This window comes from Parasphingomonas frigoris, assembly GCF_036663815.1.
Taxonomy (GTDB): domain Bacteria; phylum Pseudomonadota; class Alphaproteobacteria; order Sphingomonadales; family Sphingomonadaceae; genus Sphingomonas.
This window is the reverse complement of the sequence record NZ_JAXOJQ010000010.1, coordinates 1-56702: the sequence shown is the minus strand read 5'-3', so window position 1 is coordinate 56702 and position 56702 is coordinate 1. Positions and strand designations below refer to the sequence as shown.

At 65.7% G+C, this 56702-nt stretch carries 55 protein-coding genes and 1 pseudogene (1 of these 56 running past the window's edge); 44 read left to right on the top strand and 12 right to left on the bottom strand.

Translation table 11 applies throughout. From position 1 onward, the window contains the following. From gcvPB to U1872_RS20345, 4 genes are all read left to right on the top strand, one after another. On the top strand, positions 1 to 27 hold the 3' portion of the coding sequence (gcvPB, locus tag U1872_RS20360; RefSeq protein ID WP_332794729.1) for an aminomethyl-transferring glycine dehydrogenase subunit GcvPB. Its footprint begins 1542 nt before the window's first position; the window shows 27 of its 1569 coding nt (coding positions 1543–1569); the start codon falls outside the window, past its left edge; it ends in the stop codon at positions 25 to 27. Positions 28 to 36: 9 nt separating this feature from the next. Further along, a complete protein-coding gene (locus U1872_RS20355) occupies positions 37 to 540 on the top strand; it encodes a CcdC protein domain-containing protein (protein WP_332794728.1) in 504 nt (167 codons plus the stop codon). Then, positions 537 to 1160, top strand: a complete 624-nt coding sequence (locus tag U1872_RS20350) for a DUF938 domain-containing protein (RefSeq protein ID WP_332794748.1) — start codon at positions 537 to 539, stop codon at positions 1158 to 1160. Before U1872_RS20355 ends, U1872_RS20350 begins: the two co-directional genes overlap by 4 nt. 79 nt (positions 1161 to 1239) lie before the next feature. After that, positions 1240 to 2769, top strand: a complete 1530-nt coding sequence (locus tag U1872_RS20345; RefSeq protein ID WP_332794727.1) for an aminoacyl--tRNA ligase-related protein — start codon at positions 1240 to 1242, stop codon at positions 2767 to 2769. A gap of 80 nt (positions 2770 to 2849) precedes the next feature. Here U1872_RS20345 and trhO read toward each other — a convergent pair whose 3' ends face one another. The 3 genes from trhO to glpD all read right to left on the bottom strand — a co-directional run bounded on the left by trhO (position 2850) and on the right by glpD (position 6559). Beyond that, positions 2850 to 3782, bottom strand: coding sequence for an oxygen-dependent tRNA uridine(34) hydroxylase TrhO (gene trhO / locus U1872_RS20340; RefSeq protein WP_332794726.1), 933 nt, complete (start codon positions 3780 to 3782; stop codon positions 2850 to 2852). 157 nt (positions 3783 to 3939) lie between these two features. After that, positions 3940 to 5004 (bottom strand): NAD(P)-dependent alcohol dehydrogenase, encoded by a 1065-nt coding sequence (locus tag U1872_RS20335; protein WP_332794725.1) that lies wholly within the window; start codon positions 5002 to 5004, stop codon positions 3940 to 3942. A gap of 64 nt (positions 5005 to 5068) precedes the next feature. Then, positions 5069 to 6559, bottom strand: coding sequence for a glycerol-3-phosphate dehydrogenase (gene glpD, locus U1872_RS20330; protein WP_332794724.1), 1491 nt, complete (start codon positions 6557 to 6559; stop codon positions 5069 to 5071). A gap of 263 nt (positions 6560 to 6822) precedes the next feature. Between glpD and rpsL the strand changes: the two genes are divergently transcribed. The 36 genes from rpsL to U1872_RS20150 all read left to right on the top strand — a co-directional run bounded on the left by rpsL (position 6823) and on the right by U1872_RS20150 (position 33222). Continuing rightward, complete coding sequence (gene rpsL / locus U1872_RS20325) at positions 6823 to 7194, top strand: 30S ribosomal protein S12 (protein ID WP_019516007.1); 372 nt, start codon at positions 6823 to 6825, stop codon at positions 7192 to 7194. A gap of 54 nt (positions 7195 to 7248) precedes the next feature. After that, entirely contained in the window at positions 7249 to 7719 is a 471-nt protein-coding gene (gene rpsG, locus U1872_RS20320) for a 30S ribosomal protein S7 (protein WP_332794723.1), read from the top strand. An 80-nt stretch (positions 7720 to 7799) separates the two neighbouring features. Then, the gene (fusA, locus tag U1872_RS20315) at positions 7800 to 9896 is read left to right on the top strand and encodes an elongation factor G (protein ID WP_332794722.1); all 2097 of its coding nucleotides are present in this window, start codon (positions 7800 to 7802) and stop codon (positions 9894 to 9896) included. A gap of 118 nt (positions 9897 to 10014) precedes the next feature. Then, complete coding sequence (gene tuf / locus U1872_RS20310) at positions 10015 to 11205, top strand: elongation factor Tu (protein ID WP_010185493.1); 1191 nt, start codon at positions 10015 to 10017, stop codon at positions 11203 to 11205. Positions 11206 to 11406: 201 nt separating this feature from the next. After that, positions 11407 to 11715, top strand: a complete 309-nt coding sequence (gene rpsJ, locus U1872_RS20305; protein WP_007406109.1) for a 30S ribosomal protein S10 — start codon at positions 11407 to 11409, stop codon at positions 11713 to 11715. A gap of 216 nt (positions 11716 to 11931) precedes the next feature. Then, entirely contained in the window at positions 11932 to 12687 is a 756-nt protein-coding gene (gene rplC / locus U1872_RS20300; RefSeq protein WP_010185494.1) for a 50S ribosomal protein L3, read from the top strand. A 2-nt stretch (positions 12688 to 12689) separates the two neighbouring features. Beyond that, complete coding sequence (rplD, locus tag U1872_RS20295; protein ID WP_332794721.1) at positions 12690 to 13316, top strand: 50S ribosomal protein L4; 627 nt, start codon at positions 12690 to 12692, stop codon at positions 13314 to 13316. Beyond that, positions 13309 to 13620 carry a 50S ribosomal protein L23 gene (locus U1872_RS20290; RefSeq protein WP_010185496.1) on the top strand — a complete coding sequence of 104 codons (312 nt, stop codon included), beginning with the start codon at positions 13309 to 13311 and terminating at the stop codon, positions 13618 to 13620. Before rplD ends, U1872_RS20290 begins: the two co-directional genes overlap by 8 nt. Before the next feature lie 4 nt (positions 13621 to 13624). Further along, complete coding sequence (rplB, locus tag U1872_RS20285) at positions 13625 to 14479, top strand: 50S ribosomal protein L2 (protein WP_133189631.1); 855 nt, start codon at positions 13625 to 13627, stop codon at positions 14477 to 14479. Between the two features lies 1 nt (position 14480). Further along, positions 14481 to 14756 (top strand): 30S ribosomal protein S19, encoded by a 276-nt coding sequence (gene rpsS / locus U1872_RS20280; protein WP_010164582.1) that lies wholly within the window; start codon positions 14481 to 14483, stop codon positions 14754 to 14756. Continuing rightward, positions 14756 to 15136 (top strand): 50S ribosomal protein L22, encoded by a 381-nt coding sequence (gene rplV, locus U1872_RS20275; protein ID WP_010185498.1) that lies wholly within the window; start codon positions 14756 to 14758, stop codon positions 15134 to 15136. The genes rpsS and rplV overlap by 1 nt, the downstream gene beginning before the upstream one ends. Beyond that, positions 15136 to 15837: a 30S ribosomal protein S3 gene (gene rpsC / locus U1872_RS20270; protein ID WP_010185499.1), complete on the top strand. Its 702-nt coding sequence runs from the start codon at positions 15136 to 15138 to the stop codon at positions 15835 to 15837. Before rplV ends, rpsC begins: the two co-directional genes overlap by 1 nt. Before the next feature lie 10 nt (positions 15838 to 15847). After that, the gene (rplP, locus tag U1872_RS20265) at positions 15848 to 16282 is read left to right on the top strand and encodes a 50S ribosomal protein L16 (RefSeq protein WP_010185500.1); all 435 of its coding nucleotides are present in this window, start codon (positions 15848 to 15850) and stop codon (positions 16280 to 16282) included. 1 nt (position 16283) lies between these two features. Next, positions 16284 to 16502, top strand: a complete 219-nt coding sequence (gene rpmC, locus U1872_RS20260; RefSeq protein WP_133189629.1) for a 50S ribosomal protein L29 — start codon at positions 16284 to 16286, stop codon at positions 16500 to 16502. Positions 16503 to 16512: 10 nt separating this feature from the next. Further along, positions 16513 to 16785, top strand: coding sequence for a 30S ribosomal protein S17 (rpsQ, locus tag U1872_RS20255; protein ID WP_010185503.1), 273 nt, complete (start codon positions 16513 to 16515; stop codon positions 16783 to 16785). Positions 16786 to 16930: 145 nt separating this feature from the next. Then, positions 16931 to 17299, top strand: a complete 369-nt coding sequence (rplN, locus tag U1872_RS20250) for a 50S ribosomal protein L14 (protein WP_010164574.1) — start codon at positions 16931 to 16933, stop codon at positions 17297 to 17299. A 1-nt stretch (position 17300) separates the two neighbouring features. After that, the gene (gene rplX, locus U1872_RS20245) at positions 17301 to 17618 is read left to right on the top strand and encodes a 50S ribosomal protein L24 (protein ID WP_332794720.1); all 318 of its coding nucleotides are present in this window, start codon (positions 17301 to 17303) and stop codon (positions 17616 to 17618) included. Then, on the top strand, positions 17611 to 18204 hold the full coding sequence (gene rplE, locus U1872_RS20240; protein WP_029625217.1) for a 50S ribosomal protein L5: 594 nt from the start codon (positions 17611 to 17613) through the stop codon (positions 18202 to 18204). Before rplX ends, rplE begins: the two co-directional genes overlap by 8 nt. A gap of 1 nt (position 18205) precedes the next feature. Then, complete coding sequence (gene rpsN, locus U1872_RS20235) at positions 18206 to 18511, top strand: 30S ribosomal protein S14 (protein ID WP_188449598.1); 306 nt, start codon at positions 18206 to 18208, stop codon at positions 18509 to 18511. A 10-nt stretch (positions 18512 to 18521) separates the two neighbouring features. Further along, the gene (gene rpsH, locus U1872_RS20230) at positions 18522 to 18917 is read left to right on the top strand and encodes a 30S ribosomal protein S8 (protein ID WP_010185507.1); all 396 of its coding nucleotides are present in this window, start codon (positions 18522 to 18524) and stop codon (positions 18915 to 18917) included. A gap of 1 nt (position 18918) precedes the next feature. Beyond that, positions 18919 to 19452 (top strand): 50S ribosomal protein L6, encoded by a 534-nt coding sequence (gene rplF / locus U1872_RS20225; protein ID WP_332794719.1) that lies wholly within the window; start codon positions 18919 to 18921, stop codon positions 19450 to 19452. After that, a complete protein-coding gene (gene rplR / locus U1872_RS20220; protein ID WP_010185509.1) occupies positions 19452 to 19811 on the top strand; it encodes a 50S ribosomal protein L18 in 360 nt (119 codons plus the stop codon). The genes rplF and rplR overlap by 1 nt, the downstream gene beginning before the upstream one ends. Before the next feature lie 2 nt (positions 19812 to 19813). Next, positions 19814 to 20560 carry a 30S ribosomal protein S5 gene (gene rpsE, locus U1872_RS20215; RefSeq protein ID WP_133189625.1) on the top strand — a complete coding sequence of 249 codons (747 nt, stop codon included), beginning with the start codon at positions 19814 to 19816 and terminating at the stop codon, positions 20558 to 20560. Between the two features lie 5 nt (positions 20561 to 20565). Then, a complete protein-coding gene (rpmD, locus tag U1872_RS20210) occupies positions 20566 to 20742 on the top strand; it encodes a 50S ribosomal protein L30 (RefSeq protein WP_010164564.1) in 177 nt (58 codons plus the stop codon). 167 nt (positions 20743 to 20909) lie between these two features. After that, entirely contained in the window at positions 20910 to 21995 is a 1086-nt protein-coding gene (locus U1872_RS20205; protein ID WP_332794718.1) for an acyltransferase family protein, read from the top strand. 97 nt (positions 21996 to 22092) lie between these two features. After that, on the top strand, positions 22093 to 22635 hold the full coding sequence (gene rplO, locus U1872_RS20200; RefSeq protein ID WP_010185512.1) for a 50S ribosomal protein L15: 543 nt from the start codon (positions 22093 to 22095) through the stop codon (positions 22633 to 22635). Between the two features lie 204 nt (positions 22636 to 22839). Continuing rightward, positions 22840 to 24192, top strand: coding sequence for a preprotein translocase subunit SecY (gene secY, locus U1872_RS20195; protein ID WP_332794717.1), 1353 nt, complete (start codon positions 22840 to 22842; stop codon positions 24190 to 24192). Positions 24193 to 24234: 42 nt separating this feature from the next. After that, on the top strand, positions 24235 to 24885 hold the full coding sequence (locus tag U1872_RS20190) for an adenylate kinase (RefSeq protein ID WP_332794716.1): 651 nt from the start codon (positions 24235 to 24237) through the stop codon (positions 24883 to 24885). Between the two features lie 646 nt (positions 24886 to 25531). Further along, positions 25532 to 26224, top strand: a complete 693-nt coding sequence (locus U1872_RS20185) for a response regulator transcription factor (protein WP_332794715.1) — start codon at positions 25532 to 25534, stop codon at positions 26222 to 26224. Between the two features lie 4 nt (positions 26225 to 26228). Further along, positions 26229 to 27602, top strand: a complete 1374-nt coding sequence (locus U1872_RS20180) for a sensor histidine kinase (protein WP_332794714.1) — start codon at positions 26229 to 26231, stop codon at positions 27600 to 27602. A gap of 29 nt (positions 27603 to 27631) precedes the next feature. Continuing rightward, a complete protein-coding gene (locus U1872_RS20175; RefSeq protein WP_332794713.1) occupies positions 27632 to 28216 on the top strand; it encodes a Uma2 family endonuclease in 585 nt (194 codons plus the stop codon). Positions 28217 to 28368: 152 nt separating this feature from the next. Further along, positions 28369 to 28737, top strand: a complete 369-nt coding sequence (gene rpsM / locus U1872_RS20170; RefSeq protein WP_010185518.1) for a 30S ribosomal protein S13 — start codon at positions 28369 to 28371, stop codon at positions 28735 to 28737. A gap of 55 nt (positions 28738 to 28792) precedes the next feature. Next, a complete protein-coding gene (rpsK, locus tag U1872_RS20165; protein ID WP_010164557.1) occupies positions 28793 to 29182 on the top strand; it encodes a 30S ribosomal protein S11 in 390 nt (129 codons plus the stop codon). Positions 29183 to 29277: 95 nt separating this feature from the next. Continuing rightward, positions 29278 to 30342, top strand: coding sequence for a DNA-directed RNA polymerase subunit alpha (locus U1872_RS20160; protein WP_332794712.1), 1065 nt, complete (start codon positions 29278 to 29280; stop codon positions 30340 to 30342). 235 nt (positions 30343 to 30577) lie between these two features. Continuing rightward, positions 30578 to 31000 (top strand): 50S ribosomal protein L17, encoded by a 423-nt coding sequence (gene rplQ / locus U1872_RS20155; protein ID WP_332794711.1) that lies wholly within the window; start codon positions 30578 to 30580, stop codon positions 30998 to 31000. 95 nt (positions 31001 to 31095) lie between these two features. Continuing rightward, positions 31096 to 33222 (top strand): prolyl oligopeptidase family serine peptidase, encoded by a 2127-nt coding sequence (locus U1872_RS20150; RefSeq protein ID WP_332794710.1) that lies wholly within the window; start codon positions 31096 to 31098, stop codon positions 33220 to 33222. 131 nt (positions 33223 to 33353) lie between these two features. On the opposite strand, the gene U1872_RS20145 is transcribed toward U1872_RS20150, so the two are convergent. Continuing rightward, positions 33354 to 34484 (bottom strand): class I SAM-dependent methyltransferase, encoded by a 1131-nt coding sequence (locus U1872_RS20145; protein WP_332794709.1) that lies wholly within the window; start codon positions 34482 to 34484, stop codon positions 33354 to 33356. 49 nt (positions 34485 to 34533) lie between these two features. Here U1872_RS20145 and guaA point away from each other — a divergent pair, with 49 nt between their 5' ends. Continuing rightward, positions 34534 to 36090 carry a glutamine-hydrolyzing GMP synthase gene (gene guaA, locus U1872_RS20140; protein WP_332794708.1) on the top strand — a complete coding sequence of 519 codons (1557 nt, stop codon included), beginning with the start codon at positions 34534 to 34536 and terminating at the stop codon, positions 36088 to 36090. A gap of 240 nt (positions 36091 to 36330) precedes the next feature. On the opposite strand, the gene htpG is transcribed toward guaA, so the two are convergent. The 4 genes from htpG to U1872_RS20120 all read right to left on the bottom strand — a co-directional run bounded on the left by htpG (position 36331) and on the right by U1872_RS20120 (position 40939). Continuing rightward, entirely contained in the window at positions 36331 to 38208 is a 1878-nt protein-coding gene (gene htpG / locus U1872_RS20135; RefSeq protein ID WP_332794707.1) for a molecular chaperone HtpG, read from the bottom strand. A 1005-nt stretch (positions 38209 to 39213) separates the two neighbouring features. Continuing rightward, positions 39214 to 39693, bottom strand: coding sequence for a nuclear transport factor 2 family protein (locus U1872_RS20130; protein WP_332794706.1), 480 nt, complete (start codon positions 39691 to 39693; stop codon positions 39214 to 39216). Continuing rightward, positions 39690 to 40322: a pyridoxamine 5'-phosphate oxidase family protein gene (locus U1872_RS20125; RefSeq protein WP_332794705.1), complete on the bottom strand. Its 633-nt coding sequence runs from the start codon at positions 40320 to 40322 to the stop codon at positions 39690 to 39692. Before U1872_RS20125 ends, U1872_RS20130 begins: the two co-directional genes overlap by 4 nt. 71 nt (positions 40323 to 40393) lie before the next feature. Then, entirely contained in the window at positions 40394 to 40939 is a 546-nt protein-coding gene (locus tag U1872_RS20120; RefSeq protein WP_332794704.1) for a carboxymuconolactone decarboxylase family protein, read from the bottom strand. A gap of 115 nt (positions 40940 to 41054) precedes the next feature. Here U1872_RS20120 and U1872_RS20115 point away from each other — a divergent pair, with 115 nt between their 5' ends. Next, entirely contained in the window at positions 41055 to 41960 is a 906-nt protein-coding gene (locus tag U1872_RS20115; protein ID WP_332794703.1) for a LysR family transcriptional regulator, read from the top strand. Positions 41961 to 42121: 161 nt separating this feature from the next. On the opposite strand, the gene U1872_RS20110 is transcribed toward U1872_RS20115, so the two are convergent. Both U1872_RS20110 and U1872_RS20105 read right to left on the bottom strand, forming a co-directional pair. Beyond that, positions 42122 to 42304 (bottom strand): DUF5695 domain-containing protein, encoded by a 183-nt coding sequence (locus tag U1872_RS20110; RefSeq protein ID WP_332794702.1) that lies wholly within the window; start codon positions 42302 to 42304, stop codon positions 42122 to 42124. A 367-nt stretch (positions 42305 to 42671) separates the two neighbouring features. Continuing rightward, positions 42672 to 54725, bottom strand: coding sequence for a putative Ig domain-containing protein (locus U1872_RS20105; RefSeq protein WP_332794701.1), 12054 nt, complete (start codon positions 54723 to 54725; stop codon positions 42672 to 42674). A gap of 595 nt (positions 54726 to 55320) precedes the next feature. Here U1872_RS20105 and U1872_RS20100 point away from each other — a divergent pair. Continuing rightward, entirely contained in the window at positions 55321 to 55971 is a 651-nt protein-coding gene (locus U1872_RS20100; protein WP_332794700.1) for a phage tail protein, read from the top strand. Here the strand turns inward: U1872_RS20100 and U1872_RS20095 are convergent. Continuing rightward, positions 55968 to 56291: a DUF6916 family protein gene (locus U1872_RS20095; protein WP_332794699.1), complete on the bottom strand. Its 324-nt coding sequence runs from the start codon at positions 56289 to 56291 to the stop codon at positions 55968 to 55970. The two genes, U1872_RS20100 and U1872_RS20095, sit on opposite strands and share 4 nt — an antisense overlap. Before the next feature lie 23 nt (positions 56292 to 56314). Here U1872_RS20095 and U1872_RS20090 point away from each other — a divergent pair, with 23 nt between their 5' ends. Beyond that, on the top strand, positions 56315 to 56626 hold the full coding sequence (locus U1872_RS20090; protein WP_332794698.1) for a hypothetical protein: 312 nt from the start codon (positions 56315 to 56317) through the stop codon (positions 56624 to 56626). Here U1872_RS20090 and U1872_RS20085 read toward each other — a convergent pair. Then, positions 56585 to 56702, bottom strand: a pseudogene (locus U1872_RS20085) (IS5/IS1182 family transposase); the annotation flags it as partial. The gene U1872_RS20090 and the pseudogene U1872_RS20085 overlap by 42 nt on opposite strands.

The following is a 56702-nucleotide window of genomic DNA, read 5'->3' as shown; positions in this document are numbered from 1 at the left end:
CCGGGACTCGCGCAAGCCGCGGAATAAGGGGGAAATATGCAGGTGCATCAGGTTCAGGCCGGCTGGCAGCAATATGCCATCATGGCCGCGGTGACCGTCATCGTCTTTGCGATCCGCGGACGGAGCCTGATGCGCGTGCGACCGCTCAAGGTCGAACAATTGTGGATCGTGCCCGCGATCTACGCGGCGGTCGTCGCCTATCTGTTCGTGAAGACGCCGCCGACGCTGGCTGGCTGGGGCGTCGCGGCGCTGGCGCTGGTCGTCGGGGGCGCGATCGGCTGGCAGCGCGGCAAGACGATGCGGATCCATCTCGATCCCGCCACGGGCACGCTGATGCAGAAGGGTTCGATCTGGGCGCTGGCGATCATCGTTGTGCTCGTCGCTCTGAAGATGGTCGCGCAGGCCGAAGGGCAGGCGCTGCACTTCAACGTCGCCGTGCTGATCGATGGCCTCGCCGCGCTGACGCTCGGCATTTTCGCGGCGCAGCGGCTCGAAATGTACCTCCGCGCAAAACGCTTGCTTGAAGGCGCACCCGCCTGACCGCGCCCTGGATCCCGGCCGAGGCGGGCGTCGAGGCGCGGCGCCACGCGCCCGCAACCTTGCGCAACCGCATGGCGATCGCCGACACGTTGCGCGACGTGTTGCCGCTGTCGGGGACGGTGCTCGAGGTCGCCAGCGGATCGGGCGAGCATGCCGCCTATTTCGCCGGCGAATTCCCGGCGCTCGACTGGCAGCCGAGCGACCCCGACCCGTCCGCACGCGTGTCGATCGCGGCGTGGTGCGACGGAATCGACAATGTCCTGCCGCCACTGGAGATCGATGCGGCCGCGGCGGCGTGGCCGGTCGATCGCGCCGACGCGGTGCTGTGCATCAACATGGTGCATATCAGCCCGTGGGAGGCGACGCTCGGACTGATGGCAGGCGCAGGGCGGCTGCTCGCGGCGGGCGCGCCGCTGATCCTTTATGGCCCGTTCCTGCAGGACGGCGTGGAGACGGCGCCGAGCAACCTCGAATTCGACGACTCGCTGCGCGCGCGTGATCCGCGCTGGGGAATTCGCTCGGTCGAGGCGGTGCGGGAGGCCGCGACTGGGTTCGAGCTCGATCAGACGATCGCGATGCCCGCGAACAACCTGCTGCTGGTGTTCCGCCGCACGGAGTAGCCAACGGAGATCAGACGGCCATTCCCGATCAAGATAGCCGGGGGTGACGGCGCCGCTTCTCCGCGCTATCCGCGCCTGCATGAAGCATGCACTCCCCGTCACCCGCGAGGCCGATTTTTCCGCCTGGTACCAGTCCGTCATCACCGAGGCCGATCTCGCCGAAGAATCGGGCGTGCGCGGCTGCATGGTCATCCGGCCATGGGGCTATGGCATCTGGGAGCGGATCCAGCGCCTGCTCGACGACCGGATCAAGGCGACCGGGCACGAGAATTGCTATTTCCCGTTGTTCATCCCGCTGTCCTACTTCGAGAAGGAAGCCGCGCATGTCGAGGGCTTCGCCAAGGAGATGGCGGTCGTCACGCATCACCGGCTCAAGGCCGACGGGCTCGGCCGGCTGATCCCCGATCCCGAGGCGAAGCTCGAGGAACCGCTCGTCGTGCGGCCTACCTCGGAGATGGTGATCGGCGCGGCGTTCGCGCGCTGGGTGCAGTCGTGGCGCGACCTGCCGGTGCTGATCAACCAGTGGGCCAATGTCGTGCGCTGGGAAATGCGCACCCGCATGTTCCTGCGCACCTCCGAATTCCTGTGGCAGGAAGGCCATACCGCGCACGCCTCGGCCGACGAGGCGCGCGAGGAGACGCTCAAGATCCTCGAACTGTATCGCAGCTTCGCCGAGGATTGCCTCGCGCTGCCGGTGGTGGCCGGCGCGAAGCCCGAGAATGAGCGCTTCCCTGGTGCTGTCTCGACCTACAGCATCGAGGCGATGATGCAGGACGGCAAGGCGTTGCAGGCGGGCACCTCGCACTTCCTCGGCACCAATTTCGCAAGCGCGCAGGACATCAAGTTCCAGAACTCGGAAGGCGTGTTCGAGCTTGCCAACACGACGAGCTGGGGCGTGTCGACGCGGATGATCGGCGGCGTGATCATGGTCCACGGCGACGATGACGGCCTGCGCGTGCCGCCGCGGATCGCGCCGTGGCAGGTGGTGATCGTGCCGATGCTGCGCGAGAACCCCGAGGATGCGGCGGTGATCGACTATTGCAAGGCGTTGCAGGCCGAATTGGCGCAGCAGTCGAGCCTCGGCGAGCCAGTGCGCGCGTTGCTCGATCTCAAGTTCGGCAAGGCTGCGACCAAGCGCTGGAGCTGGGTCAAGAAGGGCGCGCCGATCGTGATCGAAGTCGGCGGGCGCGACGTCGCGGGCGGCAACGTTTCGGTGATCCGCCGCGACCGGCTGTACCGCGAGGACGGCAAGCTCGACAGCCAGGTCGTCGCGCGCGGCGATTTCGTCGCGGCGGTTTCGGCGACGCTCGAGGAGATCCAGGCGACGCTGCACAGCGACGCGCGCGCGCGGCTCGAGGCAGGTATTGTTCGGGCGGCGGATTTCGCCGCGGTCGAGACGCATTTCGCCGAGGGGGTGAAGAATCCCGGCTGGCTCGAAGTGCAATGGGCCAAGCCGACCGGCGCGGCGCTCGACAGCGTGGTCGAGCGGCTCAAGAAGCTCAAGCTGACGATCCGCAACGCGCCGATGGCGCAGGCGGCGATCGACGGGCCGTGCGTGTTCACCGGCGAGGCTGCAGTCGAGCGCGTGCTGATCGGGCGGTCGTACTGAGGCTGCTGCGCGCGGCTCAGCCATGAAACTGGCTTCCCCGGCCTTCGCCGGGGACGGGACAGCGCTGCGGCAAGCCGCCTCTAGCGTTTGTCGAACGCGGCCCCGACGTGCGCCTCGCCGCGCGCTTCGGCGAGCTTGACCTGGCGGTGGCGTTCGGCGGCGGCTGCGCGCTTGGTGTCGTCGATCGTGTTCGCGCAGGCCGGGCAGGCGACACCGTCTTCATAGAGCGGTGAGGCGCGGTCCTCCGGGCTGACCGGCATCCGGCAGCCGCGACACAGTGCGTGCGTTCCCGGTGCCAGCCCATGCCCGACCGCGACGCGCTCGTCGAAGACGAAGCATTCGCCCTGCCAGCGGCTCTCCGCCTCGGGCACTTCCTCGAGATATTTCAGGATGCCGCCGTCGAGGTGATAGACGTCCTCCAGGCCCTCGGCCTTGAGGAAGGCGGTCGATTTCTCGCAGCGGATGCCGCCGGTGCAGAACATCGCGATCTTCTTGCCCTCGAGCTCGGCGCGGTGCGCGCGGGCCCAGGCGGGGAAATCGCTGAAGCTCGCGGTCTCGGGGTCGATCGCGCCGGCGAAGGTGCCGACCTTCACTTCGTACGCGTTGCGCGTGTCGATCACGACCGTGTCGGGCGAGTCGATCAGCGCATTCCAGTCGGCGGGTTTGACATAGGTGCCGACGCTAGCGAGCGGATCGATGTCGGGTTCGCCCATCGTCACGATCTCGCGCTTGAGGCGGACCTTGAGGCGGTGGAACGGCATGGTCGCGGCTTCGCTGTATTTTGGGGCGAGGGCGGCGCAGTCGGGGAGGGTGCGGATGTGCGCGACGACCGCGGCAATGCCGGTCTCGGGGCCGGCGATCGTGCCGTTGATGCCTTCCTGCGCGAGCAGCAGCGTGCCGCGCACCGCGTTGGCGGCGCAGAGATCGAGCAGCGGTTGGCGAAGGGCTGTCGGGTCGGGGAAGCGCGCGAAGCGGTAGAGCGCGGCGACGGTGATGGGGGAGGGGGCAGTCATGACGCGGCCTCCTCTAACGAGTTTCGGACATTAGGTGAACCACACCCACCCGTTCGCCCTGAGCCTGTCGAAGGGCCATCGCCCCAGGCGAACGCGCGCCAGGGGAGGGCAGCCCTTCGACAAGCTCAGGGCGAACGGGTGTGGGCAGGGGGCGGGCTTACGCCGCCTTCAACGACTCCATGTCGATGACGAAGCGATACTTCACGTCGCTCTTCACCATTCGGTCATAGGCGGTGTCGATGTTCTGGATGTCGATCATCTCGATATCCGCGGTCAGGCCGTGCTTCACGCAGAAATCGAGCATTTCCTGCGTCTCCTGGATCCCGCCGATCAGCGAGCCCGCGATCGAGCGGCGCTTGAACACCATCGCGCCGACGCTCGGCGAGGGGTGCGGCGTCTCGGGGACGCCGACCAAGGTCATCGTGCCGTCGCGCTTGAGCAGGTTGAGGAACGGGTCGAGATCGTGGCTCGCCGCAACGGTGTTGAGGATGAAGTCGAAGCTGTTGGCGTGTTCGCCCATCGCCGCTTCGTCCTTCGACACGATCAGGTCGGTCGCGCCCAGCCGCTTGGCATCCTCGCGCTTGTTGGGCGAGGTGCTGAAGACATAGACGTCGGCGCCCATCGCCTTGGCGATCTTGACGCCCATATGGCCGAGCCCGCCGAGGCCAACGATACCGACCTTCTGGCCCGGTCCGACATTCCAGTGATGCAGCGGCGAATAGGTCGTGATGCCGGCGCAGAGCAAAGGTGCAACCGCGGCAAGATCGGCCTCGTCATGCCCGACCTTGAGCACGAAATCCTGCTTCACGACGATATGGTCGGAATAGCCGCCGAAAGTGTAGCCGCCCGAGCGCGTGTCGGGCGCGTCATAGGTGCCGACGAAACCGGTCGTCTCGCAATATTGCTCCTCGCCGTCGGTGCAGGACGGGCAATGGCCGCAGCTGTCGACCATGCAGCCGACGCCGGCGAGATCGCCGACCGCGAACTTGGTGACGTCGCTGCCGACCGCTGAGACGCGGCCGACGATTTCATGGCCGGGGACGCAGGGATAGTTGGTCGGGCCCCATTCACCGCGCGCGGTGTGGAGATCGGAATGGCAGACCCCGCAGAACAGGATGTCGATCGCGACGTCGTCGGCGAGCAGGTCGCGCCGCTCGAACGAGAAAGGCGCGAAGGGCGCGTCGGCGGCTGGCGCCGCAAACGCGTGGGCGGTGGTGGTCATGGGGGGTACCTCGGCTTTGGAAACGGAATGGCGAGGACCAAGAGGTTGGGTTGTGTACCGTCCGTTACAACCCGCTTTGTTGCGCTGCAGCAGAAAAGAGGACTTTCCACTGCTTGGCAAAGTGCGCCTGCGCGGCGTCTGACAAGTGCAGTCCGAGCTTGCTGCGCCGCTTGAGCACGTCCTCGGGCGTGCGCGCCCATTCGCGGTCGTGGAGCCAGCGCGCTTCGACCTCGGTCAGCCCGCCGCCGAGATCGGGACCGAGATCGGCTTCGCTCTTCACGTCGGCGAGCATTTCGGCGAGCATCGAGCCATATGCATGCGCCATGCGCTCGGCCCGCGCTTCGCCGAGGAACGGCCAGGTCGCGCGCACCTTGGCGAGATAGTCGCCGAAATGCGCGATCATCCCGCCAGGGAAGACACGCGCCCGCGTCACCGGATGCGCGGCGAAGCCCATCGGCGCGGCGAGCTTCCCCAGCGCTTCCTCGGCGAGGTGGCGCGCAGTGGTGATCTTGCCGCCGAAGATCGACAGGAGCGGGGGGCCGTTGGTGTCGAGTTCGAGCACATAGTCGCGCGTCACCGCCTTCGCCTCGCTCGCGCCGTCGTCGTAGAGCGGGCGCACGCCCGACCAGGTCGAGGTGACGTCGGCGGGGGTGATCTGCTTGGTGAAGTGGAGGTTCACCGCCGCGCAGAGATAGGCGATTTCGGCATCGTCGATCTGGGCATCTTCGGGCGCGTCGACGGGAATGTCGGTCGTGCCGATCTCGGTGAAGCTGCCCTGATAGGGAATGGCGAAGACGATGCGGCGGTCGGGCTGCTGCAGGATGTACGAATGCTCGCCCTCGAACAGCTTGGGCACGACGATATGGCTGCCCTTGACGAGTCGCACGCCCGACGCGGCGTTGACGCCGAGCTTGCCGAGCATCTGGTGGACCCACGGACCCGCGGCATTGACCATCGCGCGCGCCGTCACGGTGCGTCCATCCGACAGCGCAGCCTGCCACACGCCATCCTCGCGCCGCGCCGACTCGACCGCGGTGCCGACGCGCACTTCGGCGCCGTTCGCGGCAGCATCCATCGCGTTGAGCACGGTCAGCCGCGCGTCGTCGACGAACGCGTCGGAATAGACGAAGCCTTTGCCGTCGCCCTTGAGCGGGGCGATGAACGCGGTATCGGTCTTGCGCAGCCCGCGCGAGCGGGCGAGCGTCATCTTGCCGCCGAGGAAATCGTAGAGATACAATCCCAAGCGCACCATCCACCACGGTCGCACCGCATTTTCCTGCGGCAGCACGAAACGCATCGGATGGATGATGTGCGGCGCGGCCTTCACCAGCCGCTCGCGTTCGCGCAGCGCCTCGGCGACGAGCTTGAACTCGTAATATTCGAGATAGCGTAAGCCCCCGTGGATCAGCTTGGTCGAAGCCGACGAAGTATGCGCGGCGAGATCGTCGCGCTCGACGAGCAGGACGGAGAGGCCTAGCAGCGATGCTTCACGCGCGATCGCGCAGCCGTTGATCCCGCCACCAACGATCAGCAGGTCATAAGGTGAGGTTGTCATGCAACTGGCGTTACCAGCATGCTCGGCCCATCGGAAGCGCCGAAGATAGCTGCCCCATGCTGTTGACCGAAGCTGAGTCGCATTGTATGCGCACCTCCGCTCGACCGGAGTTCTGCTCCGGGACAGTGCTTGAACATTGCTGGATGCATTCCAGGACCCGGGGGGCTTTTGTCCCTGACGGTCCTTTTTGTATTCCCCGAATTGTTCTGGGGGGGCGTGATGGCTCCAGCAAAGTAACCAACAATCCAAGGTGAAGAGATTCAATGCCGACGATCAACCAGCTGGTCCGCAAGGGCCGCGATCCGCAGAAGGCCAAGTCCAAGGTCCCTGCAATGGAGCAGAACCCGCAGAAGCGCGGCGTTTGCACCCGCGTCTACACGACGACCCCGAAGAAGCCGAACTCGGCTCTGCGCAAGGTGGCCAAGGTTCGCCTGACCAACCAGCGCGAAGTCATCAGCTACATCCCGGGCGAGGGTCACAACCTGCAGGAGCACTCGGTCGTGCTGATCCGCGGCGGTCGCGTTCGCGATCTTCCCGGCGTGCGCTACCATGTCCTGCGCGGTGTCCTCGATACACAGGGTGTCAAGGATCGTCGCCAGTCGCGTTCCAAGTACGGCGCCAAGCGTCCGAAGTAAGCCGGTCGGCTCGATAGCCGATCCCAGATGGCTGAAGTTTAGAAGGAAATTGAAATGGCACGTCGTCGTCGCCCAGAAAAGCGTATCATCCTCCCCGATCCTAAGTACGGTGATGAGGTCCTCTCGAAGTTCATGAATTCGGTTATGCTCGACGGCAAGAAGTCGGTCGCAGAACTGATCGTGTACGGCGCGATGGAAACCGTCGAAGCCCGTGCGAAGAAGGATCCCGTCGCGGTGTTCCATGACGCGCTCACCAACGTGAAGCCGGGCATCGAAGTCCGCAGCCGCCGTGTCGGTGGTGCGACCTACCAGGTCCCGGTCGAAGTGCGCCCCGAGCGCGCCCAGGCTCTGGCGATCCGCTGGTTGATCACTGCCGCGCGTGCGCGCAGCGAGAACACCATGTCGGCCCGCCTGTCGGGTGAGCTGATGGATGCGGCCAACAACCGCGGCAACGCGGTCAAGAAGCGTGAAGACACGCATCGCATGGCCGAAGCCAACCGCGCCTTCTCGCACTACCGCTGGTAACCTAGCGCTCGCTGCAATCGTAACCTATATCGTGGGGAGCCGGACCATCCGGCTCCCCACATCGCTAAGGAAGCACTGACATGGCCCGCAGCCATCCGCTCGACCGCTATCGCAACATCGGCATCATGGCGCACATCGACGCCGGCAAGACGACGACGACCGAGCGTATCCTCTATTACACCGGCAAGTCCTACAAGATCGGCGAAGTGCATGAAGGCACCGCGACGATGGACTGGATGGAGCAGGAGCAGGAGCGCGGGATCACGATCACGTCCGCCGCTACGACGTGCAAGTGGCGCGCCGAAGAGGGCAAGGGCGAAGAGCATCTGATCAACATCATCGACACCCCCGGCCACGTCGACTTCACGATCGAAGTCGAGCGTTCGCTGCGCGTGCTCGACGGCGCAGTTGCATGCTTCGACGGCGTTGCCGGCGTTGAGCCGCAGTCCGAGACCGTCTGGCGCCAGGCTGAAAAGTACAAAGTGCCGCGGATGTGCTTCGTCAACAAGCTCGACCGCACCGGTGCCGATTTCTATTTCTGCGTCCAGTCGATCATCGATCGCCTGGGTGCGCGTCCGGCCGTGCTGTATTTGCCGATCGGCATGGAAGGCGACTTCAAGGGCCTGGTCGACCTGGTCGAGAACCGCGCGATCATCTGGCTCGAAGAGAGCCTCGGCGCGAAGTTCGAATATTCGGAGATCCCCGCTGATCTCGCCGAGAAGGCCGCGAAGTATCGCAGCGACCTGATCGAAATGGCCGTCGAGCAGGACGACGCCCTGATGGAAGCGTATCTCGAGGGCAACGAGCCTTCGACCGCCGACCTGAAGAAGCTGATCCGCAAGGGCACGCTCAACTTCTCGTTCGTGCCGGTCGTTTGCGGTTCGGCGTTCAAGAACAAGGGCGTCCAGCCGCTGCTCGACGCCGTCGTCGACTATCTGCCTTCGCCGCTCGACGTTCCGGCCATCCAGGGCCTCAAGCTCGACGGCACGACCGTCGACGAGCGTCCTTCGTCGGACGAGGCGCCGTTCTCGGCGCTCGCGTTCAAGATCATGAACGATCCGTTCGTGGGGACGCTGACCTTCGCGCGCATCTACTCGGGCAAGCTCGAGACCGCGTCGCAGGTTACCAACTCGGTCAAGGACAAGAAGGAAAAGGTCGGTCGCATGCTGCTGATGCATGCGAACGAGCGCGAGGACATCCAGGTGGCCTATGCCGGCGACATCGTCGCTCTGGCAGGGCTCAAGGACACCACGACGGGCGACACGCTCTGCGCGATGAACGCTCCGATCATCCTCGAGCGGATGGAATTCCCCGAGCCCGTGATCGAGCTCTCGGTCGAGCCCAAGACCAAGGCCGACCAGGAGAAGATGGGCGTCGCGCTCAATCGTCTCGCACGCGAAGATCCGTCGTTCCGCGTTTCGTCGGACGCCGAGTCGGGCCAGACCATCATCAAGGGCATGGGCGAGCTCCATCTCGAGATCCTGGTCGACCGCATGAAGCGCGAGTTCAAGGTCGAGGCCAACGTCGGCGCGCCGCAGGTTGCTTACCGTGAATATCTCGGCAAGCCGGTCGACGTCGATTACACGCACAAGAAGCAGTCGGGTGGTACCGGCCAGTTCGGTCGCGTGAAGGTCAAGGTCACGCCGGGCGAGCGCGGTTCGGGCATCATCTTCAAGGACGAGATCAAGGGCGGTAATATTCCGAAGGAATATATCCCGGCGATCGAAAAGGGTTTCCGCGAGACGGCGGCTACGGGCTCGCTGGTCGGCTTCCCGATCATCGATTTCGAGATCCTCGTCTATGACGGCGCCTACCATGACGTCGACTCGTCGGCGCTGGCGTTCGAAATCTGTGCCCGTGGCGCAATGCGTGAAGTCGCGCAGAAGGCCGGCATCAAGCTGCTCGAGCCGATCATGAAGGTCGAAGTCGTGACCCCGGAAGATTATCTGGGCGACGTCATCGGCGACATGAACAGCCGTCGTGGCCAGATCCAGGGCACCGATACGCGCGGCAACGCGCAGTCGGTGGACGCGATGGTCCCGCTGGCGAACATGTTCGGCTACGTGAACGCGCTGCGCTCGTTCACGCAGGGCCGCGCGAACTACTCGATGCAGTTCTCGCACTACGAAGAAGTCCCGGCGAACGTCGCGGACGAGGTCAAGGCGAAGCTGGCGTAATTGCAAGCGCTGGCGCCCGGTTGGGCGCTAGGGCTAGCGTATCCCGAAATAGGTCGCTATGGGCCCGCGTTCGCGTGGAGCTCTGAAGGCCGCGAGCGAATCAATAAGGTAGGAAATCATGGCGAAAGCAAAGTTCGAGCGGAACAAGCCGCATCTCAACATCGGCACGATCGGCCATGTCGATCATGGCAAGACGTCGCTCACGGCTGCGATCACCAAGGTGCTCGCCGAAACCGGTGGCGCCACCTTCACCAGCTATGCCAACATCGACAAGGCTCCCGAAGAGCGCGAGCGCGGCATCACGATCTCGACCGCACACGTCGAGTATGAGACGCTTGCCCGTCACTACGCGCACGTCGATTGCCCGGGCCACGCCGATTATGTGAAGAACATGATCACCGGTGCGGCACAGATGGACGGCGCCATCCTCGTCGTTTCGGCGACCGACGGCCCGATGCCGCAGACCCGCGAGCACATCCTGCTCGCACGCCAGGTCGGCGTGCCGACGATGGTCGTGTTCATGAACAAGGTCGATCTCGTCGACGACGAGGAAATCCTCGAGCTGGTCGAGATGGAAATCCGCGAGCTTCTCTCGAAGTACGATTTCGACGGCGACAACATCCCCGTCATCCGCGGTTCGGCTGTGGCTGCCCTCAACGACACCACGCCTGAGATCGGCCATGACGCCGTCCTCAAGCTGATGGAAGCTGTCGACACGTACCTGCCGCAGCCCGAGCGTCCGCTCGACAAGCCGTTCATGATGCCGATCGAGGACGTCTTCTCGATCTCGGGTCGTGGTACGGTCGTCACCGGCCGCGTCGAGACCGGCATCGTCAAGGTTGGCGAGGAAGTCGAGATCGTCGGCATCAACGACACGCGCAAGACCACGGTCACGGGCGTCGAAATGTTCCGCAAGCTGCTCGACTCGGGCCAGGCTGGCGACAACATCGGCGCGCTGATCCGCGGCGTCGGTCGTGAAGAAGTCGAGCGTGGCCAGGTTCTCTGCAAGCCCGGCTCGATCAAGCCGCACACGGCGTTCTCGTCGGAAGTCTACGTGCTGTCGAAGGACGAGGGTGGCCGTCACACGCCGTTCTTCGCCAACTACCGCCCGCAGTTCTACTTCCGCACGACCGACGTCACCGGCACCGTCGAGCTGCCTGAGGGCACCGAAATGGTCATGCCTGGCGACAACATCGCGCTCGGCGTCAAGCTGATCGCACCGATCGCTATGGACGTTGGCCAGCGCTTCACGATCCGCGAAGGCGGCCGTACCGTTGGTTCGGGCATCGTCTCGGGCATTTCGGCCTAAATTTTCTAGCGATAGAAAAAAGTGCAGCCCGCGCCTCGATGAGAGGCGCGGGCTGTTGCTTTTTATGGGAGGGGCCTGTAGTGCCCCGCCTCCAGTTTTGGTTTTAATCAGTAGAGGCGGCCATTCAGCCGTCATGCCCGGCGCGAGATGTCGGGGTGACGATTGAGTGAGTTGCCCCGCTCTTTCGCATCGGTAGGGACTATGGACAGCAATATCCGCATTCGTCTGAAGGCATTCGATCATCGCGTGCTCGACCAGGCTACCGGCGACATCGCCGACACTGCCCGCCGCACCGGCGCGCTCATCCGTGGCCCCATTCCGTTGCCGACGCGCATCGAGAAGTTCACGGTCAACCGCGGCCCGCATATCGACAAGAAGTCGCGCGAGCAGTTCGAGGTCCGTACCTACAAGCGCATGCTCGACATCGTTCAGCCGACCCCGCAGACGGTCGACGCGCTGATGAAGCTCGACCTCGCCGCAGGCGTTGACGTTGAGATCAAGCTCGCGTAATAGCGCGCCTCCACGAGATTCGGTGACGCCTTCGGGTGGCACCAGATAGACGGGATACCGCCGAATTTATTCGGGTCTGCGTCCCCCGACACGCTCCACCGCCAACGCGGGGAGCACCAGCCCGGGTCGGGGCCGCAGTATAAAATGAGTTTGGGCTGAGTACGCACCCTTCGGAATGGTCCGAGGGGTGCCTCTGCATTGAATGGAGCATTGATCATGCGCACTGGCGTGATCGCGAAAAAGATGGGGATGACCCGCTGGTTCCAGGACGACGGGCGCCACGTGCCCGTGACCGTTCTGGCACTGGAAAATCTTCAAGTTGTGGCCGTTCGCGAGGCCGATCGAGATGGGTATGTTGCAGTCCAGCTGGGCGCAGGTACCGCAAAAGCAAAGAATGTCGCCAAGCCGCAGCGCGGCCACTTCGGCAAGGCCGAAGTTGAGCCCAAGGCGAAGCTGGCTGAGTTCCGCGTGAGCGATGATGCCGTGCTCGAAGTCGGCGCGACCATCTCTGCCGACCATTATGTTTCCGGCCAGATCGTCGATATCCAGGGCGTGACCCAGGGTAAGGGCTTCCAGGGCGGCATGAAGCGTTGGGGCTTCGGCGGTCTGCGTGCGACCCACGGCGTTTCGGTTTCGCACCGTTCGCTCGGTTCGACCGGTCAGCGCCAGGATCCGGGCAAGGTCTTCAAGAACAAGAAGATGGCCGGTCACATGGGCGACAAGAACCGCACCCAGCAAAACCTCGAAATCGTCTCGACCGACGTCGAGCGTGGCCTCATCTTCGTCAAGGGTTCGGTCCCTGGCTCGAAGGGCGGCTGGTTGCTGGTCAAGGATTCGGTCAAGGTCGCGCGTCACGCCGATGCGCCGTACCCCGCCGGCCTCCGCCAGGTTGCCAACACCAACGATACCGCTCCCGCCGAGACGCCTGCTGACGTCGCGACCGTGGACGCGACCGACGGCCAGGAGGGCTGATCATGAAGGTTACATCTCAGTCTTTCGACGGCGCAGCCGGCACGGAAGTCGAGCTCAACGACGAGGTCTTCGGTCTCGATCCGCGCGCCGACATCCTGCACCGCGTCGTCACCTGGCAGCTCGAGAAGCGCCGTGCGACCGCAAGCGGCACGCGTGAGCGTTCCGACGTTGCGCGTACGGGCAAGAAGTTCGGTCGCCAGAAGGGCGGCGGTACGGCTCGTCACGGCGATCGCCGCGCTCCGATCTTCGTCGGTGGTGGTAAGGCGCACGGTCAGCGGACCCGCGACTTCAACCCCGGCCTGAACAAGAAGATCCGCGCACTCGGTCTCAAGATGGCGCTGTCGACGCATGCACAGGCCGGTACGCTGGTCGTCATGGACAGCCTGGGCGTTGCCGAGAACAAGACCAAGACGCTGATCGCGGATTGGGCCAAGCTTGGCACCGGCAAGACCGCGCTCGTCATCGACGGCGACATGGTCGACACGAGCTTCGCACTGGCTGCGGGCAACCTGCACACGATCAACGTGATGCCGGCTGCAGGCGCCAATGTGTACGATATCCTGAAGCACGACACGCTGGTCCTGACCCGCGCTGCCGTCGAGAAGCTGGAGGCGCGCTTCAATGGCTAAGCCAAAAACCGGGATCGACGCACGTCACTACGACGTGATCGTTGCTCCGCACATCACCGAGAAGGCGACCTTGCTCTCCGAGCATAACGCCGTCGTGTTCAAGGTCACCAACGACGCGACCAAGCCGCAGATCAAGGCTGCAGTGGAAGCGCTGTTCGACGTGACCGTTCTGGGGGTCAACACGATCGTCCAGAAGGGCAAGACCAAGAAGTGGAAGGGCGCGCCCTACACCCGCTCCGACATCAAGAAGGCGATCGTGACGTTGAAGGACGGCCAGTCCATCGACGTGACGACGGGGATCTGATCCGATGGCACTGAAGCATTATAACCCGACGAGCCCGGCACGCCGCGGGCTCATCCTCGTCGACCGTTCGGCACTGCACAAGGGCGGCCCCGTCAAGGCGCTGACCGAAGGCAAGCGCAAGACCGGTGGCCGTAACAACAAGGGCCACATCACGTCGCGGGGCATCGCCGGCGGTCACAAGCAGCGCTACCGCATCATCGACTTCAAGCGCCGTAACTGGGGCGTCGATGGCGTTGTCGAGCGGATCGAATATGATCCCAACCGCACCGCGTTCATCGCGCTGATCAACTATGGTCAGACTGCCGATGGCAAGGAAAACGTTGCCTACATCATCGCGCCGCAGCGCTTGGCCGTCGGTGACAAGGTCATCGCGGACAAGAAGACCGACGTGAAGCCGGGCAACGCGATGGAGCTGGGCCAGATGCCGGTCGGCACGATCGTCCACAACGTCGAGATGAAGCCGGGCAAGGGCGGTCAGATCGCACGTTCGGCCGGCACCTATGTGCAGGTCGTCGGTCGCGACAAGGGCATGGTCATGGTCCGCCTCAACTCGGGCGAGCAGCGCTACCTCCATGCGAACTGCATGGCGACGGTCGGCGCCGTGTCGAACCCCGACAACGGCAACACCAACCTCGCCAAGGCAGGCCGCAGCCGCTGGTTGGGCATTCGCCCGCTGACGCGTGGTGTCGCCAAGAACCCGGTCGACCATCCGCACGGCGGTGGTGAAGGCCGTACCTCGGGTGGCCGTCATCCGGTTACGCCATGGGGCAAGCCGACCAAGGGTGCGCGCACCCGTCACAATAAGTCGACGGATAAGATGATCATCCGTTCGCGTCATTCGACGAAGAGGAAGGGCTAAGATGGCTCGCTCAGTCTGGAAGGGTCCCTTCGTGGACCTCCACCTGCTCAAGAAGGCAGAAACCGCGCAGGAAACCAATGCGCGCGGTGCGATCAAGACCTGGTCGCGTCGCTCGACGATCTTGCCGCAGTTCGTGGGCCTCACGTTCAGCGTCTATAACGGCCGCAAGTTCGTGCCGGTCTCGGTCAACGAGGACATGGTGGGCATGAAGCTCGGCGAGTTCGCGCCCACCCGTTACTTCCCCGGCCACGCCGCGGACAAGAAGGGCAAGCGCTAATGTCTAAGGCGAAATCCCCCCGCAAGGTCGGCGAGAAGGAAGCCCTCTCGGTCGGCACGCAGATCCGTGGTTCGGCGCAGAAGCTCGGCCTGGTTGCAGCGCTCATCCGCAACAAGCCGGTCGGCCAAGCGATGAACATCCTGCAATTCTCGACCAAGGGCATGGCGATCGAAGCGCGCAAGGTGCTGGCCTCGGCCATCGCCAACGCTGAGAACAACCATAACCTCGACGTCGACTCGCTCGTCGTCTCGGAAGCCTCGGTCGGCAAGTCGATCGTCATGAAGCGGTTCGCCACGCGCGGCCGCGGCAAGTCGACCCGCATCCTTAAGCCCTTCAGCCGCCTGCGCATCGTCGTTCGCGAAATGGAAGAAGAAGCGTAATGGGTCAGAAATCGAACCCCATCGGTCTGCGTCTGCAGATCAACCGCACCTGGGACAGCCGCTGGTATGCAGAGGGCGCCGATTACGGTCGTCTTCTGCTCGAAGATCTCAAGATGCGCGCGTTCATCATGAAGACGCTGCCGCAGGCAGCGATCTCCAAGGTGGTGATCGACCGTCCGGCCAAGCTGTGCCGCGTCTCGATCTTCGCAGCACGCCCCGGCGTGATCATCGGCAAGAAGGGCGCAGACATTGAAAAGCTGCGCCGCCTGCTCGGCAAGATGACCACGTCCGACGTGAGCCTCAACATCGTCGAAATCCGCAAGCCGGAAGTCGATTCGAAGCTCGTCGCACAGGGCATTGCCGATCAGCTCGAGCGTCGTATCGCTTTCCGCCGCGCCATGAAGCGTGCGGTCCAGTCGGCGATGCGTCTCGGCGCCGAGGGCATCCGGATCAACTGCGGTGGCCGTCTCGGCGGTGCTGAAATCGCGCGTTCGGAATGGTATCGCGAAGGTCGCGTTCCGCTCCACACGCTGCGCGCCAACGTCGATTATGCCGAAGCGACTGCACACACTGCCTATGGCGTGTGCGGCGTGAAGGTCTGGATCTTCAAGGGCGAAATCCTGGGTCATGACCCGATGGCGACCGACCGGCTGATGATGGAAGCACAGACTTCCGGCGTCCGGCCTGATCCGCGCCGCTAAGGAATAGATCATGCTGCAACCGAAAAAGACCAAGTTTCGCAAGGCCTTCAAGGGCCGCATCCATGGCGACGCCAAGTCCGGCACGACCCTCAACTTCGGCTCGTACGGGCTGAAGGCGATGGAGCCGGACCGGATCACCGCACGCCAGATCGAGGCGGCTCGCCGCGCGATCACGCGTCACATCAAGCGCCAGGGGCGTTTGTGGATCCGCGTTTTCCCGGATCTTCCCGTCTCGGGCAAGCCTGCCGAAGTCCGCATGGGTAAGGGCAAGGGTTCGCCGGAATATTGGGCAGCTCGCGTAAAGCCGGGCCGCATCCTGTTCGAACTGGATGGCGTTCCGGGTGACATCGCCGCTATGGCGTTCAGCCGCGCAGCGATGAAGCTGCCGATCAAGGTGAAGGTCGTTGCCCGTCTCGGCGACACCTCGCATCTGGGAGTTGCATAAGATGGCAAAGCTCGACACGCGTCGTTCCGACCTGGTCGCCAAGACCGAAGACCAGCTGGGCGAAGAGCTCGGCAACCTGAAGCGTGAGGCGTTCAACCTCCGCTTCCAGGCGGCGACCAACCAGCTCGAAAAGTCGAGCCGGGTGAAGGAAGTCCGTCGCGACATCGCTCGCATCAAGACCCTGCAGTCGACGCGTTCGCGCGACGCTGCGGCAAAGTAAGGATTTAGACATGCCAAAGCGCGTGCTGACGGGGCTGATCGTCTCCGACAAGGGCGACAAGACGGTGGTCGTGAACGTGGAGCGCAAGGTCAAGCACGCGCTCTACGGCAAGATCATCCGTCGTACGAAGAAGTATCATGCCCACGATGAGGGCAATGAGTTCAAGCAGGGCGAAACCGTGCGGATCGAAGAGACCGCACCGATCTCCAAGCTGAAGACCTGGAAGGTGATCGATCGGGTTAACACCCACGCGACGCCTGAGCGGGTCGACGTCGACGCCTGACACCTCCGTCGCGGTACCCCGGTGAATGCCGGGGCCGCATGGAAAGGGTCAGGCAATAGTCGTGCTACCCCGGTGTTGGGGTGACGACTGAGTTTAGGCGGCACCGGTCGGAATCGGTGCCTGGAATGAGAAGGAAGCGGATCCAATGATCCAGATGCAATCCAATCTCGAGGTCGCTGACAACAGCGGCGCGAAGCGGGTTATGTGCATCAAGGTGCTTGGGGGTTCCAAGCGTCGTGTTGCAGGCGTGGGCGACATCATCGTCGTCAGCGTCAAGGAAGCTGCCCCCCGTGGCCGCGTGAAGAAGGGCGACGTGCACCGTGCCGTCATCGTGCGTACGGCGAAGGACATTCGCCGGGCCGATGGTACCGTGATCCGCTTCGATTCGAACGCAGCCGTGCTGGTCAACAAGAACGAAGAGCCGATCGGCACGCGTATCTTTGGCCCAGTGGTGCGCGAGCTCCGCGGTAAGAAGCACATGAAGATCATCTCGCTCGCACCGGAGGTGCTGTAAAATGGCCGCCGCTAAGATCAAGAAGGGCGATCGCGTCATCGTCCTGTCGGGCCGCGACAAGGGCAAGACCGGCGAAGTGACGACCTCGTTCCCGAAGGACGGCAAGGTCATCGTTTCGGGCGTCAACGTCGCCGTGCGCCACACCAAGCCGAGCCAGGGCGACCCCGAGGGTGGCCTGAAGCGTTCGGAAGCACCGATGCACATTTCCAAGGTTGCGCATGTGACCGCCGACGGCAAGCCGACGCGCGTTCGCTTCGAGACCCAGGACGGCAAGAAGGTCCGCGTTGCGGTCAAGACCGGGGAGAAGATCAGTGGCTGATGCTGCAACCAAGCCCCGGATGAAGGGCATGTACGACGACAAGATCGTCGCTGCGATGACCGAGAAGTTCGGCTACAAGAACGCGATGGAAGTCCCGCGCATCGACAAGATCGTCCTGAACATGGGCGTTGGCGAAGCGACGCAGGACAAGAAGAAGGTCGACCAGGCAGCCCAGGAAATGGAGCTGATCGCCGGCCAGAAGCCCGTCGTGACCAAGGCCAAGAAGTCGATCGCTCAGTTCAAGCTGCGCGAAGGCATGCCGATCGGCGTGAAGGTCACTCTTCGCCGTGAGCGCATGTACGAATTCCTCGACCGTTTCATCACGATCGCGCTCCCGCGCGTTCGCGATTTCCGCGGGCTCAACCCCAAGTCGTTCGACGGACGCGGCAACTATGCCTGCGGCCTGAAGGAGCAGCTGGTGTTCCCGGAAATCAGCTACGACCGGATCGACAAGATCCGCGGCATGGACGTGATCGTCACGACCACGGCACGGACCGACGACGAAGCGCGCGAGCTGCTCCGCCTGTTCGGCTTCCCGTTCCCGCCGGAAGTCACTGAAGACGCGACCGAAAAGAAGGCGGCATAAGATGGCGAAGGTAAGTTCTGTCAACAAGAACGAGCGTCGCAAGATGCTCGTCAAGAAGTACGCGCCTAAGTATGCAGCGCTGAAGGCAATCGCTGCCGATCAGTCGCTCAGCGACGGCGAGCGGATCGAGGCACGCCTCAAGATGGCCGAGATTCCCCGCAACGGGAACCCGACGCGCATCCGCAACCGCTGCGAGCTGACGGGTCGTCCGCGCGCTTATTATCGCAAGTTCCGCCTCTGCCGTATTCAGCTGCGCGATCTGGCCAACAAGGGCCTGATCCCGGGCGTTACGAAGTCGAGCTGGTAAGGATCAACAGATGGCATTGACCGATCCCCTGGGTGATATGCTCACCCGCATCCGCAACGGCCAGCGCGCGCGCAAGGACTCCGTCCTGACGCCGGGCTCCAAGCTGCGGGCCCGCGTTCTCGACGTTCTCCAGCGCGAAGGCTACATCCGTGGCTATAGCGAAGAGCAGATGGGCCCTGCGGCCGGCATCCGCATCGAGCTGAAGTATTTCGAGGGCCAGCCTGCGATCAAGCACGTTGCCCGCGTTTCGAAGCCTGGCCGTCGCGTCTATTCGGCTTCGACCGAACTGCCGCGCGTCATGAACGGCCTCGGCATCACCATCGTCTCGACGCCTCGCGGTGTTCTGTCCGACGCCGAAGCGCGCGAACAGAATGTCGGCGGCGAAGTCCTCGCGGAGGTGTTCTGATATGAGCCGCATCGGTAAAAAGCCGGTCGCGATCCCGAGCGGTACGACCGCGACGATCGAAGGCCAGCAGCTCACCGTGAAGGGGCCCAAGGGCACCCTCGCGATGCCGCTGCGCGAAGAGATCAGCTATGTGCTCGAAGAGGGTGGCGTTTCGGTCAATCCGGCCAACGACACCAAGCGCGCTCGCGCGTTCTGGGGCATGCAGCGGACGCTCGTGCAGAACCTAATCACCGGCGTTTCGGAAGGCTTCACCAAGAAGCTGCTGATCAACGGCGTTGGTTATCGTGCTGCGGCGCAGGGCAAGAACCTGAACCTCAAGCTCGGCTACAGCCACGACGTCAACATCGACGTGCCGGAGGGGATCGAAGTCAAGACCCCCGACAACACGACGATCGAGATCTCGGGTTCGGACAAGCAGAAGGTCGGCCAGCTGGCAGCTGAAATCCGTCGTTGGCGCAAGCCCGAGCCTTACAAGGGCAAGGGCATCAAGTACGACGGCGAGTTCATCTTCCGCAAGGAAGGGAAGAAGAAGTAATGTCGACCAAGGGTATGTCTCTCTTCGAGAAGCGGCGCCGCCGCAACCGCACCGCGCTTCGTGCACGGGGTTCGGGCCGTCCGCGGCTGTCGATCCACCGCTCGGGCCGCCACATCTATGCGCAGATCATCGACGATGCCAAGGGCGTGACGATCGCTGCTGCTTCGACGCTGGAAAAGGACGTGCGCGACACGTCCGGCGCCAACCTAGACGCAGCGACCGGTGTCGGCACGCGCATCGCCGAAGCCTGCAAGGCTGCTGGCGTGACGCAGGTCGTGTTCGACCGCGGTGGCTTCCTGTTCCACGGCCGGGTCAAGGCGCTGGCGACTGCCGCGCGTGAAGCCGGATTGGAGTTCTAATTATGGCTGACGACAACATTCCGAACGAAATCGCAGCGTCGCCCGACGGCGCACCGGTTCCGCAGCAGGAAGCGCCGCGCGGTCGTGGTGGTCCTGGTGGCAACCGTGGCGGCCCTGGCGGCGGTCGTGGTCCTGGCGGCGGTGCAAACCGTGGCGGCCGTGACAACCGTGGCGGTCGCGACAATCGCGGTCGTGGCGGCCCTGGCGCCGACGATGGCGGCGAAGAGCTGATCGAGAAGCTGGTTCACATCAACCGCGTCTCGAAGACGGTCAAGGGCGGCAAGCGCTTCGGCTTTGCAGCACTCGTCGTCGTCGGCGACGGCAAGGGCCGGGTCGGCTTCGGTCATGGCAAGGCGCGCGAAGTGCCGGAAGCCATCTCGAAGGCGACGGCTGCTGCCAAGAAGGCAATGGTCCGCGTTCCGCTCAAGGAAGGCCGCACGCTGCATCATGACGGTAACGGTCACTTCGGTGCCGGTCTCGTCACGCTGCGCTCGGCGCCGGCTGGTACGGGCATCATCGCTGGCGGTCCGATGCGCGCCGTTTTCGAGTCGCTCGGCGTCGCCGACGTCGTGACCAAGTCGGTCGGCACGTCGAACCCGTACAACATGATCCGGGCAACCTTCGAGGCGCTGACCTCGCAGGTTTCGCCGAAGTCGGTTGCACAGCGTCGCGGCAAGAAGATTGCCGACCTGCTGGGCCGTGGTGGATCCGAGACTGCCGAGGCCGATGCGGCCGCGGTTGTGGAGTAAGCGACATGGCAACCATCAAGATCACGCAGACCGGTTCGCCGATCCGCCGCGAAGCCGACCAGCGCGCAACGCTGATCGGCCTCGGCCTCAACAAGATGCACAAGACGCGTGAGCTCGAGGATACCCCCGAAGTCCGGGGCATGATCCGCAAGGTCGCGCATATGGTGAAGATCGAGGCGTAAGCTTCGAACGATCCAGAAGCGCACTCGATGTCCGGGTGCGCGCTGTATCTCCCTATTCCCGCGGAGGGTGCGCTGTTATGGCGCATCGTCCGCGGGAATATGCGTTTGGGCGACAGTGCTAATGCCGTGTCGTTGTAGGCATGGAGCCGGGGGGCGATGCGGTGGGGATGTTTCGGCTGCTTCTGGCCTTTGCGGTGTTCGCCACGCATGCCGGTATCGAGGTCGCCGGGCTGAGCCTGGGCAACCCGCGCATCGCGGTCCAAGCCTTCTTCATGATCAGCGGTTTTCTGATCTCCTATGTGCTCAACCGCGACGGCGCCTACACGCGTCTGTCGACGTTCTACGTCAACCGCGCGCTCCGCATTTTTCCGATCTATTGGTGCGTTGCAGCCGCGACCGCGGTGGTGTGGCTGACGTTTGCCGAAGTGCGAGAGCCGGTAGGCCTGAACCCTGCGGCGCTGCTGCTCGTCGCTGTCACAAACGTCATCGTTGTCGGGCAGGACTTTGTCATTTTCGTCCAGCAAAATGGCGACGGCCTCGCCTTTTCGCGCGATTTCCATCTGGCCCACCCGTCGCTTTGGGAACTGCTCACTGTTCCCCCGGCATGGTCACTCGCGCTGGAGTTGTATTTCTATCTGTTGGCGCCTTGGCTGGTGCGGCGCGTGGGGCTGATGGTGGCGGTCGCAATTGGCTCGACTGCGCTCACCGTGATCGGTTGGCAGTACGGCCTGGACAACGATCCGTGGACCTACCGCTTCTTTCCCTTCGAGATTTCGCTCTTCGTGGCAGGTGCGCTGGCGGAGCGCTGGCTGCTGCCGCTGGTCCGCACCCACGCGACGCGGTCCAGCATCGTCGCGGCGCCTGGCGTAGCGGTCGGGGTATACCTAGCGCAGGGGTGGGTGCCGCTACCCGAGCCGGCGTCGACGATCGGGACGTTGGCGATTCTGTGGGGGTTACTGCCGTTTTTGTTCCTGTTTCAGCACGGCCGGACGTGGGATGTGGCGCTCGGCGATCTGTCTTACCCGCTCTACATCTGTCACTGGTTGGTCTTGACGATCCTGCAGCTTCGACCGTTTGGGGCGTCGCTCCCGCCAGCGGTGCCGCACGTCCTCGCAATTCCGGCGGTGCTGCTGGTGAGCGTGGTCCTCGAGCGGTACGTTGCCCGCCCGGTCGAGCGCGTGCGGCGTCGCATCCGCGGACACGAGGCTCCGCTCTATTCGCTCGCGCTGCGGCGGGACGCTCGATCCGGATGACGCCTCGACCGCGTTAAAGGGGATGACAAAGGGCGTCGGCGTCGCTATTGGGCCCCCCTTCCAGCAAAGCGCGACAAAAGCGAAAGCGAGTGCACACATGAAACTCAATGAAATCCGCGACAATCAGGGCGCGCGTAAATCCAAGATGCGCGTCGGCCGTGGTATCGGTTCGGGCAAGGGCAAGACTGCCGGCCGTGGTCAGAAGGGCCAGAAGAGCCGTGAAGGCGTCTCGATCGCAGGCTTCGAGGGTGGCCAGATGCCGCTCCACATGCGTCTGCCTAAGCGCGGCTTCAACAATATCTTCGCCAAGGACTATGCCGAGGTGAACCTCGGTGCGATCCAGGCAGCCGTCGACGCAGGCAAGATCGAAGCCGGCGCGACGCTCGACCATGACGCGCTCAAGGCCGCTGGCCTGGCGCGTGGCGGCAAGGACGGCGTCCGTCTGCTCGCCAAGGGCGAGATGACCGCAGTGCTCAGCTTCACCGTCGCCGGTGCGTCGAAGGGCGCGATCGAGGCGGTCGAGAAGCTCGGCGGCAAGGTCGACGTGATTCACGTCGTTCCGGCGGCCGAAAAGGCTGCTGCCAAGAAGGGCGTCAAGTATCGCGAGCGCAAGGCGCACAAGGAATCGTTCAAGGCCTGAACGCTTCGGGCCTGAGTTTCCTCGACCTATGATTTCCGCCGTCCTTTCCGCTTCCGCGGGATTGACGGGCAGGGGGCATTGGCAGGAAATCTGACCGCAAGGTTAGACAAGCCCGTTCGGGCCCCTATATGAGCGGCGGGGGGCGGTAACGCTTTCCGCCGTTTTTTGTTTCCTGACACCTGAGTTACCGGGACGATACGCAGCATGGCATCCGCAGCCGACCAGATGGCTTCCAGCATCAGCCTGTCGAAATTCGCACAGGCGACCGACCTCAAGAAGCGGCTGTGGTTCACCATCGGCGCGCTGATCGTGTTCCGCCTGCTCAGCTACGTGCCGCTGCCGGGGATCGACCCGACCGCGCTGACCGAGCTGGCGAATCGCACCAGCGGCGGTGTGCTCGATTTCTTCAACGCTTTCTCGGGCGGCTCGCTCAAGCGCGCCAGCCTGATCGCGCTGGGCGTCACCCCGTACATCACCGCCTCGATCGTGGTGCAGCTCGCGACCTCGCTGTCGCCAACGCTTGCCGCGATCAAGAAGGAAGGCGAGAGCGGGCGCAAGAAGCTCAACCAGTACACGCGCTACGGCACCGTCGCGCTGACGATCATCCAGGGCTATTTCCTCACGCTCGGCTTCCAGAGCCAGGGCGTGGTGGTCGATCCGGGCCCGATGTTCATCGTCGGCTCGATCGTCAGCCTCGTCGGTGGCACGATGTTCCTGATGTGGATTGGCGAGCAGATCACCGCGCGCGGGATCGGCAACGGCATGTCGCTGATCATCATGGCCGGCATCGTCGCGAACTTGCCGACGACGCTCTACAATCTCGCCCAGGGTGGCCGCGCCGGCAACCTCAACGGCTTCACGATCGTCGCGATCGCGGTTGCGGTTGCGGGCCTGATCCTGTTCATCTGCTTCATGGAGCGCGCGCAGCGCCGCATCCTGATCCAGTACCCCAAGCGCCAGACGCAGCGCGGGATGCAGTCCGACCGCAGCCATCTGCCGCTCAAGATCAACACCGCGGGCGTTATCCCGCCGATCTTCGCCTCGTCGCTGCTGCTGATGCCGCTCACCGTTATGCAGCTGGCGGGCAAGCAGGCGCCGGGCGCGAAGGAAACGTGGTACGGCGATCTGGTCATCACGCTGAACCAGTACCTCCAGCACGGCAGCCTGGTGTACATGCTGCTCTACGGCGCTGGCATCGTGTTCTTTTCGTTCTTCTACACTGCCGTCGTGTTCAATCCGGAAGAGACCGCCGACAATCTCAAGCGCCATGGCGGCTTCATTCCGGGCATCCGCCCGGGCAAGAACACCGAGAATTATTTCGACTACGTGCTGACGCGCATCACCGTGATCGGTGCGGGGTATCTGACGATCATCTGCCTGCTGCCCGAATATCTGGTGTCGGCGCTGGCGATCCCATTCTACCTGGGTGGCACTAGCCTCCTGATCGTGGTCAACGTAACGATGGATACGGTGACGCAGATCCAGAGCCATTTGCTGGCGCATCAATATGGCGATCTGATCAAGAAGGCGAAGCTGAAAGGCGGGCGTCTGCGCTAAGCGCGACGCCGTCTACGAGCGGGTCGAAGAGGGGATTGTGGCGTGAACATCATTCTTTTGGGGCCTCCGGGCGCGGGCAAGGGCACCCAGGCGAGCCACCTCGAGGCGACGCGGGGGATGATCCAGCTCTCGACTGGCGACATGCTGCGCGCGGCGGTCAAGTCGGGCAGCCCGGTCGGGTTGCAGGCCAAAGCCGTGATGGAAGCCGGTGAGCTCGTTTCCGACGCGATCGTTTCGGGCATCATCGACGAGAAGCTGGCTTCGCTCGATCCCGCGCAGGGCGTGATCTTCGACGGCTATCCGCGGACCGCGGCGCAGGCCGAACAGCTCGACACGATCCTGGCCGGGCGCGGTCGCGCACTCGACAAGGTGATCGAGCTCGAGGTTAACGAGGACAAACTCGTCGCGCGGATCGTCGGTCGTTATACCTGCGCGGTGTGCGGTGCCGGCTATCACGACCATTTCAAGCAGCCCAAGACCGAAGGCACGTGCGACGTCTGCGGCAGCCACGACTTCAAGCGCCGCCCCGACGACAACGAATCGACCGTGCGCACGCGCATGGCGGAATATCGCGCCAAGACCGAGCCGATCATCCCGATCTACGCCGCGCGCGGGCTGCTCGCGCGCGTCGACGGCATGGGCGAGATCGGCGCAGTGACCACGGCTATCGAAGCGATCCTCGACGCGGTGTGAGGCGGGGCGCGTTGCGTCTCGCGCCGAGGCGGGCGCATCTCTGACCGCCTCCATTGCAAGCGCGCTTTCCCGGCTGAGGCCGGTGTCCAGTTGCAGTGGCCGCTGGTAACAGCTGCCGCCACATGCCTGCTTCGGTTTCGCTTCTGCGCCCGCCCTTCGCCTGGGAAGCGGGCGTCTTGGTTTTGACGGGTGTTCGTTGGCTGCGAGGCGTGCAGCCTGTCGCGGCGGGTGCGCTCCGGGGGGCATCTCCGTTTAGCGGGATCACCCAAATCCGGTCGGGCTAAGCGTCTCGAAGCCCTGCTCACCAATTGAGCGCGGCCCGCCAGGGAGGGCTGCCCTTCGACAAGTTCCGGGCGAACGGTGAGCGGGCTGAACGCCCACGACCGTCGGGAATCGGACGATCGCTTCGGGCCTCTGCCGCGCGGCCGCCTTTTGGCAAACGGGAATGACAGTTTCGTCACGCCGGCTTCATCGCGGTGTGAGCCGGTGGGATGCATATCTCCTCGCACGCCAGATGCATGCGGCGCGAAATGATTTCCCCAGATCGGCACTCGCACTCCCGGGAGTGCCGTTGGCCGGCGGAAGGCTTGCTTTCCGTCGGCCTCATTTCATTCTAGGCATGAGGAAACCGCCCGGAATGTTGCCAGTGACCCGCAAGATATTGATCGTCGAAGACGATGCCTCCACCGCCGCCTATCTCGCCAAGGGCCTCGGCGAAGCAGGCTATGCGGTGCAGAGCTGTGCCGATGGGCGCGACGGCCTGTTCCTGGCGAGCGAGGGCATCTTCGATCTGATCATTGCCGATCGCATGCTGCCGGGAATCAACGGGCTGGCGATGCTCGGCGCGATTCGCGCTGCGGGCGTGACGACTCCGACCCTCATCCTGTCGGCGCTGGGAACGGTCGACGATCGCATCGATGGCCTCAACGCCGGCGCCGACGACTATCTCGTCAAACCGTTTTCCTTCGCCGAACTGACTGCGCGGATCGACGCGGTCTTCCGGCGCGTCGATCGCGGCGGGAGCGAGGGGCAGCCGACGCGGCTGTCGGTCGGTGATCTCGAGATCGACCTGCTGGCGCGCACCGTATCGCGACAGGGTCGTGCGATCGCGCTTGGTGCTCGCGAATTCAATCTGCTCGAATATCTCGCACGCCATGCCGGGCAGGTGGTCACGCGGACGATGATGCTCGAGAAGATCTGGAACTATCATTTCGACCCGGGCTCGAACGTCGTCGATGTCCATATCGGGCGTCTGCGCCGCAAGCTCGAAGAGGGCTTTACCGCGCCGATCCTGCATACGGTGCGCGGCGCGGGATATCGTCTGTCGGTCGAGCCATAAGGTCTTGAGCGCGTTCCGGCTTTCGGTCACCGCCCGGATCGCCTTGCTGTCGATCGCGCTGGCGCTGATTTCGAACCTCGTGCTCGGTGCCTTCGTCTGGAAACTGGTGCATGACGACGCGATCGACGCGGTGCGCCGCGACACGATCGAACAGTCGGATGCGCTGGCCGCCGTCTATCGGTCGGGCGGGCTTGCAGTGTTGACCCGGACGATCGCCGAGAGCCGCTCGGCGGGGGATCTGACGCAGATCGTCGCAGTGCTCGGTCCCGACGGACGGCGCATTGCCGGCACCGGCGCGGACGTGGCGCGGGTCGACCGGCTCGAGCCGACCATCTTCCGGATCGGGACGTTGGGGGGCGCGGCCGGCGTCGTGCGCGCATGGGGCGACCGCGAGGCGGGCTATACCGTGCGCCAGATCGGCGCCTATCGCTTGGTCAATGGCCGGCTGCTCGACGATTGGGAGCAGGAGCAACGCGGTATCGAGCGGGCGTTGGTCACCGCGATGCTGTTGTCGCTCGCGCTGGGGGTTGGTGGCGGGTTGGTGGTGACGCGCTATGTCGGGCGGCGGCTCAACAAGGTTGCCGACGTGATCGAAGGGGTGGCGAGCGGCGATCTGTCGCGGCGGGTGTCGAACGCGGCGCATGGTGGCGATGCGTTCGACCGGCTCGCGACGCGGCTCAACGCGATGCTCGACAAGACCGAGCGGCTGATGACCGAATTGCGCATCGTCACCGATGGACTCGCACATGATCTGCGCTCGCCGCTCGCCCGGTTGCGCGCCAAGGCCGAGGCGGCGGTGTTGCAGGCCGATCCGGCGCAGCGCGAGGCGGCGATGGGCGGGCTGTTGATCGAGACCGATCTCGTGATGCGAATGCTGTCGACGATGATCGAGATCACGCGCGCCGAATCGGTCCCGCGCGACCGGCTCGCGCCGGTCGATCCGCGCGCGTTGATGGAGGAGATTGCCGAGCTCTACGCGCCGGTAATCGAGGATTCGGGGCTGCGCTTTGAGGCGGTGATCGCGCCGCGCGCGCCGCGGATGGTGCTGCACCGCGAATTGCTGACGCAGGCGATCGCCAATCTGATCGACAATGCGCTGCGCCATGCCGGGCAGGGCAGGGCGATCACGCTGCGGTTGGTGATCGGCGAGGACGAGGCGCGCTTCCAGGTCGAGGACCGGGGGCCGGGGATCGCAGAGGCCGACCGCGCGCAGGCATTGCGGCGCTTCGGCCGGCTCGACAGCGCGCGCAGCCTGCCGGGCGCGGGGCTGGGGATGGCGCTGGTCGAGGCGGTCGCGCGGCTGCACGGCGGGCGGCTCGAGTTGGGCGACAATGCGCCGGGGCTGGTGGTGGCGATCGTCGTGCCGGTGTCGTTGTAAATCGCCCGCGAAAAGCGTCGCTTTGCGGCATGAATGTCCAGGCCAATTTGATCCCGGAGCATCTGATCGAACCGCGCAAGCTGCCGCTCCGCGTGGAGGATTTCATCATGCTTCAGGAAAGCGGTGCGCTCGACGCGTTTGCGAAGTCCGAGTTGATCGACGGCGACATCTACACCGTGAACGCGATCTATCGACCGCACGCGGGCATCCTGGCGGATATCAGTGCCGATCTCGTCTACGCGGTGCGGGCTTCGGGCCTCGCGCTCAAGGTTTACACACCCGTCTCGACCAGGCTGGACGAACACAATCTGCCAGAGCCCGATCTGGTGATTGCAACGGTTGAACCGGAAGATGTCGTGTCGGGGCGCTCGGTACGGCTCGCCGTCGAGGTTTCCGCGAGTTCGCTCGATTTCGACCTCGGCAAGAAAGCCCAGCTCTACGCGCGAAGCGCTATTCCCGAATATTGGGTCGTCGACGTGACGGGGCGCAGGATCGTCCAGATGACGTCGCCAATCGACGAGGCGTATAGTGTCATCGCCGAGATCAGCTTCGGGGACCGCGTCACCGCGATCACGATCCCGCAGATCACGATCGACACCACCGCGCTCGCTTGACACGCACCGAGTCGGGGCTTACCGAACCTCTATTCCGAAACACCGGTCTCCGGCGGCGCTGTTTGCGTGCGCCGGTGTCGTGCGTTACGGTATTCAACGCGTCGAGATGGGGTCTGCAGCCATGCAGCCCCGTGGAGCAGGAGAAAAAGTTCATGGCACGTATCGCCGGGGTCAACATCCCGACCAACAAGCGCGTCGTTATCGCGCTCACCTACATTCACGGCATTGGCAACACCAAGGCCAAGGAAATCGTCACCAAGCTGAACATCCCGATGACGGCGCGTGTGCAGGACCTGACCGATCAGGAAGTGCTCCACATCCGTGAGGCGATCGACGCTGATTACACCGTCGAAGGCGATCTGCGTCGCCAGGTCGCGATGAACATCAAGCGTCTGATGGATCTCGCTTGCTATCGTGGTCTGCGCCATCGCAAGGGCCTGCCGGTTCGTGGCCAGCGCACGCATACCAATGCGCGCACCCGCAAGGGCAAGGCTAAGCCGATCGCCGGTAAGAAGAAGTGAGCTTGAGCCGCGGGTGACCGCGGCTCGCTCCTCGTTCAGGATTTAGGATTTCAAAATGGCACGTGAACCACAGCGCATTAAGCGGCGCGAGCGCAAGAACATCACTTCGGGCGTCGCCCATGTGAACGCAAGCTTCAACAACACCATGATCACGATCACCGATGCCCAGGGCAACGCGATCTCGTGGTCGTCGGCCGGCGCAATGGGCTTCAAGGGCTCGCGCAAGTCGACTCCGTACGCAGCACAGGTCGCTGCCGAAGACGCCGGCAAGAAGGCTGCCGAGCACGGCGTCCGTACGCTCGAAGTCGAAGTGAAGGGCCCGGGTTCGGGCCGTGAGTCGGCGCTTCGCGCGCTGCAGGCGGTCGGTTTCCAGATCACTTCGATCCGCGACGTGACCTCGATCCCGCACAACGGCGTGCGTCCTTCGAAGCGTCGTCGCGTCTGATTTCTCTCGGGCGTGCGCGGTTGATCGCGCTGCACGCCCGAGATTCGTAATTGGTCGGCATTGCGCAGTGCCGGCCCAAAACCAAGGGATAGCCTATGTCCGTCAATGCAAAGAACTGGCAGGAACTGAAGAAGCCGTCCGGCCTCGAAAAGAAGTCCGGTGATGGCAAGCGCAAGGCAACCTTCGTCGCCGAGCCGCTGGAGCGTGGTTTCGGCCTGACGCTCGGCAACGCACTGCGTCGCGTTCTGTTGTCGTCGCTGCAGGGGGCAGCGGTCACCTCGATCAAGATCGAGAACGTGCTGCACGAATTCTCGTCGCTTGCCGGCGTTCGCGAAGACGTGACCGACATCGTGCTCAACGTGAAGCAGATCGCTTTGCGCATGCAGGGCGAGGGCCCCAAGCGGCTCCAGCTCTCGGCAACCGGTCCGGGTGCAGTCACGGCTGGCGACATCGCAGTGACGGGCGACATCGAAGTGATGAACCCGAAGCTGGTGCTGTGCCATCTCGACGAGGGCGCGACGCTCAACATGGAATTCACCGCTGACGTCGGCAAGGGCTATGTCGCTGCCGTCGCCAACCGTCCGGCCGATGCGCCGATCGGCCTGATCCCGGTCGACGCGCTGTATTCGCCGGTCAAGCAGGTGAGCTACAAGGTCGAGAACACCCGCGTCGGGCAGGAGCTCGATTATGACAAGCTCACGCTGACGATCGAGACCGACGGCACGATCACGCCTGAGGACGCCGTCGGCTATGCCGGTCGCATCCTGCAGGACCAGCTCGCTTTGTTCGTCCACTTCGACGATTCGTCGGTGACGCGCTCGGCGCCGATCGGTCACGCCGCTCCGGCTGCTTCGGCAGGCGAAGTGTCGGGCGACACGCAGCAGATCAACCGCTACCTGCTCAAGAAGGTCGACGAGCTCGAGCTTTCGGTGCGCAGCGCCAACTGCCTCAAGAACGACAACATCATCTACATCGGCGATCTGGTCCAGAAGACCGAAGCCGAGATGCTGCGGACGCCGAACTTCGGCCGCAAGTCGCTCAACGAGATCAAGGAAGTGCTGTCTTCGATGGGGCTCCGCCTCGGGATGGAAATCCCGGGTTGGCCGCCTGAGAACATCGAAGAGATGGCGAAGAAGCTCGAGCAGGAAATTATGGGCTGATTTCACACCGGCGCACGCTGCGCCGGAGATGAAATCGACCCGGCCGGCAGGCCTCCGGGCCCGTCCGACGACGCGGCTTTGCCGCGGCGGGCTTGAGTAGAAGAAGATCCTCACCCAACCCTCTCCCGCAAGCGGGAGAGGGCTAAGGTAAGCAAGACGGCGATGGGTGGCGGCCATAACGGCCACCTGGTCTGGGGTACCTCACACGGCCCCCTAACGAACGAAGGAAATCACCATGCGTCATCGCGTAGGCGGTCGTAAACTGCAGCGTACCTCGGCACATCGCATCGCGTTGTTCCGCAACATGTCCGCTGCCCTCATCAAGCACGAGCAGATCACCACCACCGTCGCCAAGGCGAAGGAATTGCGCCCGTACATCGAGAAGCTGGTCACGCTCGGCAAGAAGGGTGGTCTCAGCAACCGCCGCCTGGCGCACGCACGGCTGCTCGACGATGCGCAGCTGATCAAGCTGTTCGACGTTCTGGCGACGCGCTATGCTGATCGCAACGGCGGCTACACTCGCGTGATCAAGGCCGGCATCCGTATGTCGGACGCATCGCCGATGGCGATCATCGAGTTCGTCGACCGCGACGTGAGCGCCAAGGGCCAGGATTCGGGCCCGGTGATCGTCGACGGCGAGTATGACGAGGCCGCATAAGGCTTGATCCTCTCCAGCATGGGGAGGATCAAAGAGTTTGAGAAAGGAGTCGCGCTCGGTAGGGTGCGGCTCCTTTTTTCGTTTTGGAGCCCTACATGCGTTTGACCTTGCCGCTGATCGCTCTCGTTCTCGCGGCTCCCGCGCAACTACAGGCCCAAAGCATGAAATATCCCGAGACCCGCCGTGTCCCGCAAGTCGACGAACAGTTCGGCGTCAAGGTCGCCGATCCGTATCGCTGGCTCGAGAACGACGTGCGGACCGATGCCGAGGTCGCGAAGTGGGTCGCCGACGAGAATGCCGTAACCAACGCCTATCTGGCGACGCTGCCCGGGCGCGACATCTTCGCCGCACGGTTGAAGCAGTTGCTCGATTACGAGCGCTTCGGGGTGCCGGTGAAGAAGGGCGGCCGCTATTTCTACACGCGCAACGCCGGGCTGCAGAACCAGGCGGTGCTGTATGTGCGCGACAGTGTGGACGGCGAGGGGCGCGTGCTGGTCGATCCCAACGGCTGGTCGAAGGACGGCGCGACTGCGCTCGCCGAATGGACGCCCTCGGAAGACGGCCACAAGTTGCTCTATGCCGTGCAGGATGGCGGGACCGACTGGCGCACCGTCAAGGTGCTCGACGTCGCCAGCGGCGCGACCAGCGACCAGATCGACTGGGTGAAGTTCTCGAGCCTGTCGTGGGCGAAGGACGGGTCGGGCTTCTATTATTCGCGCTTTGCAGCCCCTGCCGAGGGTGCCAAGTTCCAGGCGCTCAACGAGAACCAGCAAGTCTATTTCCACAAGCTCGGCACGCCGCAGAGCGCCGACCCGCTGATCTACGCCACGCCCGACCGCCCGAAGATGGGCCACAATGCGCAGGTCACCGACGACGGGAGGTGGCTCGTCGTCACCACGCATGAGGGCACCGACAATCGCTACGAGATCACCGTGATCGATCTCACCGCGCCCAAGCCCGCCCCGCGCACGATCTTCAAGGGGTTGCAGAACCAGTGGTCGCTCGTCGGCAATGTCGGCGGCAACTTCTACTGGCTTACCAACAAGGATGCGCCGCGGCTGCGGATCGTTGCGACGAACCTCTATGCGCGATCCGCCGAGGTGCCCGAGCATGAGGTGGTGCCACAGGGCAAGGACGTGCTCGACGGCGCGTCGATCGTCGGGGGCAAGCTGTTGCTCGCCTATCTCGCCGACGTGAAGAGCGAGGTACGGCGCTACACGCTCGACGGCAAGCCCGATGGCGTCGTGCCGCTGCCGGGGATCGGCGATGTCGGCGGCTTCAGCGGCGACCAGGACGATCCCGAGACCTTCTACGCCTTCACCAGCTTCGCCACGCCGACGACGATTTATCGCTACGATGTGAGCACCGGCAAGGCGACGCCATGGGCGGCCCCCAAGGTCGCGTTCGATCCGTCGCGCTATGCGGTCGAGCAGCGCTTCTACGCGTCGAAGGATGGCACCAAGGTCCCGATGTTCATCGTCAAGCGCAAGGACGTTACCGGCCCGGCGCCGACCTTGCTCTACGCCTATGGCGGGTTCAACATCTCGGTCACGCCGGCCTTCTCGGCGACGCGGATCGCGTGGCTCGAGCAGGGCGGGGTGTTCGCGGTCGCCAACATCCGCGGCGGCGGCGAATATGGCAAGCCGTGGCATGACGGCGGCCGGCTCGCCAACAAGCAGAACGTGTTCGACGATTTCATCGCGGCGGGCGAGTATCTGAAGGCGCAGCACATCACCGGGGCGGACCAGTTGGTCATCCAGGGCGGATCGAACGGTGGCTTGCTGGTCGGTGCGGTGACCAACCAGCGGCCCGATCTGTTCGCGGCGGCACTGCCGGCGGTGGGCGTGATGGACATGCTGCGCTTCGACCGCTTTACCGCGGGGCGCTATTGGGTCGACGATTATGGCTATCCGTCGAAGGAAGCCGATTTCAAGACCCTCTATGCGTATTCGCCGTACCACAATATCCGGCCGGGCAAGCCGTATCCGGCGATCCTTGCCGAGACGGCGGACACCGACGATCGCGTCGTGCCGGGGCATACCTTCAAATATACCGCCGCGCTGCAGGCGGCCGATCTCGGGCCGAAGCCGCGGCTGGTGCGGATCGAGACGCGTGCGGGGCATGGTTCGGGCAAGCCGACCGACAAGGTGATCGCGGAGACCGCGGATGCGTGGGCGTTTGCGGCGAAGTGGACCGGGTTGCAGGTGAAGCCGGTCGAGTAGGCTTCTTCTTAGCCTCTCCCCTTCAGGAGTGTCAGGTGAACCACGCCCCGCGTGGTTCAGGTCAGGCTAGGGGCCTGACCGACCTGACACTGGGTTGGGGTGGGGAAGTGGTGGGTGAAGGCGGGTGCCCGTTACAGCCCCACCACCAGCCCCTCCCCTGAAGGGGAGGGGAGCTCTGTCGAGCCCGCGTCTTCCCGCCACACCAGCAACTGGTGCCCGTCATGCACCCCGACCACGCGCAGCTCCGTGCCCGCCGCCAGCTCCAGCGGTTCATCGAACGGATAATATTGCGCGCCCCAATGCGATTTCGCATCCGGGCCAGGCCGGTTCTCATAGTCGACGACCTCGTCGAGCTGCAGCCGGATCCACTGTACGATCCCGCCGATCGGCCCGCCCTGCGCGACGAGCGTAGCCGAACCGTGGTGCGGCTCGCGCGCCGCCGCGCCGGTGAAGTCGAACGACAGCAATGCCGCCGCATCGCTCTTGAGCACCAGCGTCGCATCGCTCACCGCGACGTTGCGCGGCACTTGCGTCAGCGCGTTGAAGCCGCCGAGATCGAACCCCGACACCATCGTCATCCGGTGGTCTTCCGCCGCCGACCAGGTGCCGAGCGCGATCATCACGTCGCCGCCCGCCGGGATCATCTGCCCGCCCGGCGCGAGCAGCCGCGTCGCGGCATCCGCGAGCGTCTTGAGCACGCCCTCGGCGAGCAGATTGTTCGACACGATCTCCGAGACGATCACGTCGGCCCGCCCCTCGAGATCGGCCTCGACGTCGAGCTCGGTCGAATTGCCCGTCACCACCCGCACGCGGTCGGCAAAGCCATTCGTCGTGACGATCTGGCGCGCCATGTCGGCGATCGCCGGATTTTCCTCGCAGGCGACGACGCGCCCGGCGCCGGCGCGTGCCGCCATCATCGACAGCAGGCCGCTGCCCGCGCCGATGTCGAGCACGTGCGTGCCCGGCGTCACCGCGCGGCGAATCGCGGCGTCGAAGGCGGCGTTGCGCGGCTCGTCGCGCAGCATGTTGAAATGCCAGCGCGGGACGCTCTGCCCGATCAGCTGCTGCGTGCGCGCGGCAACCTCGACATCGTCGGGCTCGTGCGCGCGCGCTTCCATCGCCAGCGAATAGACGCGCCCGCGCAGGCCGATCTTGGCGGCGAGCCCGGCGAGCCCGGCCAGCTTGCGCCCGTCGCGCCCGGCGGCGGTGACCATCGGCTCGAACCCGGCGCGCGCGGCGGCTTTCATATACTTGTCGTGCATTCGGCCCCCAAAGCTCTTCCCCCGCCGCGCTCTTCTGCTATCTGGCGGCATGACCCATCCGACCGACTCCATCCTCATCGTCGATTTCGGCAGCCAAGTGACGCAATTGATCGCACGGCGCGTGCGAGAGGCTGGCGTCTACAGCGAGATCGCTCCCTTCACCACCGCAGAAGCGGCCTTTGCGCGAATGGCGCCCAAGGGCGTGATCCTGTCGGGCAGCCCGGCCTCGGTGCTCGACGAAGGTAGCCCGCGCATTCCGCAGGCGATCCTCGACAGCGGCGTGCCGATCATGGGGATTTGCTACGGCCAGCAGGTGCTGATGCAGCAGCTCGGCGGCAACGTAACGCTCGGCGAAAGCGGCGAGTTCGGCCATGCCGTGATCGAAGTGACCGACGAGTGCGTGCTGTTCGACGGCGTGTGGAAGACCGGCGAGAACCACACCGTGTGGATGAGCCATGGCGACAAGGTCAGCGCGCTCGCCCCCGGTTTCCGTCCGGTCGCGGTCAGCCCCGGTTCGCCGATCGCCGTCGTCGCCGACGACGCGCGCAAATATTATGCGACGCAGTTCCACATGGAAGTCGCGCACACGCCCGACGGCGCCAAGCTGATCGCCAATTTCGCGCGCCACGTCTGTGGGCTGACCGGCGACTGGACGATGGCCGAGTTCCGCGCCGCCAAGGTGGCCGAGATCCGCGCGCAGGTCGGCACTGGCCGCGTCATCTGCGGCCTGTCGGGCGGCGTCGACAGCGCGGTCGCGGCGGTGTTGATCCACGAGGCGATCGGCGAGCAGCTGACCTGCGTGTTCGTCGACCACGGCCTGATGCGCACCGGCGAGGCCGAGCAGGTCGTCAGTCTGTTCCGCAACAGCTACAATATCCCGCTCGTCCATGTGAACGCCGAGGAAACCTTCCTCGCCGGGCTCGCAGGGCAAACCGACCCCGAGAAGAAGCGCAAGTTCATTGGCGGCGCCTTCATCGACCTGTTCGAGGAAGAAGCGCGCAAGGTCGGCGGTGCCGATTTCCTCGCGCAGGGGACGCTCTACCCCGACGTGATCGAGAGCGTCAGCTTCACCGGCGGGCCGTCGGTGACGATCAAGAGCCACCACAATGTCGGCGGCCTGCCCGAGCGCATGAACATGCAGCTCGTCGAGCCGCTCCGTGAACTGTTCAAGGACGAAGTCCGCGCGCTCGGCATGGAGCTCGGTCTGCCGCAGGCGTTCGTCGGGCGGCATCCGTTCCCGGGGCCGGGTCTCGCGATCCGTATCCCCGGCGAAGTGACCAAGGAACGCTGCGACATCCTGCGCAAGGCCGACGCGATCTATCTCGAGGAGATCCGCGCGGCGGGGCTGTACGACACGATCTGGCAGGCGTTCGCGGTGCTGCTGCCGGTGCGCAGCGTCGGCGTGATGGGCGACGGGCGCACGTACGACAATGTGCTGGCACTGCGCGCGGTCACCTCGACCGACGGGATGACCGCCGAGGCGTTCCAGTTCCCCGGCGACTTCCTGCCGCGGGTGGCGACGCGGATCGTCAACGAGGTCAAGGGCATCAACCGCGTCACCTACGATTATACGAGCAAGCCGCCCGGCACGATCGAGTGGGAATGAGACGGCCCGGCCAATCGGGATGCGTTTGCCCACGACGATCGAGCGAGAGGCGCCGGCCGATCCATGTCGAAGCGTGAACCCTAACGACTGACAGAAGTAGGGGAGAGGCATTCGGGGCATGACCGTCAGGCCATGCGTCCAGCCAGCTTTGATACCTTGGTGCTGTCCGCGGGCGAGCGAGCTTCGGCATTGGCACCAAGGTATCAGACGATCATCTGGTCTGCGCTCGCGGCTGTCCGCTCACTCAAGCCCGCGACCCAGGACGCGGGTCAGCCGCGCGGAGAAGCTGCGCGGGTCGACCGGCAATTCGCCATCGGCAATGCGGGCTTCGTCGAACAACAGATGCGCGGCATCTTCGCGCAGCGCTTCGTCGCCGCTCGCCGCGCCAAGCTTTTCGATCAGCGGGTGGCGCGGGTTGATCTCGAGCACCGGCTTGGCGACGGCATCGAGCCGCCCCGCGCCGGCGAGCATTTTCTCGAGCTGGCGGTCCATGCCATGCTCGGGGGCGACCAGGCACACCGCGCTCTCGGTCAGCCGCTCGGACACGCGCACGTCCGATACTGCGTCCCCCAGCGTGGTCTTCACGAAGGCGATGAAGGCATCGACGCTTTCCGAGGCGACCGGTGCGGGGTCGCTCCCCTCGGGCAGCGGGATCAGGCTGAGATCGGCGAGGCCCTGCGTCACCGACTTGAACGGCTTGCCGTCGAAATCCATGCCCGCAGCGGCCCAGAAGCCGTCGACATGGTCGCTCAGCAACAGCACCTCGATCCCGCGCGCACGGAACCCCTCGAGCTGGGGCGACGACGCGAGCCGGTCGAGATCGGGCCCGACCGCATAATAGACCGCGGTCTGATTGTCCTTGAGATCGGCGGCATAGTCCTTGAGCGAGCGCCATGCGCCGCCCGAGGTCGTCGTCTTGAAGCGCGCCAGGCCGAGCAGCGTCTCGCGCCGGCTGTAATCCTCGTACAGCCCTTCCTTGAGCACCGCGCCGAACGTGTCCCACAGCTTGAGGTAGCGCTCGGTGTCGTTCGCGGCGAGCTTGTCGAACTCCCCCAGGATGCGGTTCGACACGCCCTTCTGGATCGCGGCGAGCACCGGGCTGTCCTGGATCATCTCGCGCGAGACGTTGAGCGGCAGGTCGCTCGAATCGACCAGCCCGCGCACGAAACGCAGATAGCGCGGCAGGATCTCGGCCTCGTCGGTGATGAACACGCGGCGGACATAGAGCTTCATCCGCCCGGCGCGATCGGGATCGAACAGGTCGAACGGCTTGGTCTCGGGAATAAAAGCGAGCACGGTATATTCGTGCACGCCTTCGGCGCGGTAGTGCAGCGTCAGCGCGGGCGCGTCGAACTGGCCGGCCACGCTGCGGTAAAAATCGGTATAGTCTTCGGGCGTGATGTCGGCCTTGGGCTTGGTCCACAAGGCGGCGCCATCGGCGATCTGCTTGGGCTCGGCGTCGGGCTTGTCCCTGAGGAAGATCGGCACGGGGACATGGCCCGACTGCGCCTTGATCGTCCGCTCGACGGAGAAGCCGTCGGTGTAGGTCGTCGCGTCGTCCTTGAGATGGAGCAGGACGCGCGTGCCGCGGGCAGGGGCATCGGTGACGTCGGCCGGCTGGATCGTATAGGTGCCCTGGCCATCCGACGACCAGAGCGAGGCGCTGTCCTCGCCGGCGCGGTGCGAGATCACGTCGACCCGGTCGGCGACCATGAAGGCGGAATAGAAGCCGACGCCGAACTGGCCGATCAACTGGCTGCCCTCTGCCTCCTTGGCACCGGCGATGCGGTCGATGAACGCCTTGGTGCCCGAGCGCGCGATCGTGCCGAGCGCGTCGCCGAGTTCGGCTTCGCTCATGCCAATGCCATTGTCCTCGATCGTCAGCTGGCGCGCCTCGGCATCGAGCGTGACGGTGATCCGCGGCTGGCCATCGTCGCCGAGCAAGCTCGCGTTGCTGAGGCCCTCGTAGCGCAGTTTCTCGCACGCATCGGCGGCGTTGGAGATCAGTTCGCGCAGGAACACATCCTTGTCCGAATAGACCGAGTGCACCATCATATGCAGCAGCTTGGCGACATCGGCCTCGAACGAGCGGGGGGTGGCTTCGGTGGTCGTCGTCATGGCGGTGTCAGGGGCCTCCGGTTGATGCCGCGTTGAAATGGACGTTGCGGCGGACGGATTCAAGTTTGTCCAACCACCCTGACGACTTGCTGGCAAAGACACGGACCGGCTCCATCGCGTAGATGATGCCGGCACCGCTCAGGCCGAACGACACGGCAGCGTGACTGGCGTCCACCGTGAGCGGGCCGGAGGTAGCGACCGATACCTCTTCGCCGTCTCGTTCGAACTCCCATCAATAGACTTGGTCGTTTCCCAGGCGGATGCCGACGCAGCGGTGATTTCGCAAATCCTGCGGGTCGGCTGGGGCTCCGAACCGTTCGAGTTAGGCCGGTGACGCTGCCGCGATCCAGCGCACGTCCGGAGACAGCCGCTGCGCGATCATGTCCTCGGGCACAATAAAGGGCCGGTGCTGATCCGCTTCAAAAGGGTCGCTAGCGGGTGAACGCTGCCAGACGCTCGTGCCGTTCAGCGCGGCGCGGGAAAGGGGCGCACTTCGGGCAGATCGGACGTGGCACGCAGCGCCGCGGTTGTGTCCGGCTCGGTCGCCAGTGCGCGCCGGAACCATAGCGCCGTCCGGGACGTGCAAGCCCCAGACCAAGCCCGCTCATGCTGGCGAGGTCGCCTGCACCTTCGCCGTCGTCATGAGTGCGGAATCGTCCGAAACCCAGGCGAATTTCTACCGTACAGCCGGCGAATGGTCGGCCACGCCCACGCGCGAAGACCTGCCCTTTCCCGATCCAAAACCCAGGTAGCGTCCTCACCAACCCGAACCACCGCCGCCACCACCGCCACCACCTCCACCGCCGGAGGAACCACCCCCGGACGATCCGCTGGAGCTCGAGCTCGAGCTGAGCCGTCGTAGGACTGCACCGTGCCGACGGGCGCTGCGGACAGCGATGCTGCGGCCGTCACCAACACGACGGCGACTTTGCCAGCAGATCCTTTCATCGCGCGCTCCTCGCTTCGATACGGCGCAATAGGGGCACAGGTTCGGCGTAGCTCGGGTCACCCGTCAACGCCTGCCAGGCCGGGATAGTCTTGCGGACGCGGTGCGGGGGCGTCCCATCGGAAGCGACGCTCCCGTTCCGCGATCGCCAGGTCGTTCACCGACGCCTCACGGCGTCGCATCAGCCCGTTTTCGGCAAACTCCCACTGCTCGTTGCCGTAACACCGATACCACTGACCAGCGATGCGGCATTCATACTGAAACCGCACCGCGATCCGGTCGTCGGTGAATGCCCACAGGTCCTTGACCAAGCGATAGTCCGCCTCGCGCGTCCATTTGGCGCGCAGCAGCGCGATAATGGCGGGCCGCCCCGTGACGAAGCTGTCCCGGTTTCGCCACTCGCTGTCGATCGTGTAGGCCAGCGCCACCCGCTCGGGATCGCGACTGTTCCAAGCATCCTCTGCGGCCCGCACCTTGAGCAACGCGGTCTCGCGCGTGAAGGGCGGCAGCGGTGGCCGTGGGATTTCGAGGGAGCTCATGCGGGATGGTCCTTTTCGGCGAGCGCGGTGCGCAGCGTGATGTTTTCGGCTTCAAGCGCCGCGAGTCTGGCATGGAGTGGCGCAGACACCGCGGTGACCTCGGCCTCGGTGAAGCGCGGCGTTATATGCTGCGGGCAGTTCCAGTCGAACGCTTCGAGGTGCAGCAGGAATAGACGTTCCGGCACGCCACGATAGGTCGGCTGATCAAGCTTGCTCGCCAGCGCGGGATCGGCGGAGAGATCGCGCATCTCGATCCGGGCATAGAGTTTCAACCGGCGACGACGCGGATAGTCCATCAGGAAGAGCGCGACGCGATCGTTCGCCGCCACGTTGCCAAGGCTGATATATTGGCGATTGCCCCGAAAATCGGCGAAGGCGAGGGTGGTCTCGTCGAGAACCTTGAGAAAACCCGCCGGGCCGCCACGATGCTGCACATAGGGCCAGCCGCTCTCCGACACGCTCGCCATGTAGAAGCTGTCGCGGGCGGCGATGAACTGGATTTCGGCGGGTCCGAAGCGGTCCGACGGCCGCTGTCCGCCGACGCCATCGTAAAGCCCCGCGCTGCCATTCGCGACCTGTGCCGCGAGCACGCTCGGCGTCGTCGCAAGGGTGAGGAAGGCATTCGCCATGATCAATCTCCGGTTCCGAGAAGAGGGGGCCTCGGCAGGCGCATCGAACAGATACCGCCGATTTCGGAACGTCAGGCGGCCTCGGCCGCCCGGACCACGGGGAAGTCGACGTCGGTTTCGGCAACATTGTTTATATAGTTGGTCAGCACGTTGAGCGCGACCGATGCGACAATCTCGATCACCTGCGGCTCGCTGAAGCCCGCCAGACGCACTTCGGACAGATCGGCGTCGCTGACCCGGCCGCGCGCTTCGAGGACCTTGCGGGCGAAGACGACCGCGGCATCGGCCTTGGCGTCGCCTGAATGACCGGCGCGGTTCAGCGCGATCTCGGCGTCGTCGATCTTGGCGACCGTCAGCCCGAAATAGCTGTGCGCCGACAGGCAGTAATCGCAGCCATTGGCTTGCGCGATCGCAAGCGCAATGCGTTCGCGGGTTTTCGCATCGAGCGTCCGGCCGAGTGCGGCGTTAAGCCCCAGATACCCCTCGAGCGCAGCGGGACTGCTGCCGACGAGACGGAAAAGGTTGGGCACCACGCCGAATTGCTTTTCGACCGCATCGAGCAGCGGCTGCGACTTGCCGGGGGAAGCTTCGCGAGTGGGGATGGCGATGCGGGACATGTCTGTTCTCCTCCGTGGGCGGCTGGGTGCGGCCTGCTCAACTCAGATGTCATTTTCGGGATATTGTGATAATCCGTTTGTTCGACACTTCACTCATGCGCAAATCGGGATAATCATGGATCAGCTCGAAATGCTGCGGACTTTCGTCGCTGTGGCCGAGCATGCGAGTTTTGCGGAGGCTGCACGCCGACTGCGTGTCTCGCCGACAGCGGCAAGTCGCGCTGTGGCCGGGCTCGAAATGGCGCTCGGAACGGCGCTATTGCGGCGAACGACGCGATCGGTGCGACTGACCGAAGAGGGTGCGATCTATCTCGAGCGCTGCCGTTCCGCGCTGACCGAACTCGACGATGCGGCGCTGGCATTGCGCGGCACAGGCGCGTTGCCGGGGGGCAATCTTGTCGTCACAGCGCCGGTCACGTTCGGGCGTCTCCATATCCTGCCGATCGCCACCAGCTTGCTGCGCGATCATCCACGTCTGACGGTCGAGCTCACCTTGATCGATCGCGTCGTTCGGCTGGTCGACGAAGGGATCGATGTCGCGGTGCGGATCGGCGATCTGGCGGACAGTTCGCTTCATGCCCTCAAGGTCGCGGAAGTGCGACGCGTGCTCGTCGCCAGTCCTGGCTATCTGGCCGCGCGCGGAACGCCCGCGAACGTGCCCGCGCTGCACGATCACGCGTTGATCTCGTTCACCGAGATCGATCGCGCGCACGAATGGCGCTTCGGCGTGACCGGCAAGCCAGCGATCCGGATCGAACCCAGGTTGACCGTCAATACCGCTGACGCGGCGCTCGCCGCCGCTGCCGATGGCCTCGGGATCGCGCGCGTGCTGTCCTATCAGGCGCTCGATGCCGTCGCCTCGGGCCGCCTGGTCACTGTGCTCGACGAGGCTGCGCCGCCGCCCGTTCCGGTCCACTTGGTCTATCAAGCCAACCGGCGTGCTTCGGTCAATGTACGGGCCTTCATCGATGCAGCGCGCGCGCATTTTGGTGGGGTGGATCTGACGGGGCGCGCGGCGTAGCGGTTATGGTGTCGTTTCCGTCGGTCAACCAAGAAGCGTGGCGCCACACGAAAGACGAGTAGGGTCGCGTGAAAATGCTCTGACCAGGTCGAGGCGACGGCTGCAATCTCCGGCGAAACTGGCGGCAGCGCCTGAGCGCTGCGGACCAGATCGTCGGCGTCTCACGGGGTTGACGGACATTTCTGCGGATCACGGTCACTTGGAGCGAGCAGGTCGCGAACACCAAGCCCACGCGAACCAACGTTGGGCGTCGGCTCGGTTGCACCGGGGTTGTCGAGCTGCTTCATCATCGCCACGACCCAGCTACCCGCGCCGCCCTCGTCGCTGATCCTCGAGATCCACACACGCGGTTCTTGATTCAGGACCTTGCCCGCCTCCTTGTCTTAGGAGGTGATCGCAGGCGCGCGGTGGAACGGTCGGCCTCGTCATCATACCATTGTTTGGTGGTGGTAAAGCGACCGATGTCGGCCATCACCCGACGTGGCGCTGGCGATTCGCGAGCTTCATCCCGCACTACAGCGCGAAGCGTTGTTGGCCGGACCGCCACGATGTTGAACCCGCATTGCCCCTGCGCGGGAGCGCCGTCTGTAGCGGTGGAGTTCCGTCGACACATCGTTGGTGGACGCCGTCTAACCGACAGCCACCATTTTTGGGATGGCGGTCGGTGCAGCTTCGCCGTTACCCGCCGTAAAGCCACGCCGTGAAGCAACCCTAGAATTTCTTCGTAATCTGTCCCCTCAACTGTCCCGAAGTCTGGCCGGATCCAGCGCGGACACCGAGTTCGAGGTCGAAGCCCCAATCGCGTGGCAGCATCCACCTGCTGCCGAGCGAGAGGGTGAAGACATCGCGCCGCCACCCGATGGTCGAAATGCCATACTGCGATGCGTCGGGGATATCGGCATAGTCGAGCCGCTGGACCGAGCCGCCATTGAACTCATGCTGCCATTCGCCCCTGACGTGCGGCGCTACCGATCCGAATGACAGTTTCCGCACGATCCCGATCCGCCCGCCCAGGACGCTGGACAGCGAAGTGACCCGACGTTCGTCAAAGCGCAAATTCAGGCGGCCGGCGCCAACCTCGACATAGCTGCCGAGTTTGGCATCGAGCCATTGGAGATTGCCATAGACCGACCATTGCAGCGTGCCGGAGTCGCGATCGATCCCCGCGGAAAGTGCGCCGAACCACATCGATCCGTCGCGCTCAGCGGTCGCAAACCCGTTGCCCACCGCGCGGCGTGTCGAGAACTTCAGCCCGCCATATCCAAAGACACCGTCAACGAAGACGCCCGGGACAGGGAGCGCGCTGCCATAGGCGGCTACTGCGCTGGTATCCGAGCGGACACGTCCGGCCGCGCCGTTGATCTCACTCAGATCGGCGCCATAGCCTCCGCCGATGCCGAGCGTTAGGGTGTCGCCGATCCGCATATCGACGCCGCCGCTCAGGCCCGCCGTCGACGCCGTGATCTTGCTGCGGCGCGTCGTTGCGTCGAGCGTGCCGATCTCGAGGGCGCCGCCGGTCCACAAGGCGAGCCCACCGACGGGGCGGCCGTTCGCTCCATCGGCAGCCGCGCCGAACGCAGGCGCCGCATTCGACCGGACGCCGCCGGCACCAATGCCCGGTGCCCCGTTCGTCAGCCCCTGTCGACCGCCCCCGCCGATGCTCTCGTTGCCCCAGCTACCGCCGCCTTGTTCGCCGAAGGTCGAGAAGCCGCCAATTTCGGCGCTTCTGCTGGCATTGCCGCCGCTGAACCGATCGAGCACATCGAGATCGTTCTGGTCGAAGCGGTTGCCGAACGCCCCGCGCCGGCCATCGCGCGACGTAAACCTGAAGCCGAGCGGATCGCCGCGTCCGGATGCTGGACTGTGCAGTTGCTCGTTGCGGCGCATGAAGTTGCCGATCTGCGCCTGTGCAAAGCGACGGGTCGTTTCGGATTGTGCGTCGCTGATCGCGCGGACCGTCGGGTCGGCCGAAGGATCGGGGCGGGCGGTGACCGTCACCGTGACGATCGCTGCGTCCGAGGTGCCGGAAACATTGGTCAGCGTGTACCCGATGGCGATCGTGCCGCCAAAGCGGGGCTTTGGCGTGATGCTCAGCTGATAGGTGCGATTGCCGACAGGCCCCGCCTCGATCACCGCTATCGAGGCTGCCTCGGCTGGCGACACCGACGCGAGCGCTGCGCCGGTAAAGGGACCTTCCGTCGCGTCGCCGGTCAGATCTACGAGGACGGTTTGACCATCACCGACGGCGGCTTGCTTCGGGCGCGCCGTTGGGCGGGTGCCAATGATCGTCAGCGACACCGTCCCCGGCGCCGAGCGCCCGCCGGGGCCTACCGCCACGAACTGGAACAAGTCCGTACCGACATATCCGAGGCGCGGCGTGTAGACGGCGATGATCGGCGCCGCGACCGCCTGAACAGTCGCCGCTGCGAGTGTGGATCGCCGTGGCGACAGCGCTGGACTGGAGGTCAGGAGAATCGTGCCGTTTTGCGGGGCCTGCGATATCTCGATCGTCGAGAACATGCCGGTCACATGATCCGATAGGTTGATCTCGGCACCTTGTGCGTCGACCGTCTTGGTCACCGGAACCGTCTGCGCTAGCGGCGTCGTTATCGGCGGCGCCGGAGTTGCTATCGTCAAGCGCACGGTGCCCGTTGGTGACGTGCCACCGGGGCCCGTTGCGGTCACGGTAAAACTGTCGGGTCCGAAATAACCGGTCGTGGGCGTATAGGTAATGACGGTGCCGGCGAGGGACGCCGTGCCGTGCGTCGGCGGGCTGGCAATCGACAGGCTGGAGAAAGTGCCCGACACCGAGGTCGCCAGATCGATCGGAGTCCCGGTACTGTCATACCCAATCGTCACCCCGTTGCGATCGGCGACAACCGGCGCGCTGGCACTGACGGTGAAAGTTCGCTGGGCCTGCGGAGCGGGGGCCACGTCGGCGTCGCCCGGCTGGTCGGCCGTGATCGTGCAGGTCCCGCTGGTGAGCAGCGTGACGCTGCTGCCGGCAACAGTGCAGACCCCGATGGTCGCCGAACTGAACGCGACCACCAGACCCGACGAGGCGGTCGCAGCAAGCGTCAGCGGCGAGGCCGACAGCGACGCGTCGGCGAGCGCTGCAAAGCTGATCGTCTGGGTCGCCTGATCGATGGTTCCGGATACCGTCGCGCCGGTCGCGGTCGCGGGCACCCCTTGGCTGTCGGTCGCCTGGATCGCATAGCTGAACGCGCCCGCAGTGGTGGGAACGCCGGTGACCGTACCCGTGCTCGCGCCGAGCGTCGTGCCCGCGGGCAGCGCGCCGCTCGCCAGCGTAAAGCTGTACGGCGCTGTGCCGCCCGCGGCAGGGTTGGCCTGGCTGTAGCTGGCGCCGACGCTCGCGCCGGAGACGGCCCCGGGGGTGACCGTCAGGCTCGCCGGGGTGACGGTGAAGCTGCGCTGGACCTGCGCGGCAGCGGCCACGTTCGCGTTGCCGGGCTGGTCGGCAGTGATCGTGCAGGTGCCGGGGGTGAGCAGCGTGACGCTGCTGCCGGCAACCGTGCAGACCCCGGTGGTCGTTGAGCTGAACGTAACGACCAGCCCCGACGAAGCGGTCGCCGCAAGCGTCAGTGGCGAGGCCGAGAGCGATGCGTTGGCGAGCGCTGCAAAGCTGATCGTCTGGGTAGTTTGCGCGATGGTTCCGGATACCGTCGCGCCGGTCGCGGTCGCTGGCACCCCTTGGCTGTCGGTTGCCTGGATCGCATAGCTGAACGCGCCTGCGGTGGTGGGCACGCCGGTGACCGTGCCCGTGCTCGCGCCGAGCGTCGTGCCCGCGGGTAGCGCGCCGCTCGCCAGCGTATAGCTGTACGGCGCTGTGCCGCCCGCGGCAGGGTTGGCCTGGCTGTAGCTGGCGCCGACGCTTGCGCCGGAGACCGCCCCGGGGGTGATTGTCAGGCTCGCCGGGGTGACGGTGAAACTACGCTGGACCTGCGTGGCGGCGGCCACGTTCGCGTTGCCCGGCTGGTCGGCAGTGATCGTGCAGGTGCCGGTGGTGAGCAGCGTGACGCTGCTGCCGGCAACCGTGCAGACGCCCGTGGTCGCCGAACTGAACGCGACCGCAAGCCCCGACGAAGCGGTCGCCGCAAGCGTCAGTGGCGAGGCTGATAGCGACGCGTTGGCGAGCGCTGCAAAGCTGATCGTCTGGGTGGCCTGTGCGATGGTTCCGGATACCGTCGCGCTGATCGCGGTCGCGGGGACGCCCTGGCTGTCGGTTGCCTGGATCGCATAGCTGAACGCGCCTGCGGTGGTGGGCACGCCGGTGACCGTGCCCGTGCTCGCGCCGAGCGTCGTGCCCGCGGGTAGCGCGCCGCTCGCCAGCGTATAGCTGTACGGCGCTGTGCCGCCCGCGGCAGGGTTGGCCTGGCTGTAGCTGGCGCCGACGCTTGCGCCTGAGACCGCCCCGGGGGTGATTGTCAGGCTCGCCGGGGTGACGGTGAAACTACGCTGGACCTGCGTGGCGGCGGCCACGTTCGCGTTGCCCGGCTGGTCGGCAGTGATCGTGCAGGTGCCGGTGGTGAGCAGCGTGACGCTGCTGCCGGCAACCGTGCAGACGCCCGTGGTCGCCGAACTGAACGCGACCGCAAGCCCCGACGAAGCGGTCGCGGCGAGCGTCAGCGGCGAGGCCGACAGCGACGCGTTCGAAAGTGCCGTAAAGCTGATCGTCTGGGTGGCTTGCCCGATGGTTCCGGATACCGTCGCGCCGGTCGCCGTCGCTGGCACCCCTTGGCTGTCGGTCGCCTGGATCGCGTAGCTGAACGCGCCTGCGGTGGTGGGCACGCCGGTGACCGTGCCCGTGCTCGCGCCGAGCGTCGTGCCCGCGGGCAGCGCGCCGCTCGCCAGCATGTAGCTATACGGCGCTGTGCCGCCTGCGGCAGGGTTGGCCTGGCTGTAGCTGGCGCCGACGCTGGCGCCGGAGACCGCCCCGGGGGTGACCGTCAGGCTCGCCGGGGTGACAGTGAAGCTGCGCTGGACCTGCGTTGCGGCGGCCACGTTCGCGTTGCCGGGCTGGTCGGCAGTGATCGTGCAGGTACCGGTGGTGAGCAGCGTGACGCTGCTGCCGGCAACGGTGCAGACGCCGGTGGTCGCCGAACTGAACGCGACCGCAAGCCCCGACGAAGCGGTCGCGGCGAGCGTCAGCGGCGAGGCCGAGAGCGACGCGTTGGCGAGCGCTGCAAAGCTGATCGTCTGGGTGGCTTGCGCGATGGTTCCGGATACCGTCGCGCCGGTCGCGGTCGCGGGCACCCCTTGGCTGTCGGTCGCCTGGATCGCATAGCTGAACGCGCCCGCAGTGGTGGGAACGCCAGTGACCGTGCCCGTGCTCGCGCCGAGCGTCGTGCCCGCGGGCAGCGCGCCGCTCGCCAGCGTGTAGCTGTACGGCGCTGTGCCGCCGGCGGCAGGGTTGGCCTGGCTGTAGCTGGCGCCGACGCTCGCGCCCGAGACGGCCCCGGGGGTGACCGTCAGGCTCGCCGGGGTGACGGTGAAGCTGCGCTGGACCTGCGCGGCAGCGGCGATGTCGGCGTTGCCGGGCTGGTCGGCAGTGATCGTGCAGGTACCGGGGGTGAGCAGCGTGATGCTGCTGCCGACAACGGTGCAGACGCCCGTAGTCGTTGAGCTGAACGTGACCACCAGTCCCGATGAGGCGGTCGCCGCGAGGGTCAGCGGCGAGGCCGACAGCGACGCGTTGGCGAGCGCTGCAAAGCTGATCGTCTGGGTCGCCTGTGCAATGGTTCCGGATACCGTCGCGCTGGTCGCGGTCGCGTGGACGCCCTGGCTGTCGGTTGCCTGGATCGCATAGCTGAACGCGCCCGCGGTCGTGGGCATGCCGGTGACCGTACCCGTGCTCGCCCCGAGCGTGGTGCCCGCGGGCAGCGCGCCTGCGGCCAGCGTGTAGCTATACGGCGCTGTGCCGCCGGCGGCAGGGTTGGCCTGGCTGTAGCTGGCGCCGACGCTTGCGCCGGAGACGGCCCCGGGGGTGATCGTCAGGCTCGCCGGGTTGACGGTGAAGCTGCGCTGGACCTGCGTGGCGGCGGCCACGTTCGCGTTGCCCGGCTGGTCGGCAGTGATCGTGCAGGTGCCGGGGGTGAGCAGCGTGACGCTGCTGCCGGCAACCGTGCAGACGCCCGTGGTGGTTGAGCTGAACGTGACCGCAAGCCCCGACGAAGCGGTCGCCGCAAGCGTCAGCGGCGAGGCTGACAGCGACGCGTTGGCGAGCGCTGCGAAGCTGATCGTCTGGGTCGCCTGTGCGATGGTTCCGGATACCGTCGCGCTGATCGCGGTCGCGGGGACGCCCTGGCTGTCACTCGCCTGGATCGCATAGCTGAAAGCGCTGGCGGTGGTGGGCGCGCCGGTGACCGTGCCCGTGCTCGCCCCGAGCGTCGTGCCCGCGGGTAGCGCGCCGCTCGCCAGCGTGTAGCTATACGGCGCTGTGCCGCCGGCGGCAGGGTTGGCTTGGCTGTAGCTGCCGCCGACGCTCGCGCCGGAGACGGCGCCGGGGGTGACCGTCAGGCTCGCCGGGGTGACGGTGAAGCTGCGCTGGACCTGCGTTGCGGCGGCCACGTTCGCGTTGCCGGGCTGGTCGGCAGTGATCGTGCAGGTACCGGTGGTGAGCAGCGTGACGCTGCTGCCGACAACGGTGCAGACGCCCGTGGTGGTTGAGCTGAACGTGACCACCAGTCCCGACGAGGCGGTCGCCGCGAGGGTCAGCGGCGAGGCCGACAGCGACGCGTTGGCGAGCGCTGCGAAGCTGATCGTCTGGGTCGCCTGTGCGATGGTTCCGGATACCGTCGCGCCGGTCGCCGTCGCTGGCACCCCTTGGCTGTCGGTCGCCTGGATCGCGTAGCTGAACGCGCCTGCGGTGGTGGGCATGCCGGTGACCATACCGGTGCTCGCGCCGAGCGTCGTGCCCGCGGGTAGAGCGCCGCTCGCCAGCGTGTAGCTATACGGCGCTGTGCCGCCCGCGGCAGGGTTGGCTTGGCTGTAGCTGGCGCCGACGCTGGCGCCGGAGACCGCCCCGGGGGTGACCGTCAGGCTCGCCGGGGTGACAGTGAAGCTGCGCTGGACCTGCGTGGCGGCAGCCACGTTCGCGTTGCCCGGCTGGTCGGCAGTGATCGTGCAGGTACCGGTGGTGAGCAGCGTGACGCTGCTGCCGGCAACGGTGCAGACGCCCGTAGTCGTTGAGCTGAACGCGACCGCCAGTCCCGACGAAGCGGTCGCCGCAAGCGTCAGTGGCGAGGCTGAGAGCGACGCGTTGGCGAGCGCTGCAAAGCTGATCGTCTGGGTCGCCTGTGCGATGGTTCCGGATACCGTCGCGCCGGTCGCGGTCGCGGGGACGCCCTGGCTGTCGGTCGCCTGGATCGCATAGCTGAACGCGCCTGCGGTGGTGGGCACGCCGGTGACCGTACCCGTGCTCGCGCCGAGCGTCGTGCCCGCAGGCAGCGCGCCGCTCGCCAGCGTGTAGCTATACGGCGCTGTGCCGCCCGCGGCAGGGTTGGCCTGGCTGTAGCTGCCGCCGACGCTTGCGCCGGAGACGGCCCCGGGGGTGATTGTCAGGCTCGCCGGGGTGACGGTGAAGCTGCGCTGGACCTGCGTGGCGGCGGCCACGTTCGCGTTGCCGGGCTGGTCGGCAGTGATCGTGCAGGTACCGGGGGTGAGCAGCGTGACGCTGCTGCCGGCAACAGTGCAGACCCCGGTGGTCGTGGAGCTGAATGTAACGACCAGCCCCGACGAAGCGGTCGCCGCAAGCGTCAGCGGCGAGGCTGACAGCGACGCGTTGGCGAGCGCTGCGAAGCTGATCGTCTGGGTCGCCTGTGCGATGGTTCCGGATACCGTCGCGCTGGTCGCGGTCGCTGGCACCCCTTGGCTGTCGGTCGCCTGGATCGCGTAGCTGAACGCGCCCGCAGTGGTGGGCACGCCGGTGACCGTACCCGTGCTCGCGCCGAGCGTCGTGCCCGCGGGCAGCGCGCCTGCGGCCAGCGTGTAGCTATACGGCGCTGTGCCGCCGGCGGCAGGGTTGGCTTGGCTGTAGCTGCCGCCGACGCTTGCGCCGGAGACGGCGCCGGGGGTGACCGTCAGGCTCGCCGGGGTGACGGTGAAGCTGCGCTGGACCTGCGTGGCGGCGGCCACGTTCGCGTTGCCGGGCTGGTCGGCCGTGATCGTGCAGGTACCGGTGGTGAGCAGCGTTACGCTGCTGCCGGCAACGGTGCAGACGCCCGTGGTCGTTGAGCTGAACGTGACCACCAGTCCCGATGAGGCGGTCGCCGCGAGGGTCAGCGGCGAGGCCGAGAGCGACGCGTTGGCGATCGCTGCGAAGCTGATCGTCTGGGACGCCTGCGCGATGGTTCCGGATACCGTCGCGCCGGTCGCGGTCGCGGGCACCCCTTGGCTGTCGGTTGCCTGGATCGCATAGCTGAACGCGCCCGCAGTGGTGGGAACGCCGGTGACCGTGCCCGTGCTCGCCCCGAGCGTCGTGCCCGCGGGCAGCGCGCCGCTCGCCAGCGTGTAGCTATACGGCGCTGTGCCGCCTGCGGCAGGGTTGGCCTGGCTGTAGCTGCCGCCGACGCTCGCGCCGGAGACCGCCCCGGGGGTGACCGTCAGGCTCGCCGGGGTGATGGTGAAGCTGCGCTGGACCTGCGGGGCGGCGGCCACGTTCGCATCGCCGGGCTGGTCGGCGGTGATCGTGCAGGTGCCGGTGGTGAGCAGCGTGACGCTGCTGCCGGCAACCGTGCAGACGCCCGTAGTCGTTGAGCTGAACGTGACCACCAGTCCCGATGAGGCGGTCGCCGCGAGGGTCAGCGACGAGGCCGACAACGACGCGTTGGCGAGCGCGGCAAAGCTGATCGTCTGGGTGGTTTGCGCGATGGTTCCGGATACCGTCGCGCCGGTCGCGGTCGCTGGCACCCCTTGGCTGTCGGTCGCCTGGATCGCGTAGCTGAACGCGCCTGCGGTGGTGGGCATGCCGGTGACCGTGCCCGTGCTCGCGCCGAGCGTCGTGCCCGCGGGCAGCGCGCCGCTCGCCAGCGTGTAGCTATACGGCGCTGTGCCGCCCGCGGCAGGGTTGGCCTGGCTGTAGCTGGCGCCGACGCTCGCGCCGGAGACGGCCCCGGGGGTGATTGTCAGGCTCGCCGGGGTGACAGTGAAGCTGCGCTGGACCTGCGTTGCGGCGGCCACATTCGCGTTGCCGGGCTGGTCGGCAGTGATCGTGCAGGTGCCGGTGGTGAGCAGCGTTACGCTGCTGCCGGCAACGGTGCAGACGCCCGTGGTCGTTGAGCTGAACGTGACCACCAGTCCCGATGAGGCGGTCGCCGCGAGGGTCAGCGGCGAGGCTGACAGCGACGCGTTGGCGAGCGCTGCGAAGCTGATCGTCTGGGTCGCCTGTGCGATGGTTCCGGATACCGTCGCGCCGGTCGCGGTCGCTGGCACCCCTTGGCTGTCGGTCGCCTGGATCGCATAGCTGAACGCGCCCGCGGTGGTGGGCACGCCGGTGACCGTGCCCGTGCTCGCGCCGAGCGTCGTGCCCGCGGGCAGCGCGCCGCTCGCCAGCGTGTAGCTATACGGCGCTGTGCCGCCTGCGGCAGGGTTGGCCTGGCTGTAGCTGGCGCCGACGCTCGCGCCGGAGACGGCCCCGGGGGTGATTGTCAGGCTCGCCGGGGTGACAGTGAAGCTGCGCTGGACCTGCGTTGCGGCGGCCACATTCGCGTTGCCGGGCTGGTCGGCAGTGATCGTGCAGGTGCCGGTGGTGAGCAGCGTTACGCTGCTGCCGGCAACGGTGCAGACGCCCGTGGTCGTTGAGCTGAACGTGACCACCAGTCCCGATGAGGCGGTCGCCGCGAGGGTCAGCGGCGAGGCTGACAGCGACGCGTTGGCGAGCGCTGCGAAGCTGATCGTCTGGGTCGCCTGTGCGATGGTTCCGGATACCGTCGCGCCGGTCGCGGTCGCGGGCACCCCTTGGCTGTCGGTCGCCTGGATCGCATAGCTGAACGCGCCCGCATTGGTGGGAACGCCGGTGACCGTACCCGTGCTCGCGCCGAGCGTCGTGCCCGCGGGTAGTGCGCCCCTCGCCAGCGTGTAGCTATACGGCGCTGTGCCGCCGGCGGCAGGGTTGGCCTGGCTGTAGCTGGCGCCGACGCTTGCGCCGGAGACGGCCCCGGGGGTGACCGTCAGGCTCGCCGGGGTGACGGTGAAGCTGCGCTGGACCTGCGTGGCGGCGGCCACGTTCGCGTTGCCCGGCTGGTCGGCCGTGATCGTGCAGGTGCCGGTGGTGAGCAGCGTTACGCTGCTGCCGGCAACGGTGCAGACGCCCGTGGTCGTTGAGCTGAACGCGACCGCAAGCCCGGACGAAGCGGTCGCGGCGAGCGTCAGCGGCGAGGCCGAGAGCGACGCGTTGGCGAGCGCTGCAAAGCTGATCGTCTGGGTGGCTTGCGCGATGGTTCCGGATACCGTCGCGCCGGTCGCGGTCGCGGGGACGCCCTGGCTGTCACTCGCCTGGATCGCATAGCTGAACGCGCCGGCGGTGGTGGGCACGCCGGTGACCGTGCCCGTGCTCGCGCCGAGCGTCGTGCCCGCGGGTAGCGCGCCGCTCGCCAGCGTATAGCTGTACGGCGCTGTGCCGCCCGCGGCAGGGTTGGCCTGGCTGTAGCTGGCGCCGACGCTGGCGCCGGAGACGGCCCCGGGGGTCACGGTCAGGCTCGCCGGGGTGACGGTGAAACTACGCTGGACCTGCGCGGCTGTGGCGATGTCGGCGTTGCCCGCTTGGTCGGCGTTAATCGTGCAGGTACCGGTGGCGAGCAGCGTGACGCTGCTGCCGGCAACGGTGCAGACCCCGATGGTCGCCGAACTGAACGCGACCGCAAGCCCCGACGAAGCGGTCGCCGCGAGGGTCAGCGGCGAGGCCGAGAGTGACGCGTTGGCGAGCGCTGCGAAGCTGATCGTCTGGGTGGCCTGCGCGATGGTCAGCTGGAATGTCTTCGCCGATGTCTGTGCGGTCGGCGTGGCGGCGTCGGTGGCGGTGACGGTGAATGTCGTTGTGGCCAGCGCGGTGCTTGGCGTGCCGGCTAGCTGGCCTGTGGTCGTGCTGAAGGAAAGCCCGGTCGGCAGCGTCCCGCCCGACAGGGCAAAGCTGTAGGGCGTGGTGCCGCCGCTTGCGGTGACCGGCGTGACGGCGGCCAGCGCGGTGCCCACCGTGCCCGTCACCGTCGCAGCGGCTTGCGTGGTCGAGAGCGGAGTGGGGGTGACGGTCAGCGTCGCGCTTGCGGTGGTGCCGCTCAGCGCGGTCGGGCCGGTGGCGGAGATGGCGCCGGTGGTCAGGGGGTAGCTCGCGGCGCCTCCAGACGGGGTAACCGTCCCCGTCACGGTGCAGCTCGCACCTGCGGCGAGACCGGTGCCCGACAGCGCGAACGCCGTGCTCGTCGCGCTCAAAGTGCCCGAACAGGTGGTTCCGCTGCCCGAAAGGGTCAATCCCGCGGGCAATGTCGACGTGGCGAGCGCCACGCCGGTCAGTGCGGTGCCGACATTGTTGTTGGTCAGCGTCACGGTCAGCGTCGCGGTCTGCGCGGTCGTAATCGAGCCCGGGCTGAACGCGGCCGCGACGCTCGGTGCCGACACATAGACGAGCTGGTCGGCCGCCGAGGTGGCAGACGCGACGCTGCCCGTCGTCACCACCACGTCGTAGACCCCCGCGCTGCGGGCGGGAGCGGTGGCGGTACAGCTCGTCGCGGACGCACAGCTGACGCCCGTCGCGGGCGTGCCGCCGACGGTGACGCTAGTACTGCCAGGCACGAAGTTGGTCCCCGTGATCGTGATCGACCCCGACGCGCCCGCGACCAGCGCGCCCGGACTGACACCGGTCACGGTCGGCGCGGCATAGGTGAACTGATTGCCGACCGCGGTAGCGCTTGTGCCCCCGCCGCTGGTCGCGGTGACGTTGACGACACCCGCCGCCGCCGCCGCCGGGGCGGTCGCAGTGATCGACGTCGCGCTGTTGACGGTGAAACCGGTCGCGGCGACCGCACCGAAGCTGACCGCGGTGGTGCCGGTGAAACCCGTGCCGCTGAGCGTTACCGCCGTGCCGCCGCCGACGGGGCCGCCGGTCGGGCTGAGCGCGGTGACCGTCGGAGCCGTGCTGAACGGGGTGCACGATACCGTCCAGTTGACCGTCGCGGTCGTGCCCGCATTCTGCTGGGTACTGTACAAGAAGACATCGGTGACATTGGCCGGGAGCGTGACCGATCCCGATCCGCTGGTCGTGACATCGCCGGCGGTGGAGACGTTCGTACTCGTGCCAACGAACGCAAAAGAGCTCGCATTGCCGCCCGCGGCATTGGTCGGCCGGTAATAGGCATGGACGCCGCCATTGGGATTGGAAATCGTGTAGCTGTAATGGATCACGTCGCCCGCAGTGAACTGCTCTACCGTCAGGCCCGCACTGACGGCGCGTTTGACGACCTGAAACGTCGCGTCGGACAGGTTCGCCGTATGGGTGAGCGTACCGGTGTTGACCGCGGTGCAGCCGGTCGATGCGCTTGCCGGCGTCGCGCCGAGTCCGGCCGCGGCCGCGATCGCGGCGATGGCGAACGCTGTCGCCGATAACCGCGCGCGACGGGGGTAGCGTGGTGTCCCGGCGATCCCCGCGTCATCGATGTCGGCTTCACCGATGCGGGCATGAGCGCGACCCCGCAGCGCGCGAACGAACATCGTCGACACTGGCCAACGCCCCCGCACGCGCGCCGCAATCTTCATGTCCCGCCCCTCCGCACGACGCCGACGGATCGTCCGTCGATCGCCTCCCCCTTCCCGAACTGCGCCGTCTTGCGCGTCCGTACCGAACCGCCTTCGCGCCAAGATCCTGCGTCGCCGCTCGTGCAGACAGGATCAGGACGCTCGACGCCTACGCATTACCGAAGTCATGCTTCGACCATGGACGACGCCACTACAAACGCGTCGAGGAAGCCTTATACAGTATTTGGGTAAAACTGATCCAGATTAGTATCGATATCGATCGTTACTGTTCTGCGATGAAACGCGCATAGCGCATCAAGCAAATGTAAAAAAGCTAAAAAATCAGCTTGGTAAACCATGCAATATGGATAGATTCTTCGATATCTATAGCTTGTATTATAGTAAGGGTGGAAGCGACTCGGTATTGCCGAGCTCTATCAGTCAATGCAAATATTCAAAACCGATGTCTGATAGAAAGGGTCGCCAAGGAACAGTAAGCGTGGGATAGGCGTCTTGCCGTCTAGTACGGCTGGTGAAAGCTTTACGAGTCGGATGGGGGGTGGCGAGTCCGGCGCGGAATCATCTTAGCTGCCAGTCGTACAGAGGGGATATCACGATGGCAGATCCATTCATGGGCCAGATCATGCAGGTCGGCTTCAACTTCGCGCCGATCGGCTGGGCGCTCGCGCAAGGCTCGCTGATGGCAATCTCGCAAAATTCGGCGCTGTTTTCGCTGCTTGGGACAACGTTCGGCGGCGACGGCATCCAGACGTTCGGCCTCCCCGATACGCGCGGTCGGATGATGCTCGGCGTCGGCACCGCCCCCGGCTCCCAACCGATCGCCTGGGGGGAGAGGGGCGGCAACGCCAATGTGACGATCCTGCCTGCAAACATGCCCGCGCACACGCATCCCGCGACCTTCGTCGGCCAGCAAGGCACGACCACGGCGAGCGGCTCGCTGCAAGCGGTGGAGGTTCCATCGGGCGGCTCGACGCAGCAGACCGTCTCGCCCTCGACGGGTGACCGTTTGGGGACGACCTATGATACTAGTGGCAATGGCAGCACGATAACGCTGTATGCGCCCGCCAGCGTTGCTGGAACGCCGGTAAACCTCGGCGGACTGAGCGTCACGGGCGGGGCGTTCACGCCGCAGGGCACGGTGACCGTCGGCTCCGCCGGGAACAGCGTGCCGACCAATGTCCTCAATCCCTATCTCGGCGTCTACACGATCATCGCGACGCAGGGGATCTTTCCCTCGCGCCCCTAACTGAAGACCGCCTGATACAGCCGAGGATGACCAGGCCTCGGCTGTAGCTGGCTGATGAAGATGTTGTGCGGGCCGTTCCGGCCGCAGTCCATCGGATAGGTCTCGTCGAGCAGCAGCACGGATTCGGGCGATTCGAAGATGAGGATGAACGGCTCGCGAAAGTCGTTGCGCAGATGCGGCTTGCGATCGATGCGCAGCAAGGTGATCTCCACGGGTGCAGGCACTGTCGCAAGACGTACAGATTTGCCCACCCAGGGCGCGAAATCTTCGGGCGTCGGCAGATCCATGATTTTATGCTCCCCATGCGCGGCGCGCGTCATGATGCTGTCGTGATACCGTCTGTATGGTACTGCATGGCGCGAAGGAGGCAACCATCCTGAAGTCCGTCGCCGCGCCGCTGCCGTCCTTTCCCGCGCCGCGCCGGGAACCGCCCGTCTTGCCGCTTGGGCTGGTCGCGGCCGACGTGGGGCTGCGCGCCGCGTGCCGTGACGATTTCCCGTTCCTCCACGCCCTCTACCGGGCGTTGCGCGCGCCCGACTTTGCGCTGGCGCCGTGGAGCCACGCCGAACGCGAGGCGGTGATCCGCGACCAGTTCGCGCTGCAGCACCGGCACCTAGGCCGTAGACTCATAAGCGCGCAGCCACAGCCGCATTGAGGCGAGCTGGACCATCGCGAGGAAGTTCTCGGCGAGTTTGTCATATCGGGTGGCGACGCGGCGGAAGTGCTTGAGC

Coding starts and splice junctions, on each gene's coding strand:
- U1872_RS20115 (WP_332794703.1), top strand. CDS start 41,055: ATGGATCAGCTCGAAATGCTGCGGACTTTCGTCGCTGTGGCCGAGCAT.
- rpsL (WP_019516007.1), top strand. CDS start 6,823: ATGCCGACGATCAACCAGCTGGTCCGCAAGGGCCGCGATCCGCAGAAG.
- U1872_RS20100 (WP_332794700.1), top strand. CDS start 55,321: ATGGCAGATCCATTCATGGGCCAGATCATGCAGGTCGGCTTCAACTTC.
- glpD (WP_332794724.1), bottom strand. CDS start 6,559: ATGACAACCTCACCTTATGACCTGCTGATCGTTGGTGGCGGGATCAAC.
- rplX (WP_332794720.1), top strand. CDS start 17,301: ATGGCCGCCGCTAAGATCAAGAAGGGCGATCGCGTCATCGTCCTGTCG.
- rplF (WP_332794719.1), top strand. CDS start 18,919: ATGAGCCGCATCGGTAAAAAGCCGGTCGCGATCCCGAGCGGTACGACC.
- rpsK (WP_010164557.1), top strand. CDS start 28,793: ATGGCACGTGAACCACAGCGCATTAAGCGGCGCGAGCGCAAGAACATC.
- rpsG (WP_332794723.1), top strand. CDS start 7,249: ATGGCACGTCGTCGTCGCCCAGAAAAGCGTATCATCCTCCCCGATCCT.
- U1872_RS20205 (WP_332794718.1), top strand. CDS start 20,910: ATGTTTCGGCTGCTTCTGGCCTTTGCGGTGTTCGCCACGCATGCCGGT.
- U1872_RS20175 (WP_332794713.1), top strand. CDS start 27,632: ATGAATGTCCAGGCCAATTTGATCCCGGAGCATCTGATCGAACCGCGC.
- htpG (WP_332794707.1), bottom strand. CDS start 38,208: ATGACGACGACCACCGAAGCCACCCCCCGCTCGTTCGAGGCCGATGTC.
- rpsH (WP_010185507.1), top strand. CDS start 18,522: ATGGCATTGACCGATCCCCTGGGTGATATGCTCACCCGCATCCGCAAC.
- rplV (WP_010185498.1), top strand. CDS start 14,756: ATGTCTAAGGCGAAATCCCCCCGCAAGGTCGGCGAGAAGGAAGCCCTC.
- rpsJ (WP_007406109.1), top strand. CDS start 11,407: ATGGACAGCAATATCCGCATTCGTCTGAAGGCATTCGATCATCGCGTG.
- rpmC (WP_133189629.1), top strand. CDS start 16,284: ATGGCAAAGCTCGACACGCGTCGTTCCGACCTGGTCGCCAAGACCGAA.
- rpsN (WP_188449598.1), top strand. CDS start 18,206: ATGGCGAAGGTAAGTTCTGTCAACAAGAACGAGCGTCGCAAGATGCTC.
- U1872_RS20125 (WP_332794705.1), bottom strand. CDS start 40,322: ATGGCGAATGCCTTCCTCACCCTTGCGACGACGCCGAGCGTGCTCGCG.
- rpsE (WP_133189625.1), top strand. CDS start 19,814: ATGGCTGACGACAACATTCCGAACGAAATCGCAGCGTCGCCCGACGGC.
- tuf (WP_010185493.1), top strand. CDS start 10,015: ATGGCGAAAGCAAAGTTCGAGCGGAACAAGCCGCATCTCAACATCGGC.
- U1872_RS20160 (WP_332794712.1), top strand. CDS start 29,278: ATGTCCGTCAATGCAAAGAACTGGCAGGAACTGAAGAAGCCGTCCGGC.
- U1872_RS20355 (WP_332794728.1), top strand. CDS start 37: ATGCAGGTGCATCAGGTTCAGGCCGGCTGGCAGCAATATGCCATCATG.
- fusA (WP_332794722.1), top strand. CDS start 7,800: ATGGCCCGCAGCCATCCGCTCGACCGCTATCGCAACATCGGCATCATG.
- U1872_RS20150 (WP_332794710.1), top strand. CDS start 31,096: ATGCGTTTGACCTTGCCGCTGATCGCTCTCGTTCTCGCGGCTCCCGCG.
- U1872_RS20145 (WP_332794709.1), bottom strand. CDS start 34,484: ATGCACGACAAGTATATGAAAGCCGCCGCGCGCGCCGGGTTCGAGCCG.
- rpmD (WP_010164564.1), top strand. CDS start 20,566: ATGGCAACCATCAAGATCACGCAGACCGGTTCGCCGATCCGCCGCGAA.
- rpsM (WP_010185518.1), top strand. CDS start 28,369: ATGGCACGTATCGCCGGGGTCAACATCCCGACCAACAAGCGCGTCGTT.
- rplR (WP_010185509.1), top strand. CDS start 19,452: ATGTCGACCAAGGGTATGTCTCTCTTCGAGAAGCGGCGCCGCCGCAAC.
- U1872_RS20120 (WP_332794704.1), bottom strand. CDS start 40,939: ATGTCCCGCATCGCCATCCCCACTCGCGAAGCTTCCCCCGGCAAGTCG.
- U1872_RS20290 (WP_010185496.1), top strand. CDS start 13,309: ATGGCTAAGCCAAAAACCGGGATCGACGCACGTCACTACGACGTGATC.
- rpsC (WP_010185499.1), top strand. CDS start 15,136: ATGGGTCAGAAATCGAACCCCATCGGTCTGCGTCTGCAGATCAACCGC.
- guaA (WP_332794708.1), top strand. CDS start 34,534: ATGACCCATCCGACCGACTCCATCCTCATCGTCGATTTCGGCAGCCAA.
- U1872_RS20105 (WP_332794701.1), bottom strand. CDS start 54,725: ATGAAGATTGCGGCGCGCGTGCGGGGGCGTTGGCCAGTGTCGACGATG.
- U1872_RS20095 (WP_332794699.1), bottom strand. CDS start 56,291: ATGACGCGCGCCGCGCATGGGGAGCATAAAATCATGGATCTGCCGACG.
- rplB (WP_133189631.1), top strand. CDS start 13,625: ATGGCACTGAAGCATTATAACCCGACGAGCCCGGCACGCCGCGGGCTC.
- rpsQ (WP_010185503.1), top strand. CDS start 16,513: ATGCCAAAGCGCGTGCTGACGGGGCTGATCGTCTCCGACAAGGGCGAC.
- rpsS (WP_010164582.1), top strand. CDS start 14,481: ATGGCTCGCTCAGTCTGGAAGGGTCCCTTCGTGGACCTCCACCTGCTC.
- trhO (WP_332794726.1), bottom strand. CDS start 3,782: ATGACTGCCCCCTCCCCCATCACCGTCGCCGCGCTCTACCGCTTCGCG.
- U1872_RS20130 (WP_332794706.1), bottom strand. CDS start 39,693: ATGAGCTCCCTCGAAATCCCACGGCCACCGCTGCCGCCCTTCACGCGC.
- rplQ (WP_332794711.1), top strand. CDS start 30,578: ATGCGTCATCGCGTAGGCGGTCGTAAACTGCAGCGTACCTCGGCACAT.
- secY (WP_332794717.1), top strand. CDS start 22,840: ATGGCATCCGCAGCCGACCAGATGGCTTCCAGCATCAGCCTGTCGAAA.
- rplP (WP_010185500.1), top strand. CDS start 15,848: ATGCTGCAACCGAAAAAGACCAAGTTTCGCAAGGCCTTCAAGGGCCGC.
- rplD (WP_332794721.1), top strand. CDS start 12,690: ATGAAGGTTACATCTCAGTCTTTCGACGGCGCAGCCGGCACGGAAGTC.
- rplO (WP_010185512.1), top strand. CDS start 22,093: ATGAAACTCAATGAAATCCGCGACAATCAGGGCGCGCGTAAATCCAAG.
- U1872_RS20335 (WP_332794725.1), bottom strand. CDS start 5,004: ATGACCACCACCGCCCACGCGTTTGCGGCGCCAGCCGCCGACGCGCCC.
- rplN (WP_010164574.1), top strand. CDS start 16,931: ATGATCCAGATGCAATCCAATCTCGAGGTCGCTGACAACAGCGGCGCG.
- U1872_RS20345 (WP_332794727.1), top strand. CDS start 1,240: ATGAAGCATGCACTCCCCGTCACCCGCGAGGCCGATTTTTCCGCCTGG.
- U1872_RS20090 (WP_332794698.1), top strand. CDS start 56,315: ATGGTACTGCATGGCGCGAAGGAGGCAACCATCCTGAAGTCCGTCGCC.
- rplC (WP_010185494.1), top strand. CDS start 11,932: ATGCGCACTGGCGTGATCGCGAAAAAGATGGGGATGACCCGCTGGTTC.